Consider the following 54229-nt stretch of genomic DNA (forward strand, 5'->3'; position numbering starts at 1 on the left):
TCTCTTCAATCTCCGCCCCCTAAAGCGTCTGCCAAATCCTGTAATTGCTTAGTCAGACTACACTTGAGGCTGGTTATTTGGCTACTGGGTCATCCAAATGAGCGAACGGTGAGACATTTTGCTGGATTGCAGATGGATTTCGAGATTGCGTAGCGCTTTAGCAATATGTATTAGCGGATCTTTGGTATCTATACATTTCAAAATTGGTTCGCTCTTACCTAAATTCGCCAAATCTCTTGCGAGCATCTCCTCCATAGATACAAACTCGGCTAAAGCAGCTCTGAGATAGGCTTCCTTCCGAGGCCCAGAATCATCGCTGCATGCGAGCTGATAGACAAAGAACATGGCAGCCTCAGCACGCCCAAGAGTCTTTGGTAAAGCTCGCAAACTGTTCTCAATCTCGTTTCCGAGAGTATATAACCACACGCTGTACTTAAGGTCTGGGAGCAGACTAAAGTCAAGAATATACTTCTGCATAATGGTGATTCTTAGGCAGTAGCCAGCGGTTTATCAAGTCTGAGACTGCTATCTTAACTGCTGCAAACTTGTTTATGTCGTCCAACTATTTATTCAACCGCGCTAAGCGGTCTAACACCCTTTACCAAGCGATCATCCGAGTTATTGCTTAGACACCTCATCCAAGGTCGCTTCAATAGCCTCTAGCCTATTTGGTTCCCTGTATCAGCTTGAGTACCTTGTGATATGTCCCTCAGCACCAGTCTAGTTAGACTGGTGTGTTTACTGTTTAGCTATTCCCGTTGCTTCTTTACTTCAGGGTCTAGCTAAATGCTGAGTGTCACCTTGGTTGCTATTGCAAAAGGATACCCTTGGGTTAGCATCGCTTTCACAACTTTTGATTATTCTCAACAGCAAAAATTTCATCAATTAGTCCACCGGGGAGGTACTGCCCCTTCTAAACCAATGTTGTAAGCATTGCACCTCACTTTTCGGTTTTCAGTGGAAATAATGGGTGGTATAGGAGTTGAACCTATCTCTGCGGATTAAAAGCCCGCTGCACAGCCGCTATGCCAACCACCCGCACAAACAAAACTGCCAGAGTGGGACTCGAACCCGCAACCCTCCGATTAACAGTCGGATGCTCTGCCATCGAGCTATCTGGCATTAACCCCTTACCCAAGAGTCGAACTTGGCAACCGTTCTTAGGAGGAACAGGTCTGCATCCCGCAGGTAAGGGAAAAGTTACCCCGTGCAAGTTGAGAAAGCATTTGGTTTTGTCGGTAGAGAGCCGAGTATGTATGCTTTGTCTGTCAGGACACGGGTAAAAATTGGCTCCGGGAGTAGGACTCGAACCTACAACGCCGTAGTTAACAGCTACGGACTCTACCACTTGAGCTATCCCGGAATAACCCCTCACCCAAGAGTCGAACTTGGTCGCCAGCCTTCGGAGGGCTAGGTCTGCATCCCGCAGGCAAGGGAAACCCCTCTGGATGGAGTCGAACCACCACAACCGACGTTCGTAGCGTCAGTGCTATATCCGTTAGCAGAGGGAAATCCACTGGGAAGGTACTGCCCCTTCTTATAGCCGCGTTATCAGCACGGTGCTTCGCTTTTCAGCCTCCAGTGGAAAAAGTAATTAAACTTACAACTTTGAATGTGTGGACTGATTTTTCTTAGCCCAGTGACCCCTTGGTGGTCGGGAAATACCGTATTTCTTGCACCATTTGGCAACTGCAACATCCGACACTCCATACTTGCGGCTGACCTCAAGCACAGAAGTTTCCCAGATCATCTTTTCAAGTTCTTCCTTGGAAGGACGCTCAACTTTTCTTGATTTGAAGTGGACTCGTTCTTTCTTGGCCAAAACTGTGCCAGAATCTTTCCCAGTTCTTCGCCTTTTATAAGGCACTTCTGCTAAAGTAGCTTGTCTTAAATTACTTGATTTTTCAGTTAATTTATTTACTCCTATCAACGTCTCATTTATTCCCTTGTTTTCTAGGTAACAAATGCGTTCAGGATTAGTTAATTCTGAAATACAGGCAAGTTTAGACTGATGCGCTGCTTTCTCTCTTAAGGCGATGGAATTCTTTCCAGACACTTCAGAAACCTGCAAAAAACACACCTTATCGAGAGGTTCAATATACACAGCAAGTACATCACAAGATTGAGGGTCAAAAGGAATTATCCTATTTTTTGTGCGGTTAGACCGCAAACTTTTAATCTGAACTTCCCAAGAACCCCATTTGTCTAATCTTTGGGTAGTTTTAACATTAATTCTGTACAGGTACCCATCCTTGTAAGCTACTAGGTCAAAAGGTGCCTTCCCTGTTGTTTGGGTGAAAACATGAAAGCGATGCCGACTTAACTCAGCTGCCACTTTGCTTTCTCCAAGACTACCCAGCCAAGTTTTGTTGTCCACTTGAATTTTCCCTGATAAAGTTTCACCAGTATAACTCCCTGGGGAAAACAAATAAAAGGAGACGTTTATCCCTCATAACTTTATATAGACAAAGGAAGATAGAGGACTCGAACCCCCAGGTGTTATCCTGCCCTAGATTTCAAGTCTAGTTGCCGTCCATTCGGCGGTATCTTCCATTTGGGGTGTCTGACGGGACTCAAACCCGTTATGGCTTGCCTCACAAGCAAGTGCCGCGATCGCTTTGGCTTCAGACACCATCATGGAGTCAAGGAGAATCGAACTCCTGACCTCTTGTGTGCAAAACAAGCGCTCTACCAATTGAGCTATGACCCCTAAATTTGGTGGATACTGGTCAGATTTGAACTGACATCTTTCTACTTGCAAGGTAGACGCTCTACCAATTGAGCTACAGACCCGTATTTTGTGTTCTTGAATGCGATCGCATTCTTGCGTGCAAGTTAAAAGAGCATTGCGTTTTCTCAGCTACTAGAGGGACTCCGCCGATGAGTTGTTACACACTCTTTAAAGGATGGCTACCTTGAAGCCAACCTGCCGGGTTCTTCGCACTCCTCGTTCTCAAACGCCCACTGTGTTAGAACAGCGTCACTTTTCCTCTCGTACTAAAGTATGTAGGCTCTAAAGATTGGGTCACGCAAGATGCGATGCGTTAGCGAAGCATCCCGTTAGGCTTATCGCATATCTCGTTCAATCAATATCAGAAGAAGGCAACCTCCTTTTATCTTGTTTTCAACAGGAGTGGTAGGACTTGAACCCACAACCTCGGAGGTAGAAGCTCCTTGCTCTATCCATTGAGCTACACTCCCATGATTGGTAGTCCTGACAGGGCTTGAACCTGTGACATCCTCTTTGTAAGAAAGGCACTCTCCCGACTGAGCTACAGGACTACGAAAGCGAGTGGAGGGACTCGAACCCTCGCGCTGAGTGTGGCGCACTCAGATGCTAGCCGCTACATCACACCCGCATATTTGGAAGAGCGGACAACGGGACTCGTTCGCGGAGCGTTCTCGAAGAGTACCCGTATCAAGAGTTTGGAAGACTCAGATGCTAACCATTGCACCATGTCCCCTTGAGAGCAGGAGGCGAGATTTGAACTCGCAAGAAGGCTTTACAAGAGCCTCATGTTGCCGTTACATCACACCTGCATTATTCAAAGAGCAGACGGCGGGGATTGAACCCACATCGAGGACTTACCATGCCCTTGTGTTGCCACTTACACCACATCTGCACCGAAGCAGGCGGCCAGATTCGTTCGCAAAGCGTTCCCGAAGGGTACTCGCATCAGAAGGATACGACGCTCCTATGCTTGCCATTGCACCACGCCTGCATTTTGGTGGCGGGGGCAGGAGTCGAACCTGCTGATAAGAGGCTTATGAGACCTCCAAGCCTACCCTGGCTACTTCACCCGCATTGCACCAATACCCCTGACTGGACTTGAACCAGTAACCTCCGCATTCTAAGTGCGGCACCTCTTCCGATTGGGCTACAGGGGCATATCGGGATGGCAGGATTTGAACCTGCGACTCCATGCTCCCAAAGCATGGCTTCTAGCCGCTGAATTACATCCCGTTAATACTCCTGGCTGGGCTTGAACCAGCAACGCGCAAGGTTTAAGCTTGCTGCCTCTTCCGATTGGGCTACAGGAGCATTACTTAGCTGCTCTAATCAAAACCAGAGAGCAGAACTGGGGAGGCAGGAATCGAACCCGCGATTTCCTGAGCCAAAATCAGGTGGCTTTGCCAACGTCGCCTACTCCCCAATGAATGGCTGCCGGGGTAGGGCTTGAACCTACATGACTTCCGCTTCAGGGGCGGAGGACTTTACCAATTCGTCTACCCGGCATTGAAAAATGGGAAGAGTGGGAGTTGAACCCACGTCTCTTGCTTTTCAGGCAAGTGCTAAAACCATCTCAGCTATCTCCCCTTAAAAGACGACCTTTGTACCTTGCAGCTTCCGCTATAAGAACTTGATCGTGTTTACTGTGTTCAATCCTGTGACAGTTAGAACAAAGTAGCTCACACTTATCAAGTTCCTGCTTGATTAGCTCCCACTTACGATTGGCTACATTTCCAATAGCAAAGTCCTTGCTATTGGGATCTAGGTGGTGGAACTCATAAGCTGGAAGCGCTCCTTCCCAACCGCAGCGCTGACATTTGCCGCCGAGGTATTGTACTGCCGCTGACTTAGCCAAGTAACGCCTGATTTTAGTGCAGCAGGATTGGCACCGTCGTCGTCTTCGGGCGGTTGTACAGCGCCCACAAATCGAACAGTAATGCTCAATTGGTGGCTTTTTTGCAAGAACAAGTTTTCTTGTATTGCGGCTGCCAAACGGTGAACAGTCCAAGCAATACTTCCGCCGTTGAAGGTTGTGTTGTTTACCGTCAATGACGATTTTGACAGGAAACTGCTTTTCGCAATACAGGCAGGTAGGCATAATTCCAGGTAGTCTTAAATGGTAAAACCCAAATAGCTTACCATTTAAGCTACTGAGGAAAGTTTCAAAGCGGAGAGGACAGGATTTGAACCTGCGTTAGGTAAAACCTAATCAGACTTTCCAAGTCTGCGCCTTAAGCCACTCGACCACCTCTCCAAGTTGACGAGAGCGGAGGGACTTGAACCCCCACGTCTTCGGTTTCGTAGACCGAGATTTTATCCAGTTAAACTACGCTCTCATTTGTTGTCAGGAAAACAGTCATTTGACTGCACTGCCCCGGCAGGAATCGAACCCGCGATCATCGAGTTAACAGCTCGCTGCTTTACCACTCAGCTACAGGGCATTAGTAGTGCTGACGGGATTTGAAGTGAACAAATCACTTGATTGAAAGTCAAGCGGCTTAAACCATTTGCCTACAGCACTATGAAAGGCGCGGGGACTGAGATTTGAACTCAGATCATCGATTTTGGAGATCGAGATGTTGCCGTTACACCATCCCCACATACGGTTTGAACTTTGAATCCAAAGTCTAAAATCCAAAATCCAGAATCGAATGGGTCGGGCAGGATTTGCACCTGCAACCAAAAAAGGACGATTTTACAGACCGTTGCCCCACAAACTAATAGGCGGGCCGACCCAGGTAAAAAGGCGGAGAGGACAGGACTCGAACCTGCAATGGGTTGCCCCAAACTGATTTAGCAAACCAGCGCTTTAACCATTCAGCCACCTCTCCAGATAGCCCCAGGGAGATTTGAACTCCTCGTCTCTGCCTTGAGGGGGCAGCGTCCTAAACCGCTAGACGATGAGGCTTTGTTTATCAGTAGGAGTAGTAGGACTTGAACCTACGACTAGCCTCTTATGAGAAGGCTGCTCTACCAACTGAGCTATACTCCCTTGATGGCAGTGGGAGTAGCAGGACTCGAACCTGCAACCATACGGTTAAGAGCCGCCTGCTCTGCCAATTGAGCTATACTCCCTTTGAGAGGTCGAGGTGGGATTTGAACCCACGCAAAAGAGTTTTGCAGACTCCCCCCTTAAGCCACTTGGGTACTCGACCTTAATGGTTCGGACAATTTATCCTCTGCAAGGAGACACAGATACTAAATTGTCCGATAGCCCCAACGGGGTTTGAACCCGTATTACAGTATTGAAAGCACTGTGTCCTAGCCGCTTAGACGATGGGGCCATTTGGTGAGAGCAACCAGATTTTTACTGTCCGAATTGCTGCTGAACGAGGCTGACGGGTCTCGATCCCGCGACCTTCGGCGTGACAAGCCGATGCTCTCCCAACTGAGCTACAGCCCCATAATTTCAGCAGCATTTCAGCAAATACTCTCACTATAATCGTGTTACATCTCAGGAATGTGGGGGCATTGCTTGCTAGGCTTTTCCCCCACTTGAGATGTCTGTGCTTCATTAAAAATGCACAGTATAAATCGTTAAATGGGTGATTTCTTATTCAGTTTTCAAGGTTCAGAAAAAAGACTGTAATTGGTTACAAACACAACCGCCTTTCTAGGTAATAAACCTGTTGGATATTACGCCTATATTCAGCAATTTTGGTTTGAATGAGGTGTGTATTATCCGCTTTTTCCAGGTCTACTTCAGGTTTTTTGGAAGTAGGCTGATGCTGCAATTCAAAGGATTCTGGCGGATGCCAGCCTTTATTAATTCGTTGAATGTAGAGTAGCACCATGACTCTTTGGGGTTAGAGGTTTTTGTCTCTTCCCTCTTTCAATATATTTATACTACATAAACACTACATAAAGTGTCAAGGGTTTGGGTAAAGTTTTTTTTGAGGGTTTTCCGAGGATATGAAAAAATAACCAAAAGCCTTGTCAAGATGAGGTTTTATGGCTGATAACCGGGCAAGTCATATATATATGTAGCTGTAGTACGTCCTGAAGGATGGGAGAGAGCGATCGCATATCTTGCACTAAGACTGGCCAATAGAATTCCCGCCTATACAAACAAAACCTCTAAAGGCAGGTTTCAAAAGCAGATCAGGAGTGAGCGATCGCATATCTTGCACTCAGGCTGGCGAATAAGCTGCGTAACAGCTTAGTAGAAGACATAACGTCTTTTCCCAAGAAAAAGGCGCACCGCAGTGCGCCCCTACAGTTACCTCAAGGAGGAGGTACAAGCTTGAGCATCTTGCCACAGCTTGAAGAGGAAGAATTCAGCGCGATCGCTTAATGCTGCAACAAACACACCTTCCCCATTCTCCCCATCTCCCTCGATCCAAGTTCCATTCAGGCAGACTTCGATGTAATCGGCATCGCAAGCACACACGCCGATGATTTCAGAACCTTCTCGCTGTACAAGAGTTGCTAATTGTTCTACTTCTGGCAAAGTAGCGGGGAGCAAAAAGGAAGCAGTGCTGGGTTCGATGGAGATACTTGTGCCAACTCGCAGCGCCAAAATAACCCGTAGTGTTACCCACTCCTCTAAGGATTGAGCCAGACATTCCAAGTAAAATCCATTTTCGGTGTATGTTAATTTCAACATTGCCTGGTATCTCCTTTACTCAGAGTGAGTGTGCTGTTCGCGCCAAAACTGTTCGGCAAAGGCAACAGCAGGGTGCATCGGTGCTTTTGGCTGGGTGCGAAGTGGCATTCCCGCTTGTAGGGGAGTGCGATCGCCTTTACGTTGGTTACACTTTTCGCAGGCTATAACTACGTTATCCCAAGTGTGTTTTCCGCCTTTTGATAAGGGAATGACGTGATCTATCGTCAACTGTTTCGTGTTACCGCAGTATTGACAGGTGTGATGATCTCGCCGCAGCAATTCTCTACGATTTACCGGGGGAACCCGCCAGACTCTCTCTGCGCCAGTCACCGTCAAGCGGATTTGTTCTGGCACATCGATAACTATGCTCGGCGATCGCACTTGCCAACCGACTGCATCGCTAAAATTTAGCGGTTCGGCTTTACCGCTGATCATCAATGCGATCGCTCGTTTAATATTCACCCGGCTCATCGGTAAGTAATTCTGGGAAAATACCACTACCGACCTATTTAAGACCTCAGTTGCGCTTGTCACGACTTGGCTCCTCATACAATTAACCCCCGCCTCTTTTTCTTAGAAGCGGGGGCTGGAAAACTGCTCTTGGGTCTTCTCGTCCTATATTGGTACAGTCGCTTTTTGCCTGTACCTCCCGCTTTGTTTATTTATCTGTGGTTCTGCAAACCGCAGGCTACCACCATTTTTGCCATCCAAATTTTTTTCATCAATCCCGCAGGAATCTCCCTGTAAGCCATAATCGCCCATAAATCGAAACTCCACGACAATAGCCGCCGATTCCCAACTTGTTTGGGGGTTCGGATGGCAGGTTGACATGGAGCGGGTAGGTATGTGTCTCACAGGAAAGCTTTTTGAAGGTTTTAATTTGAATGTGACTTTCAATATACTACACTTGTATTACTATGTCCACATCTTTAGGAGAAAAAATCATGCGTACCCTACCACGCACTTCGACAACAGAAATGGAAGTCACCAGCATACGCCTAGAAAGGGAACTCAAGGAAGAACTCAAAGAACTCGCAGGACATCAAGGATATCAAGCGTTGATTCGAGATATCCTCTGGAACTACGTGCAGCAAAAATCCGATGAGTATAAACCCAAATTTTCCCGGTCTGATATTCGAGCCAGCGTTCCCGCTACAGCCCAGCAGGAAGAGCGCTGTGTACTGACAGGCAAGTTTATCCGACAGCATGAGCCAATGCTGTTAGGATACACAACACACGGGGATTTGGTGCCGTTAAGTGCCGAGAGTTTAGGATCGAGATAGGCTTTCATTTGGTTCAAGAAGCTACATAAAAAAAGCGATCGCACTTTTCCCCAATACAAAGGAAAAAGTGCGATCGCTTCAAAAAGTAAGTTGAAGGTTAGAAGGTTACAGGTTATAACCTCCAATCCTCCATCTATCTAACCTTCAATCTTCTAACTTAAACATCCTGTTCGCTCAAATCGCGAGTCATGTGGTCAAAGGGCTGATCTACAAACCCAGTATTTTCCACCCCAGCCGCTGCGACCTGTTGCTTCACAATATCCTTCATTATCTGGATACCGCGCACAGTCGGGCCAATAGGCACACCCAAGGAATTGTAAGTTTCCCGCAGACCTTGTAGCACCCGCTCATCCAGCACATTTGTATCACCCGCGACCAACGCATAGCTGGCATAGCGCAGATAATAGTCCATATCCCGCAGACAAGCCGCATAACGGCGAGTCGTATAAGCATTTCCACCGGGTCGAATTAACTCCGGCAATTCTTCAAACAGCTGGGAACCAGCTTGCTTGACAATCGATGCTGCATTGGCATTGATTGCCGCAGCCGCTTGGACTCGTGCCGTACCTGTCTGAAAATAAGACTTTAGCGAATCAACGGCATTACGATCCAGGTAACGACCCGAAACATCGTAATTCTTAATCAGCTTTGTGATTGCGTCCCGCATGATATTACTCTCCCAACAACAAGCTCTATAGATGATTTTCTATCACTCAGTGTGCTGTTGCCTACCCACTACCAAGGTTGTAGTTTACAACACCCAACACTTCCCTGAGCATATTCTCATCTATTAAGCATCCCACAGTGTTGATGCGTGCGGTGCTTTCTTAGTGGGCAACTTTTGAAAGAGAGCAACTGCGATATGCCACCGACCTTGTGCTGCTGTTTGGAGACTGGGAAGCTTGCGATCGCACTTTTCGACTCCCCACTGCTTTCAACCAGCCGACATTCATACCTGCTGCTGGCACCAATGTCAACTCTTCTGGATAGCGTGGTTGAGGATCATTAACCAACCAGATTGGCGGCACCATCATCGGGTCATATTCAGCAATAATATCTACAACCCCAGGACGCTGCTTTAGCTCTACCCGCGTTCCCGATTGATACTGTAGCGCTTCTTGCTGGTCAAAATCCTTATTTAATTTAAACACCACGCTTCCCCCCGCCTAAAAAGTAGCTTTTGATACTGATTAATTATAATTATGATGCACATAAGATATATTTGTAAATTTTGCTACAATTTTTAACTTTTTTCAAATTAGTTGCAAATCAGGACTCGTAAATTTGTATAGTACGATACAAAACATCCCGAAACCTATCTTTAGGATGTTTCAGTACAAGCATTGCCTTCTGTCTGAAAATTGGTTGCCCTCGCTCCAAGTTTCCCCTTGACTTGGCGATCCACCACCCCTGATGATCGTTAAACCGTTTTTTTGGCTTTCCAGATTTGAGCCAGCATAGAAATTAAGGAGTCCGCCAAATGTTCCAGAACCCGCAAGAGTTCCTGAATTACGTTAAAGAAAAAAACATCCAGATCATTGACCTAAAGTTCATCGATATGCCGGGTATCTGGCAGCATTTGTCGGTGTACCAAAACCAAATCGATGAAAGCAGCTTCACCGAAGGCGTACCTTTCGATGGCTCAAGTATTCGAGGTTGGAAAGCCATCAACGAATCAGACATGGCGATGGTGCTTGATCCAACAACTGCCTGGATCGACCCATTTATGGCAGAGCCGACTTTGAGCGTAGTCTGTAGCATTGTCGAACCCCGGACAGGCGAACCATACAGCCGCGACCCCCGCACGATTGCCCAGAAAGCAGTAGATTACTTAATTTCTACCGGAATTGGCGATACCGTCTTCATTGGCCCAGAAGCTGAATTTTTCATTTTTGATGATGTTCGCTTTGACCAAAACCAGCATGAAGGCTATTACCACATAGATTCCATCGAAGGTCGTTGGAATTCTGGTAAAAAAGAAGAAGGTGGCAACCTCGGTTACAAGCCTCGCTACAAAGAAGGTTACTTCCCCGTTGCCCCGACCGATACCTCCCAAGATATGCGGACGGAAATGCTGCTGACGATGGCAAAGTGCGGCGTGCCAATTGAAAAGCATCACCATGAGGTTGCTTCGGGCGGTCAGTGCGAACTCGGTTTCCGCTTTGAAACTTTGATCAAGGCAGCTGACTCTTTGATGACGTATAAGTATGTGATCAAGAACGTTGCCAGGAAATATGGCAAAACCGTCACCTTCATGCCGAAGCCAGTATTTAACGATAACGGTTCCGGGATGCACACCCACCAGTCTATCTGGAAAGATGGGCAACCGCTGTTTGCAGGCGATAAGTACGCTGGTTTGAGTCAAATGGCGCTGCATTACATTGGTGGCTTGCTCAAGCACGCACCCGCACTGTTGGCGTTGACTAACCCCACAACCAATTCTTACAAGCGCCTAGTCCCCGGCTTTGAAGCACCCGTAAACTTAGCTTACTCGCAAGGCAACCGTTCCGCCTCCATCCGGATTCCTCTATCTGGCACCAATCCCAAGGCGAAGCGCTTAGAGTTCCGTTGTCCGGATGCCACCAGCAATCCCTATTTGGCTTTTGCTGCGATGCTCTGTGCTGGTTTAGATGGTATCAAGAACCAAATTGACCCCGGCCCTTCCCTGGATGTTGATATCTACGACCTCAGCCCCGAAGAGTTGAGCAAAATTCCTTCCACCCCAGGTTCTCTGGATGCAGCACTCGAAGCACTAGAACACGATCACGCTTTCTTAACTGAACCGGGTGTGTTCACAGAGGACTTTATCAATACCTGGATTTCTTACAAGCTGGATAACGAAGTTAACCCAATGCGGTTGCGTCCTCATCCTTACGAGTTCGCCCTCTACTACGATTGCTAATTTTCTCGTTCTCGTTTCCAGTCTCCGACCGGGAACGAGAAAACCAAATCTAAAGCGCCACCCGTCAGAGTGGCGCTTTTTTTTGCTGTCTCACTAACGACAGATGGAAACTGAAAAAACTGAGCTACGATAAAAAATGTGTCTTTACAAAACTAAATAAACCTTCTCATCGTTTTATACTCATCCCAAGTTAGAAAGCGCAAATCTTCAATCGCTATGCAGTCCACCTCCAAAATTGACCAATTAATTCCCATTCCTGACAATCTCGCCAAGCTGACCTATCAAACTTTTCAGCAGGGAAAAAGTTACTTTGGTCTAGCTCATAAAGCCTTAACTACACAGCTGCTGAACCTAATCTCTCCTCGTGTTGAGATAAAAAGTAAACCTGTTCCGCCAGAAGTTATACCCAAACTTCAACAACGGATGAATCAGATTATCGAAGCAGACTGGCAGGATGCCGAACGGGGCGTATATCCCCAGAGTGTGCTGTTTGATAATCCTTGGTCAGATTTTTTCCGCTACTATCCCGTGCTTTGCCTGGATACGCTGCAAATTTGGCAGCGGGCAAATCAGAAGCGTTATCAAGAGTTTTCGCCAGACATTGCGATGGATGGTTATCCTAGCTACTATCTGCAAAACTTCCATCATCAAACTGATGGCTACTTGAGCGATTGGTCAGCAAATCTGTATGATTTGCAGGTGGAAATTTTGTTTGGTGGCACGGCAGATCCGATGCGGCGGCGCATTCTCGCTCCGTTGAAGCAAGCACTGAAAGCTTTTGATTCGACTCCACCACAACAAATTCGCATCCTTGATGTGGCTTGCGGAACGGGTCGCACTTTGAAGTTAATTCGTGATGCTCTGCCGAAGGCATCCCTGTTTGGTGTAGATTTGTCGCCTGCTTACTTGCGTAAGGCAAATCAACTGTTGACGGAAAATCAAGGGGAATTGCCGCAACTGTTACAGGCGAATGGGGAAGAGTTACCTTATGTGGATAACTATTTCCATGCGACAACGTCTGTTTTCTTGTTCCACGAGTTGCCAGCGGCGGCGCGTCAGCGGGTGATTGAGGAATCCTTCCGGGTGACGCAACCGGGAGGAGTGTTTATTATTTGCGACTCGATTCAGATGAGCGATTCTCCGGAATTGAAGCCACTGATGGAAAATTTTCACGAAATGTTCCATGAGCCGTATTACAAGCACTACATCACTGATGATTTGGTGGAACGGTTGGAGAAGGCTGGGTTCACGGATATTACCACTGAGGTTCACTTTATGAGCAAGTATTTGATCGCGAGAAAGCCACTGGTATAACGATAGTCTCGCACTATGGTGTGTCTCCTGGGGACGCGATCGCTTTCTTGTCTGGCGTTCCCAGGCTCATCCTGGGAACGAGTTATTGGGAGGGGAGGTTTAAGGCTCACACATTCAAATTTGAGAAACTTAAAAAAAACTAATCTATTGGGGTGTCCTCAAAGCGTCCCTCTAGACGATAGAGTTGGTCTAGGCAAACCGCAAAACTCAAAAGCAGAAGGTTTTATGACCACCAAACAGCCTGCTACCGAAATTTCCACTCAAGGACTTTCAACCGAGGATCTGATTACCAACGAGCTGATCGAGGATGCAACAGCAGTGAATTATGTAGATGTGATTCAAACTGTCATCTCCAGCTTGGATCAGGACGACACCGCGATGGTGAGTCAAGGCGAGGAAAATAACTACCTCTGGAAGTTTAAGTACGGTACTGTCGAAGTGTTTGTGCAACTCACTGGCATCACCGATGATGATACGTTTACAGTTTGGTCTAATGTACTCAAGCTACCTGCCAAGAACGAAGCGCAGTTGATGCGGAAACTACTGGAGATGAACTGGTCTGATACGTTTGAATCGCGTTTCGGTATTGTAGACAACCAAGTTGTTGTGCTTTCGTCTCGCACTGTGGCAGAGCTTTCTCCGGGAGAAATTTCCCGCGCTGTTACCATTGTGGCGACTATTGCAGATAACAACGACGAACCTTTACAGGCTGAATATGGTAGTTAGTCATTAGTCAGTGGTCATTAGTCAAGAGCTAATAGCTAATTGCTAATCGAAAAAACAAGATGGCAATTAGCTACTACGAATATTTGAACGGACAATTGACTAATGACTAATCACAACTATTGGCGTTTGATTCCCTTGCTGCAAGCGTCAGGTTGCGTCCAAATGGCTATCGACCGATGGTTATTCGACCAACACCAGATGGGACGGCATCCGCCAGCTTTGCGCTTTTATACTTGGTCTCCAGCGGCAATCTCGCTGGGGTATCATCAACTTCGATGGCCTGCATCTTGGCAGCAGCTAAATGCAGGTGGTGTGTTGGATTTGGTGCGTCGTCCGACTGGCGGACGCGCTGTGTTGCACCAGGGCGATCTCACCTATATGGTTGTTACTTCAGGATTGGCTGGGAGTCGCCTGAAGGCGTATGAGGCGATTTGTGAGTTTTTGATTCAAGGATGGCGATCGCTTGGCTTAGAGTTACACTACGGTACGGCTGGGCGTGGCTACATTCACAATCCTAATTGTTTTGGCACCGCCACTGGTGCCGATTTAGTTACTGTTGATGGTTATAAGTTGATTGGTAGCGCTCAACTGCGGCGAGGCAATGCTATTTTACAACACGGTTCGATGCGTTTGTCTCCGGATGCTGAGTTGTTTAAGCAGGTGTTTGGCGAAGTTATGACACCGATAAAGTTACCCTTTTCTCAGCAGGGAAATACGCTGATTCAAACTGTTGTGAATGCCCTAACTGTAGCAGCAGCTAATTGTTTCGGTGTCGAGATGGTAGTGCAGTCTTTATCTGATGCAGAGTGGCAAGAAATTTTAGCGCACTCCAGTACAGATGTTATAGAAAAAAAGTAAAGTTATGAATTTCCTACGCCGCACAATTGTAATTCTGGGAACAGCTACTTTGTTGGCTGGACTACCTTTAGTTATCTATGCTCAACCACTACAAACACCTATTAATCAGATGAGCGCTGAATACTGCTATAAACAGGGCATGGAAAAGGCTGGACTAGGAGATTATCAAGGAGCAATTGAGGATTTACAAAAAGCGGCAGATTTGTTTCAGCAACAAGGAAAAGAAGAGGATTATCAACAGGCTCTACAAGCCATTAATTATTATCAAGAAGTTATACAAGTCATGAAGGGTTTGCAGTGGTAGTAGATGAAAGTGAAGGCGGGGAAAAGTGGGGTTATATTGACAAGACTGGAAAAGTAGCTATTCCTCTGCAATTTCAGGAAGCTTATGATTTTTCAGAAGGGTTAGCAGTGGTAATGATTGGCGCAAAATATGGTTATATTGACAAGACTGGTAAGACCGTTATTTCACCGAGTTTTGTTTCAGCTAAAGCATTTTCTGAAGGTTTGGCAGCGGTATTGATTGGCGAAAAGTGGGGTTACGTTGATAAGACTGGTAAGATAGTTATTCCACCGCAATTTGATATGGATGTTGCCAGCGAGTTTTCGGAAGGGCTGGCTGCTGTAACAATTGGCGGAAAGTATGGTTATATCGATAATATTGGTCAGGTAGTTATTTCGCCGCAATTTGATTTTGCTGCGGATTTTTCTGATGGGTTAGCGTTGGTGACGTTTGAGCGAAAGCTGAGTTATATCGACAAGTCGGGAAAGATAGTTATTCAGCCGTAACTTGAAGTTAATGGTGTTAGTCTTGGAGGGTTGCTGCTTTAGCGATCACATTCAATTGTAAACTCTGCGGATAGCTAGCTTCTGCTTTGACGCGCTTGATGTCTGCATCGGAAATTGCCAGATTTAGCTTGGCAGCTACAGCACGCACAATATCACCTCTGTCAATAACGCCAGCAACTGCGCCTGCGGGTGAAAGTACGGTAATTCGATTTAACTGTTTGGCTTCAATAAAGTTAATCACTTCCGCTATGGGTGTCTTTTCTTCAACTGTGGCAATTTCCGTCAGCGGATGTACGATACTCTGTAGGGTTTCGGTTTCCCAACGACTGCGTTCAATGAAGTGCAAATCGTCAACTGAAACTAAACCGCGATAGCGACCTTCAGACGCTGCAAAGTAAACGGGAAAGTGGGAAGCTTCTAAAATGTATTCGTCAGCAAACTGGCGCAAGCTCATGTTAGCATCCACAACTCGGAATTCGTTTTGCATGGCATCTGCTGCTACTATTTGTAGCAAGGTTTCCTGTAAGGTAGACATCCGTTCGTAGGACGTAGCGTTGCGGATGCCAAACCAGCCTAGTAAGCCAATCCAAAAGCCATTGAACCACTGATCGTTGAAGGCAATAATTGCCATTCCCAATGCGATCGCGCCCCATCCTAAAACTAAACCAAATTTAGCTGCCCAACGCACGCCTTGAAAGCGGTTTCCGGTGGCTTTCCATACCGCAGCTTTCACAACTTGTCCGCCATCTAAAGGCAGTCCGGGAATTAAGTTAAATAATGCTAAGATAAGGTTGATTTTTGCCAGGTTTAATGTCATAACCTGCACTATCCCCGTTACTGGGAGAGCGTGAGCCACTAGGTAAAATAACGACCAGAGAACAAAACTAACAGCAGGGCCTGCGATCGCTACCTGAAATGCTTCGCCTGGGGTTTTTGATTCCTGCTCGATAGAGGCAATTCCACCAAATAGAAATAAAGTAATTGAGTTAACTTGAATGCCTTGCTTTCGCGCTACCAAACTGTGACCCAGTTCGTGTAGCAAGACGGAACCAAACAGCAATAAAGCCATCAATAATCCAGCGCCTCCACCTAGAACTGGGCCTAAAACTGTTGAGAAATCTAGGGCATTGGCAAGAGTTATCAAAGCTAAAATAAAAAACCACGAATAATCTATAAACAGCGGAATTCCGAATATCGAGCCAATACGCCAACTTGCTTGCATCGAAATTTTCCTCTTTGATTCCTGCTATTACAAATAACAAACGATTCATCCCCTTGCTTCTAGCTGTGGGATGAATCGATTCAGAGCGCCACAATCACTAAGGTGAGCCATACCCACCTTAGTAACTTGTTGGTTTCGCTCGCAGTTAAATCAGAGTGCTAAAGGACACCAATGTTGGTCAGTCCTAAAATCGCACCAGTCCCCAGCACATGACCAAAGCTCATCCCTGCAATAAATTGAGCGACGCTAAAGTTTTTACCAAAACCAGGAAGCTGGAAAGGCAGTTTGGGGCCGACTCCCTTCTTTCGGACTGCATTGGCGGCGACGAACAAGCCAAGAAGGTTGAAAATACCCATGATAATGAACCCGGCCATAGTCCCGCTTGGAGTTGGGGGAACAGTCGGCTGCACGGCGGCAAGTAAACTACTTAAGTCAACCATTTTTGTTTTCTCCTGAATTGATAATCGGGGATAGGGGCTGAAAAGGAAAAAGGAAAAAGTGAAGAATTATTTTTGCCTTTTGCCTGTTTTGCCTCAAGATTCGGGGAAGGCGATCGCGCGATCGCTCTCATCCTCGCACCAGAATTTTGGAGGCTTTTGCCTGTTGCCTTATTTTATAGCGCTCCGGCGTTAGTCAATCCTAGAATGACACCTGCGCCAATTATGTGACCAAAGCTCATGGTTGCCAGCAATTCAGGGATACTGAAATTCCGGAACAGAGCAGGTTTTTCAAAGGGCAAGTCAGGCCCCACACCGGGTTTCTGGATGGCAAAGCGACCGATGACAATAGCAAGTAAGTTGCATAAAATCATCACCAGCCCTATTGTGGGAGTCCATGATGGTGTCGCGGGAACGGTAGACTGGAGGGCAGCTAGTATTGTCATCAAGTTACTGTCTCCTGCTTTTATTAAAATCTACTAACAAAAAAGATTATAAAAATCTCTTTGCACTAAGTCAGAATTTGTTTTAAGAGTTAACAGTTATATTAATTTTTAATACAAATCAGAACAATTTCAATGCGAATTAAAATTTGTGGGATTACGAAACCGGAGCAAGGGCAAGCGATCGCGCAACTGGGAGCAACCGCTCTGGGATTTATCTGCGTACAGGCATCCCCGCGCTACGTCAGTGCCACGCAAATCCGAGCAGTCGGGAAAAAACTGCCCCCCGACGTTGACCGGATTGGTGTCTTTGCCAACGCTACACAAGAGGAAATCTGCCAAACTGTCGTCGTTGCAGCCTTGACAGGTGTACAGTTACATGGTTCAGAAACAACAGAATTTTGCCACAAACTGCGTCAATGTCTGCCCAACGTGGAAATCATCAAAGCGTTGAGAGTAAAAACGACAGAAGATTTAACTCAGGCGGATGCCTACGGAGAGTGTGCAGACACTCTACTGCTGGATGCCTATCATCCCCAAATGTTGGGAGGAACCGGAAAAACACTGGACTGGGCTACCCTAGAACAATTCCAGCCTAGCTGTCCCTGGTTTCTTGCAGGTGGCTTAACACCAGATAACGTGTTGGATGCCTTAACGCAGGTGTATCCGTCCGGTATTGATTTATCTAGCGGCGTGGAGCGATCGCCTGGAGACAAAGATTTAGACAGAGTAGCCCAGCTATTTGAGAAGCTAGAAGGGAAGCGGCAGTAGCAATTTTACGATCTATTCGTGTCTTTTATCCGACCATTCTTACCCCAAGACTGAGCAAACCAGCCCGGATTAATAAAGCTGAAGCAAAGGTGAGATTAGAAGCATAATTGCACCCACAGCCACAAAAGCCAAAGTTGTCTAAAAAAAGATGCTCATCAACATTTCCTCGTCTTGATGTTTAGTAGTAGGGTGGGTATTGCCTACTCTACAAAATCTTAAAATCTCTTAGGTTATTGGTTTGACAATCCAAATTAAAACCTCTGCGTGGTTTAGAGGCATTTTGCTTTCTTCTTTGAAACTAATATCATTAGTTTTATAAAGAAAGTAAATTGCCTCTTTAAAATCGATAAACTACAACCTGATTAGCTGATGGTAGTTACTTTAAAACTTGCATATTGGATAGCACAATAACTGCGGTCACTCCAATCATATGACCGAAGCTCATCGCAGCCAGAAAGCCTCCCACACTGATGTTGTTGAAAAGAGACGAGAAAGGCAAAGGCATCTTAGCACCAACTTGAGGATAGCGAATAGTACGACTAGCAATTAATAAAACCAAGAGACAGGAACCAATTATGATTGGCGTTCCTTGCCAGTGCCATAATGCAGTATCGGGAGTGGTCGATTGTATGGCTGCCAATAACATTGAGTGAAACAAGACTTTTCTCCTACCTTTACAAATTATTAGAAACGATTCACCCACTAAAACTAAACATTTTTCCCATGATTATAGTTACAATAATGGGCTTTTTGCTTACCTTTTGGGTCTCCCAAACTATGAGACTACAGGTTTTTAAAAACCTTTTTGCCAAGAGTGGGTGTGGCTACAAATCATAGTCTTCGCTTTACCTAATATTGCGCCTCATACTGCCGAAGGATTTATTTGGATCAATATCTGGAAAAAGCCTCTGCCTTTGTATAGGCGTTGACCTTTTATTAAAGGTTTACATTTGTTTACAGAAATAACCTCGAATTACTCAGGGCGTAGTAAAGATATTTGCTAAGCCCCTGAGACTAGGAAGCTGTCGTCAATTTTTTAGAAGTCTCTATGACATTTACAAACACCGATACACTCGACCAAGCTGTAAAAGCCTTTAAGCGCTTACCTGTAGATGACCAGCTGGCTGCACTCGCCTCCATTTACACCGCAGCAAGCGGATCGCTTTCATCTTCCGCTTCTGGTATAGCTTCATCAAAAGATGCTGGAGAGATGCTAAAGCACGTTAAGGAAATGCGTCCAGATGAGCAGGTGCAATTGTTGCGCGATGTTTTCTCCGACCAGAAGACTAAAGCAGAAGAGGAAGTGCTTGACCCACATCCTAGCAAGGCACTGCTAGAGCTTATTCCTGGGGTAGGAACGCCCCCCCTAAGTCAGTATCGCTCTCTGGATAATAACTCCCGTTTAGGCTTTTTGTATCAGCTTGCACAGCAGGTTAGCTTGCCGACTGACTATCAGCTCTCGTCGGAAGGTACAGAATTGTTAAACTCTCTGAAATCCCTTGACTTTGACCAACAGGTGAAGTTTTTGAGCCAGGTAGTATAGCCATTTAAGGCTTGGGTTCTATAAATCTGTAAGGACATGGCAATGCCATGTCCTTACCAACAGTAAATAATTTTTTTTGATTCCCCAACCCCCTTAAAAAAGGGGGTTGGGGTTATCGCCTAAGAAGCTTGCTAAAAGAAGGCTGGTTGATGGCGAATCAAGTTCAGAAACTCTTCGCGAGTTTTTTGATCGTCCTGAAATACGCCCACCATTGCACTGGTGACAGTCCAAGAACCGGGCTTCTGGACACCTCGCATCACCATGCACATATGGGTAGCTTCCATGACAACAGCGACTCCCCGCGGCTCCAAAACTAATTGAACCGCTTCTGCAATCTGCCGCGTTAGCCGTTCTTGCACCTGCAAACGCCGCGCATACATCTCGACAATCCGAGCCAGCTTACTGAGTCCTACCACTTTTTGGTTGGGGACGTAGGCGACGTGCGCTCTGCCCATAAATGGCAGCATATGGTGTTCGCAGAGGCTAAAGAAGTTGATATCCCGCACGAGAACCATTTCGTTGTGACCTTCATCAAAGATGGCTCCATTGACAAGTTCTTCCAAGGATTCATTGTAGCCACCAGTTAGGAATCGCATTGCCTCTGCTACCCGCTTCGGCGTTTTCAGTAGCCCCTCACGTTCTGGGTCTTCGCCTACGCCCAATAGGAGCGTCCGCACAGCGTCCATCATTTCGTCATTGATTTCTTCCGAGGGCGGCTGCAAATTGGGTTCTTTGCCATTGAGTGTGTTTCGGTCAGGTCGAGGCGCAGCAATTTTAGAGCCTAAATCGGCGGATAAGTTAGAGCCGCTGGAAGAAGCAATAGTCATGATAAGTCTGTGTTATGGTTTGGAGTTGTTTTGAGAGTTATAAATTTTGAGGATTGAGTTTAAGAATTATTTGAGAGTATTGAATTATAAATCTCACTCTTCATTCCTAACTCAAAATTCAAAACTCATAAAGCGCCAGCACTGGGCATTAAGGTTAATTCTTCAATTACTGCCTGTTCTGGTAGCAGTGTCATGTGAAGAATCGACTGGGCAACTATTTCTGGTGTTAACATGGCTGAACGGTTTAGGTCAGCTTGAACCGTTTCTGTGTCCCAAATTGGGGTATTAACAGCACCAGGATTTATGGTAACAATGCGAATGCCTTTGGCACGTTCCTCAGCTGCGAGGGTTTTAGACAAAGCAACCAAGCCAGCTTTGCTGACGCTATAGGCACCCCAACCGGGAAAGGGTTGCTGGGCAGCAATTGATGTCACATTAATAATTGTCCCAGACCCGCGATCGCGCATCTGAGGTAAAATTCCTTGGATGCACTGAAATACGCTGGTAAGATTCAGGTCAATTACTTGCTGCCAGTCAGTTAGGGATGTTTCCATAACTGTGTTGGTGTAGCCCATTCCGGCGTTGTTGACCAAAATATCGATGGCACCAAATGAGTTAGCGATCGCGCTAATCTTTTCTTTCACCTGACCAACTTCCGCCAGATCCAAGGGATAAGCTTTAGCTTCCACCCCAGCTTCCCTAGCAGCTTCGGCTACCGCCTCTAACTTTGACTCTTGACGGCTCACTAAAGCCAGATTAATCCCCGCTTTAGCAAACGCCAGAGCCGTCGCTTTGCCAATTCCACTACTTGCCCCGGTAATCAAGGCAGACTTACGAACAGGAGAAGTCATCAAATCTTCCCATTTTCTCGACGAAGAATAGCCATCAATTCTCAGCTTAGCTTTCCCTTTGAGGAAGGCTACCAATAATGCCCACGGGAGCGCTTATTGCGTACATTTTCACCTTTTGAGCCGTTGTCTATCATCTGTTAGCGATAGCGGCAATTGCTAAGATTGCAGCTATCGCTAATTTTTAAGAAAGCTAACGGTTGCTGCTGGCACTGTAATATTTCGTTACTCGCTAATTATAGCACTCGCCACAATGCCTGATACTGTCAACCTCCTTTAGGCAGAGATTTCAGTAAAAACCCCAATGCGACGAAACTTTTGATAGCGCAACTCCCGGCGTTGTTGACCTGTCAAATTGGTGAGTTCTTCCAAATTTTGCAAAAGGGCATCTTTGAGGATGCTGGCTGCTTTAAGAGGATCGGCGTGAGCGCCGCCAATCGGCTCTGGCAAAATAGTATCGAGAATGCCGAGATTTTTCAAATCCCAAGCGGTGATTTTGAGTGCGGCTGCGGCTTGGGGAGCTTTGCTGGAATCTCTCCAGAGGATAGCGGCGCACGCTTCGGGTGTTGCTACGGTATAAACTGCGTGTTCAAACATTAACAGGCGATCGCCTACGCCAATTCCCAAAGCGCCACCGGAACCGCCTTCGCCAATAACGGTGCAGACGATGGGGACATCTAGGCGGAACATCTCGCGCAAATTATAGGCGATCGCTTCTCCCTGTCCCAATTCCTCAGCTTCCACACCCGCCCAAGCACCGGGAGTATCGATAAATGTTAAAATCGGCATCCCAAAACGGTTAGCGTGTTCCATCAACCGCATCGCCTTGCGGTAGCCGCCAGGAGAAGCCTGTCCAAAGTTACGGGCGATATTATCCTTTGTGTCTCTGCCTTTTTGATGACCGAGCATCAACACCGGACGACCGCCCAGACGAGCCACACCGCCGACTAAAGCCGGGTCATCACAACCACCGCGATCGCCATGTAGTTCCATCCATTCATCGCTGATCGCCTGGATGTAGTCTAATGTACTAGGTCGCCGAGGATGACGAGCCAGTTGCAGCCGCTGAGACGGCGACAAACTGCTAAAAATCTCCTCACGAAGTTGCACCGCTCGCACCTCCAGCTGCCGAATCTGCTCAGAGACATCGACATCCTGATCTTCGGCAAGTTCGCGAATCTGGTGAATTCGTGCCTCCAGCTCAGAGAGAGGCTTTTCAAAATCTAAAAGTAACGGCTTGCGCTCAGGATTTGCCACCTTAACGAGTTCGATAACATTAAGTACATTATCTCAACATCCTACCTCGTAAGAGTATGCAAGAAATCTACCCTAACCTCGATCACCCGATTCTTGTTCGCATAAATCTGAGCGAACTGCCAGAAAATTTGGATGAGAGGATACAGCAGGTAGTGAGCGATTGCTAACGAGTGATTTTGCACCACAAAGGCAAATATATAGCCGTTTTAGCGCCAATTGAAGATTTAGCGCGTCTGGTTTTAGTGGAAGTTGAACAGCGCCGGGAAATCTATGGCGATTTTACGTGAAAGAACTAGAGCGATCGCTCTAGTTCCTCTTGTACAAAACTGCGGTACATCGCATTTACAGTGGAATAGACTGCATTCCTAGTCTCTGACTGGGAACGAGAGTCAAGTTAGTAGCTCAACAGCGGTCGGAATCCGTGCTTCACAGAAGCCTCGCCGATTAGCTCCATTTTTTCTACAGTAATCTGATTCCGTCCCCAAGAAAAGTTGGTATACCGCTTTTCAAATTCCAGCAGCATCGATTCAGCAAAACAGGCGAACAACTGACGACCTGGCACATCCATCAAGTTGACGATTTTCATAATTCGCCAGTCAATATCCAGGGAATGCTCCACAATTCCACCATTGACGACGTAAACGCCCGGATGCTGAATATTAGTTGCCATGTTTTTAGGATAGCCACCATCAATCAGCAAACACGGTTTCTTTAAAACCGTGGGGTCAATTTCGACACCTTTAGGCATACTGGCAACCCAAACCACAATGTCAGCTTGGGGTAGGGCTTCTTCCAAGTCCATAATTTTGCCCCTGCCCAATTCCGCCTGCAAAGCTTGCAATCGCTCTTGCTTCCGGGCAATCAGCAACAACTCGGCCACATCCGTCCGCGCATCTAGCCAGCGACATACAGCACTGCCAATATCGCCAGTAGCTCCACAAACTGCAACAGTCGCCTTATTCAGTTCGATTCCCAGCTTTTTCGATACCTGTTCCACTTGGCGGCAAATAATGTATGCCGTATGGGTGTTGCCTGTCGTAAAGCGCTCGAACTCTAGCTTGATGTTGCGAACCTGCTTGCTTTCGTGCAGGTTAAATTCTTCAAAAATAATTGAGGAAAAGCCGCCCAAAGCGCTAATGTTGATACCATGCTTTTGAGCATGAGCCATAGCATTGAGAACTTTCCGCACCGCCGTCTTCCCTCTGCCAGTGGCAAGCATTTCTGGCACAAAGCAAGATTCCACATACCGACCTTCGATTTTTTGCCCAGTAATGCTGGTGACGGTGATGTGATCGACGATTTGAGGCGGAGCGCTACACCAGAAATCCAGCCCTTGATCGGCGTATTCTGGATAGCCTAGTTCTCTAGCGACAGATTGGGCGTGTTGCAAATTGGTAAGGTGACCGATTAGACCAAACATGGACTGTTTTATTTAAACCTGCGTTTCAGGCAAAAAAGTGTGGATGGGACAGAGAACCAAAGATAAACCTTAAAAAGGTTACGCAAAATTGCCGATCAGAAGACTCATTGACTGATCGGCACGACTGAGGACGAATTTAAGTGAAAAGATGATGGTTTTGGTTTTGACTTGAGTATCCTCACCGACCTTTTTCTATTATGCCCCGGTTAAACCGTAAGCTGAGAGGCGCATAATGTCGCGGGTGGTAAAGCCAATATTGCTTAGGGCTTCACCGTATTGAATCATGAAGTCTTCAACCAGCGATTCTTTTTCCATTCCCAGGACGCTTGCATCATTCTCAACAGAGTTGAGCATTTTCCAAACCAGTGGTAGGTTTTGACGATTCGCTTGTTCGAGTTCGGCTTTAGATTCCTCAAAATGGTTTTTCAGCCAAACTTCGCCGTAGTTGAGATGAGAGTATTCGTCTTTGACAACACCCTCAGTTATTTTACGGGCAAAGTCATCAGCCACAGGAATGTAGATGTTGTATGCCGCGATCGCAAAGCACTCAATAATCAATGATTGAATCAGCAAGCAGGTTACAATCTGACCTTGAGCTGCTGCATCTTGGAAATTTTTGTGCAATCCGGAAAAGAACTCGCGGGCAAAGTCCATGTCTGGTGTCACAGAAAGATTCCGGCCGCAAGCTTCAAATCCTTTCTTGTGACGATTCTCCATTTTGGATAGGCGGATTAACTCCTCCTTCTCCTCTGGGATCATTTCGCCCAGTTGGATGTAGTTTTCATGTGCCTCTTGTTCGCCTTCAATCACTATCGCGTTGATGCGGCTGTAAGCGTCCTTGTAGGTTTCGCTCTGGAAGTCAATTGCGGCGTTGGCTGCAATTTGCATTTCTTGCTTGTCTCCTGTGTGCGTAACTAAGCTGTCCGAGATATGTAAACCCTGGAAATTCAGGGTGCGGGACAAAATGGTTAAATATAACTTAACAAATGTCTATGTTAGACGTTACTACTCTTTGATACATCTTCCCCATTTGGAAGAATAGCGGATCTGATTACTAAAAGCATAGAGTTAAATGCGTACTTATGCCTAAAAGACATCTAAAAAATTGGTCGGCTTGGTTTTGGCAACCGCTAAGCTTAGGTGTACTACTCTTGGGCGCTGGGATTGTACTTCTGCCGTTGGGCATAGTTTTCTTCACCTCTTTTGATAAAGCTGGCACTGCGCCCGGTAGCTTGTTGCCATCTGCCCCTACCCTTATAAACTACACAGAAGCTTGGCGGCGCGGAAAGTTCCTGCTGGCGTTTGCAAATTCGAGCTTAGTAGCGATCGCGGTGACTGCGTTTCAAGTTTTCACCTCAGCACTGGCAGGTTATGCCTTGGCGCGGCTAAAATTCCGGGGACGACAGGCAATTTTGTTAATTGTCCTAGCAACGCTGGTGATTCCGTTTCAGCTGTTGGTGATTCCAATTTTCCTGGTTTTGAAGTGGGGACACATGATTAACACCTACTGGGCGCTAATTTTACCCACAGCTGCGAATGGTTTTGGAATTTTCCTGCTGCGGCAGTATTTTCAGACAATTCCAGTAGAGTTGGAGGAAGCGGCGGCGTTGGATGGGGCGAATCGGCTGCAAATTTTGTGGCGGGTGATGCTTCCCTTGTCTCGTCCAGCGTTGGTGACGCTGTTTCTGTTCACCTTTATTGGTGAGTGGAACGATTTGTTTAAGCCGTTGGTATTCACCACGCGCCCAGAGTTACGGACGGTGCAGCTGGCTTTGGCAGAGTTTCAGGAGCAGTTTACCAGTAGTTGGCAACTGTTGATGGCGGCTGTAGTAATTGCTACCGTGCCTGTGGTGTTACTGTTTCTCGCTGGGCAGCGTCAGTTTATTCGCGGTATTGCCGCAACTGGGATGAAGAATTAGCGCCCTTATGCCCGCAGGTTTCAATCTGCGGCTACATTAAACTTAGTTAATCATAGGGAGTGGTTGAGGAATCCAAACAGTAGACTCAAATTCTGCCACAATCAAGATATATGCAGAAGCTTGGTCTATTTTTAATTGTTTTCTCTTTTCTGCCTTGGGTGGCGATATTATTGGTTGTGCCGTTGCTACCACTAGCGATCGCTCAAAAAGCTCTCTTAGTTCCGGTGTTGGCGGTTTCGGCAGAAGTTACCTTTTGGGTGGGTTTGTTGCTGGTGGGAAAAGAAGCAGCAACCAAATATCGCCATTACTTGAAACCTGGCACTATTTGGCAGAGTTTGAAAAAATTTCTCCGCAGAAAGTAGAAACGCGCGAACCTACAACATATTTTTAGGGGTAGGCAAGATGCCCGCCCTACTCAGCATCGGTGAGAACTTTGAGGCGAATAGTGCGCTCGCCTGTATCATCAAGATTAACTTCGATCACCTCACCAGCGAGACGTTCCAAGCAAGTGAGAAGCGATCGCAAATTGGGTGTACTTGCGCCAGTGTCCACATAAAGTCTATCTGCCAGACTGCCGAGACGCTTCCAGGTCATGTAAAATTTGGCGATAGTTTGTTCCAGCTGCGCCGCTTGCTTCACCATGTCAGCAGCGGTATTCAGACAACCCACCCGCAAAGCTTCCTCCAACGCCATTTCCACATCTAGGGTAGTTTCGCTGATCGCTTGGACTTGTGCAGCAGCATCCAGATACTTAGATAAATTACGGGCATCTGATGTAGCTTGTTTAACAGTATCAACGTCAGGATTTCCCGCAACCTCCCCTCTGAGTACCTTCAGGTGAGAATCTGGCAATTTTTCCATTTCCTTCACTAAGGGAGACAGATAGCGGGAAGGAAGAGAACCAGATGCAGCCATTTCCTTGACTTCATCGGGTAGCAAGTCGGAATTCATCGCCGTCCACTCATCGGCAAGTTGTCGAACTTCCCGCCTGGTGATGCGATCGCCTTTATTCGCCGCCTCTGTCACCAGTTGTTGAATTTCTGGAGATGCCTTAGAAGTTTCAATGAAGGCGCGTTTGCTGAAGCTGCGAATGGCATCTGGGTCTAGCTTTCCCTCTTCTAAGAGGGTATCAGCGCTATTTGCCAACTGAATCAAGGAATAAGCCTGACTTTTGCTGATTTCCCGCTCTTTTAGCCAGTTAAGGAATCCCGTCCCGCGTCCGTCGCCGCCTTTCTTCTCTCTGTCGCGCACCACCCGCAAAATCCGCCCCCGCCAGATTTCTGTCTGTAGGTCGAAGCGATCGCACACTAACCAAGCATTATCTACCTGCTGCTGAAAATCCAGTTCTGGAATCTCCTCGTCCTCTGGATCGGGCAGATGAAAATCCAGATCGACTGGGTTGTTCAGGATAGCAGCTAAGTCGCTGGGGGATTGGGGTACTTGCACCATTAGTAGCGTTAACTAGGGAGAGATCGCCCTATTATGACACAATCTGTAGCCAAAGACTCACTAACAGAGTAGCGCGATCGCCTCTTTCGCCGCTTTTTTAGGTGCGATCACATTTCATAGTGAGAACCCAAACTTATTCTGGAAGAAAGTCAGAGTCTAAAATCTCGGCGGATGTGTATGGGCATAATTGTGGAAAGGTTTCCACTGGTAGTTCAGTTTCAGCACTCGCCTGTTCAACCGCATCTAAATAGCATTCAGCAAACACTTCTTCAAGGTAGGGCTTAAGGCTGGGAGATTCTTTAAGAGCTTTTCGGATGCGTCTACGATGCTCAACAATACTGCCCTTCCAGCTACCACTTCTTAATTCTGGTTGATATTGCCACTTGAGTAAGTGAGTCAGGACAACGATGAGATTACTCTCTAAACTCCTGCGCTCACTTCGCCCCATATCCTCTATTTCCTCAGTCAGATTTTCCCAGTCGATGTTTGAGTAGTCATGAACCCGCAACTTCTCCACTGTAGTTTTAATCCATATCAGGTAGTCTGTGTCATATAAGCTCTGTTGGTTAGCTGTTATTTCTGTTGTCATAACAATTACCTCTATGGCGTGCCAAACTGGTTATCAGAAGTCTTCTGATAACTATCTGTAACATTCTAGACAACCGCTAGAAAGTTAAAATATACAAATTATTTAATATTCCTTCCTATTCAGGATCTAACCACTTTTGCAAACTTACTCGGTATAAAATTAATCTTTCTTCTAGGCCAATTTATATTCGCTTACAGTCTGATTTTATCGATGATAGCGATCGCATACCTTAAGTAAGATTTATGATTCTGGTGTAACTTTTTGTTCTTTAGTTACAGGTGTGTTAGAAGCTTGGCTAACAACGTTAGCACCTCGATACTTTAGTCGCGATGTTGGTTGAGTTGGGGGAGTTTTGTCTGCTTTGTTACATTTCCAAGCTTGACCTCGATATTGCCCTGTTATCTGGCTTTCAGTTCCTTCAACTGTGGGAAAAGTAGGTTCGTAGTCAATTCCTCGATAACTGAGTGTAGTTTTTTTGTCTTCCTGAGTCTCAATTACAGGCTGACTCGGCAACGAAAATTGTCTAGTGCTGAAGATGGCAATCCCTAGCAGCAAGCTTTTGAGCTGCCAAGGTGCTATAAACAAACTTAGCAGTAAGGCGATAATTGAAATACAGGCAGCGAGATAGGAAATTTCGTCAGCAGACTTTTTAAATATATAGATAGATAGCAGGACAACTGCCAGCGGCATCATGAAAGACAAGGGCATTTCTATCATTTTTACACCCAGTGTGAGAAGCCTATTTAAAAAATATTAGGACAATTGCTGAAAATTAGTCTAATGCTTTCGGCTTAAATTACTCGATAGATTAGGAGGGACGTGGTAAGTGCTATATTTGCCGTGTTCCTAAATTGGCAGAATCCCAGGAAAATCGGGACTTCTAAAGCCGGCTAGAACGGGTTGGCGATCGCTATCGCGGCGCGGATGCACTCAGCCTGGGGAAGCGCATTCGCAACATAACAATGCTGCTGCACGTCTTTTTGTTCTGCGTGTAAATCATTGCTATGTCGCTAAAACCTAAAATTCGCTTATCTCGAATTTTGACAAATTGCTTGCTGAGAACTATTGTCCCTGTAATGTCGCTGGCTGCGCCAATTCCACCAGTTCAAGGCTTAATACCTAGTTTTTCTTCGTTTGAAGTCAAGTATGCTGATGGCAACTCTCATCCTGTTGTCAGCGTCTATGGCGCGGAATGCCAGTTAAAGCGATCGCTTACATGAAGGGTGATGGGAATCGGCTGCACGTCAAAAGCCAGGTTCTAGTTAACCATTTAAATTTATTTTTTATACTCCCTCTTTGCTGGTTCCGAGGCTGATAGGGGGTGAGGTTCTGCAAAATTCAAGAATTGCCGAATAAATTTCATCGGGGCAATTTGCCGCCGCATCGTGTCCACAATTCGGAATAATCTGGAATTTGGAACCGGGTAAATGGGCGTGTAGTTTCTCACCATCTTGAAAAGGAAACCACTGATCTTGTGCGCCCCATAAAATGAGAGTGGGAGTTGCGATCGCGCTCAGTTTATCTTGTACATTACGAATCAGATTTGGTTGATTCTGTACCAAAAACTGAATTTCTCGCGCCGCGTGTTGTAAATCTTCGGCAGTTTTCGTCAAAGCATTCGGAAATTCAATGTACGGATAAGTAATCCAATACACTTCTTCGGCTGTTATCTGTGCTGGATCGGAAACAACTTCACGCCGCCCCACCGCCACAATTTGCCTCATCAACGGTGCAAACAGTTTTGTCAACCGCATATCGTCGGCTATCCGCACTAAATCCAGGGGCAAATCTGCCAACAATTGCATACCCCAGAATGGCAATTTTTTTAGAAAAATTGGTACATTTATTACTACTAACTCAGAAAATAATTCTGGATTATTCTGAGCAGTAGCCAGTGTTACCAATGCTCCCAGTGATTGTGCCACCACTACAGCGGGTTCATCACACAAGCGTCTCATAATTCTTTCTAGTTCGACAGCTTGATGTCCCAATGTTTCTGGATGTAGTGGCTTTTCGGAAAAACCGTGTCCTTTGGCATCGAAACAAATGACGCGAAAATGTTGCGCCAGTGTGTCTACGAGGTAACGCCAGTTATAGCTCCAACTGGCAACTCCATGTACTAAAAATAGCGGTTTACCTGTGCCTTTCTCGCCATACGCAATTTTTACAGGATGTCCGTTAGCGTCGGTAATTGTTACTGTTTGACGCCCTTGTGGAAATGTGGCCCGCCACCAGTCTTTCATATATTAAAAATTAGATATGTTTTCCTTAAAATTAAATCATGGCAGAATTACCATTTTTCGCTGGAAATTCAGTTTTTTCAAGAACCTAGTCTAAATACGTCCTAAATTTAACAAATTTTAATTTTTTATGGGTAATTTTTAAAAATTTATCACTTGCCACAACAGTCTTAGGATAACAATACTCAAAGCTGCGATCGCCATTACAAAAAGCATCAACCCGCCCAACAGCAGTATGATAAACCACCAATCTGCCTTTTGACTCTGCCGAGGGGAATCTAGGTGAGCTTCCAGCAAAGTGATATTTTTGACATTGGCTTTCCAGGTAGCATCAAAAAAATCCCCCACAACTGGCACTGTGCCAGCTAATGTCTCTAAAACGATATTTAACACCATTCGCACCAAAGTTTCTCGCGGCAGTCCCAGCAGCGCTGCTTCTAGTACGATATAAGCTGAAAAGCCGCTTCCCAGAATATCCCCGCCTCCAGGTAGAAGTCCTAGTAGGGGATCTATGCCTATTCGATAAGATGTTCCCGGAATTGGAATCGCGTTATCCAAGATATAGCTTAAGCGGCGCACCCGCCTGAGTTTAGCAGCCTTGGCAATTTCTGATTTTGGGGAAGGTTTTGCAGGAGGTTGAGACATTACAACGAAGTAGTAGTCAGTTAAGAGTTGTTAAGTTGTCAAGTTATTAGAACTCAACAACCTTTCAATGTTCAAAGGTTCAAATGCCAACGGACACCTAGTTTAACACTGCAAACCTATCTCCTCTGGTGGTATTTCTTCTATCGTCGTCAGCGTTGAACTGGCTGCTTGTTCGATTTGAGATAACAGCTTTTGAGCTTCAATGTCTCCCTTTTGGGCTAAATTCTTGAGGTAGAATTTAATTTCTTCGGCTAGGGCGTTGGGAATATACATAACTATCCGTCCGTGTGCGGATGTGCGCTTCCTTTATGAATGATACCTCGGTGCAGGCGCTCTCGTGAAGATGTTATTGACATCAGCGAATTTCTTTGATAGCAGCGCTTAGAGGTTGAGATTGTTTAATGGAAGACAGTCTGTTGGGGAAAACTGGTTAGAATCAAGGGTAGAGGGGTTTAAAATTTGCACCCCTTTAATTTCCTCGAAATTGATTTTTGTTGAGTTTGTACCTATTTTTATGGAATCAAGTGGCCAGTCCGCCAACTCTTCTGACCAACCTCCTCCTCAAAGGTGGGCAGAGTTTCTGGGAACTGCGATCGCGCTCATTACTCTGACTTTGCCTGTGTTTGCGATCGCCCACTACTCCCCTAGTCGGGTCGAAACCTTACAGCGGCCTACCCTATACTCATTACCCTTGCCAGAAGATTGATGGACTCCTCAACTACCTTCACCTAAACTGATGTAGCTGCACTCAAGCGGGATCTGGACACTCAGCGATTATCTGCTGACCGTCTTCCCGTAGAATGCTACACGGGGGCTGTTTGCAAGGATGAGATTTAATAAAGTCTCAGCTTTTTTTCCTTAGAGCCTTACAAGCTACCCCAAACCAACGTGTCGCTTAGGAGTAAAGTTTTGGATTTATCACGCATTCCTGCACAACCCAAACCAGGTCTGATTAATGTACTAATTGAGATTACTGCTGGTAGCAAGAACAAATACGAATACGATAAGGACTTGGAAGCCTTCGCCTTAGACCGGGTGCTTTATTCTTCTGTGCAGTACCCCTACGACTACGGCTTTGTGCCAAATACTTTGGCTGATGATGGCGATCCCCTGGATGGCATGGTGATAATCGAAGAACCAACCTTTCCGGGGTGTGTAATTGCTGCGCGACCGATTGGAATGTTGGAGATGATAGACGGAGGCGATCGCGACGAGAAAATTCTCTGCGTTCCCGACAAAGACCCGCGCTACGCCCACGTAAAATCTCTCAAAGACATCGCCCCCCATCGGCTGGACGAAATCGCGGAATTTTTTAAGACCTACAAAAATTTAGAAAAGAAGGTCACGGAAATTCGCGGTTGGAAAGATGTCGAAGAGGTGATGCCGCTGGTGGAACAATGTGTTAGAGCGGGTCGTAATAAGTAGCGCTATCGGATAAAGCGGGAAAAAATTGTGAGCAGATGGTTTTTGAAGGTTAAAATCAACTGTAGCTCACAAAATTTTCCCTACTTACAAACATGGTGCTGATAGGGCCATAATGGGGAAGGTGCAGAGCCTGTAAAAGGAAGCATTTAGAACAAATGCACCTGCACTTTCAAAAGCATTGGTGGTAATTATCCGTCTTCTATGCAGCGATCGCTCCTTCTATCGAAAATTCATAGATGTACCCTCACAGGTTCCCATCTGGACTATGTGGGTAGTATCAGCATTGATAAAGCTTTGTTGGATGCCGCTGGTATATTACCTTATGAGCAGGTGCAAGTTGTTAATATTGCTAATGGAGAGCGGTTCATTACCTATGCGATCGCTGCACCAGAAAATTCTGGTGTGGTTGAACTAAATGGTGCAGCGGCACGTCTGGGAATAAAGGGCGATCGCTTAATAATTATGACTTACGCACAACTTAGCCCCGAAGAACTGAAAACTTATCATCCAACGGTTGTCCTCGTAGACGGGGAAAATCGCCTGGTGGAAGTCCGACGCTACGACGATCTGCAACTCTTGCAGCTAATGTGATCTAGCATATGTCTTCTTTAGAGCCAGCGGCAGTAAATCCCCAAATGTCTAACCAAGCACATCTTTCAAGTAACGCTGATGCCAAGTTTGTTGTCCAGTTTTGGGGGGTGCGCGGCAAAATTGCCGCTACAGGAAAACAGACAATTCGCTACGGCGGTAATACCCCATGTCTAGAGATGCGGGTAGGCGACAAACGATTAATTTTTGATGGCGGAACTGGCTTGCGAATTCTGGGTAACAATTTGTTGCGACAGATGCCAGTAGAAGCTTATATATTTTTTACTCAGACGGAAATCGATCGCATTCAAGGAGTGCCTTTTTTCGTTCCCGCCTTTATTAAAGGCAATTGCTTTCACATTTACGGCGCAGCTGCATCTAACGGCGCATCTATTAAACAAAGTCTCAGCGACCAGATGACACCGCCAAATTTTCCCGTCCCAATTCAGGTGATGCAGTCTGACTTGAAATTTTACGATCTTACTCCCGGTGACACGGTGACACTAGGAGAAATTGAAATTGAAACCTGCTTAACAAAAGACTCACTAAAGACAATTGGCTATCGAGTCACCTGGGATGGACACACTGCTGTCTATGTCACTTGTGCAGAACATAACTTGAAAGCCTCAGATAAAAACTTGCTGCACTTAGTCCGTCAAGCAGATTTGCTAATTTACGATAGCGCATCTAATTCGCAAGAAACCGCAGATTGTGGGTTGCATGGACAGTCGGTGAAGTCTTGCGCTGATGAACTTGAGCCTTGGGATAACTGCTTTTGGCAAACCTGCGTTGAGACGGCTCATACTGCGGGTGTTAAACAAGTGGTAATGTCTTGTTACGAGCCTGACTATAACGATGATTTTCTCGACTTAATGGAACAGCAAATTCAGTCAGCTTTTCCCAATAGTTTGCTGGCTCGTGAGGGAATGATTTTGTCGGTATTTTAGCCATTTTAATGACTAATAACAACTTCTAAAGAAGCAATAGCTTTAGTAATTTCCTCTAGTTTCTGAGCAACCTGACCGCTTTTTAACAAGTTTTCTGCTTCAGCTAAACCGGATGATAAATCTGTCGCCACACCGCTATGCCACAGGTAAAATCCGCCGTTCCAGATAGCAGCTTGCGTGAATTCGCCTGGTTTGCCTTGCAATACTAGCTGCATTTGTGGCACTAAAGCTTTTTCGTCTAGGGGTACTTCCTTGCCTTCAAAACCGTAGTCGCGGGGATGCAAGATGATGCGTTCTAGATCCGAACCGGGTTGCCAGGTGCCAATGATGGGGGTGCGATCGCGTGGTAAATCGCAGCTACCCTCTAATCCCTTCACCGTCGTAAAATACTGCGGTTTGCCTCGGAACGCCGAAGCACCTTGAAACATTCCTTCTGTGGGAGGATGCACAAAACCTGCTATAACGTGAGCAACTCCTGCGTAGGGACACCACATCAACTCCATCGTCGAAAAGGGGGGACGTTTGCCAATTTGGTCACGGTAGGGAACCAAGGAAGCCGCGAGGGGAAAATGCGATGGCAAATAGATAAATCCTATTTTGGTCGTCTCGAAGACTTGCTGGGTTTGCGCTAAAGATAGCCCACTCCAATCAACGCCTAAACCCTGCCAAATCTCAACCAGCGGCAAGCCTTCTTTGGTGGGCATCCGGCCGCCGCCGTGCATCACCACTGGTTGCCCTGCGGTTACCAGAATCAAAGCCGTTAATGGAGTCACAGGGGCGGTACGCGATCGCCCATCGTAGGGCGTTCCTAAAACTATAACTGGTCGCTGGGAGTCAATCGGTTGCAACTTTGGCCCCACTTGGTCGCAAGCATCCAGCATCCCGGCTAATTCTTCGCCTGTAGGACGCTTAATTCGGTGGGCGATCATAAACGCCCCAATCTGCGCTGGTGTTGCTTCCTGTAGTAGCATCATCCGCGTCGCTTGGGCCGCCTCAAAGCGAGTCATATTTTCCCCGGTGTGGGGGCCGCTACCAATTTTTCGCAGAATTTCCCTAAAGGCGTTACTCATAAAGAGTTTTGAGTTTTGATTTTATTAGTTGTCAGTTGTTTTTCTAATGACTAATGACTGAGGCTGGCGAACAGATTACAGCGTTGCTAATTGCTTGCTTAAATTGCAACGGAATTGATTCGCGCACCAGCTGGCAAAAACGCTGAATTGGTGGAATTAGTAAGCGATCGCGTGTTGTCACCATCACCACTTGACGAGACAAGCCCATTTCTGTGAGAGAGTCGGCGACGCTATGGGATGCTGGGGTGGATTCAATGGTGCGGATAGCCAGCGTTGAATCGTGACGCGCATCCACCAAAGCCGACTGCGGCAAAAGAGCAATTAATTCTCCCTGACGCACAACGCCGCGAAAGGCATCAAGCGTATTTAACTCCATAACTGCCTGAAGATTAGCGCCAAGGCGCAAAAATCGCTCTTGCACTAAGCGTTGCATCCCATAGCCATCTTTAAACACAACTTGCGGGTATTTAACGAGTTCTGACCAAGGCACCTGGTCATACTCAGTCAACGGATGATTTGCCGCCATCAGGATTTCGATGGGTTCATTGTATAGGATGTCTACCACCATATCCGGACTAGCCGTTAAAAAGCGGTTATTCATCACAATTGCCACATCCACCAGCCCGTCGCGGAGGACTTTTAAAGCGCGATCGCTTCCCAGTGAAGTCACTCGCAGCTGCACGTCTGGATAATTTCGGCAAAATTGCTGCAACACTGGCGGTAAATAGTGGGCGCAAACTGAATGAATCGCCGCTACGCATAGTTCTGGCTGTTTCCCCGCCAACAAGTCTGCTAATTCCTGGGTGGCTTGTTGCCACTCTTGACAGATTTTGCCTGCTCTTGGCAAAAATCTTTCTCCCCCTAATGTTAACTTTGCCTGAGCTGTGCGATGAAACAGTGGAACACCAAGTTCTGATTCTAGAGACTGGATTTGTCTGCTGATGGTGGACTGGGTGAATCCACATTTTCGTGCTGCTTGCTGAAAGCTGCCTGTTTGTGCAACTGCCAGAAATGCTTGCAACTGCTCTAGCCGCATAGGTGTAGCCTAAATTACATTTCCTTCTGAAATGAATTTAGCGGATTTGGCTACTGAGTTTGGTAAGGCTTGATACAGCAGTAATGGGGATTGGGGATTGGGGATTGGGGATTGGGGATTGGGGATTGGGGATTGGGAATTGGGGATTGGGGATTGGGGATTGGGGAGTGGGGATTGGGGATTGGGGATTGGGGAAAAGTCTTACCTAGTCCCCAGCCCCCAGCCCCTAGTCTCTAGTCCCTAGTCCCCAGCCCCTAGTCCCCAGCCCCCAGCCCCCAGCCCCCATTCTTGTAACGCGATCGCTACCCCTTGTTTTAACTCTGGTGTCAGCTTTTCGTCGGTAGCTAGTTGCTGTAATTTCTCATAAGCCGTGGGGAATTTTTTCAAAGCTGCTATGCAATGCAGTCTTATCCCTGCATCCGGATCTGCTAAAAGCTCAATTAGCGGCTTTATCGCTAATGGATCGCCAAGATGTCCCCATGTCATTGCCATAGCTTGCTTGACTTTGGGATTTTGAGCTGTTGGGCTTCCAATGTCAAGTGCGCTTTGGAGAATTTTAGCGGCTAAGGGTACTAACTTTGGTTCCTCAACTCGCCCCAAAACCATGATAATTTCCTGCCATAGTTCAGGGGACTCAACAGAGAGGGCTTTTTGTAAATATTCTAGGGAGGTTGCTGTTTGAGGAAGCGATCGCACAATATCTACTTTTAAGCGGATCGGCGTATGGGGCGACAACAGTACCTCATACAAAGCGGCGGCGGCTTCGTCAGTACCCAAACGCCCTAATGCGATCGCTGCCTGCTGGCACACTTCCAAATTAAAATCAAATAATAGCGATCGCACATGAGTAACCAGATCCAATTTTGGTAGCAAGTCAGTCCGCATTCCTAAGCCAATTACAGCTTCTTTTCTGACTTGTGCTGCGATATCTTTCAGAGCTTTTATCAGTATCGGCGGCACCCGACTGTCGTGAAAGCTACCAAGTGCTTCAATAGCCGCAGCCCGGATCGTCGCTTCAGGATCTTCAACTACTCCCATCAACGGCGCAATGGTTTCGGAACGGCGAATTTGGGCAAGACTACGTACCGCTAACAGCCGCGTGTTGGGATCTGCCAATAGCCCAGTTAAAGCCTCCACAGCAGGAAAACCGATATTCGCCAAAGCAGCAGCAGCCGCCACCGTAAGTTCTTCATCATCAGCCGTTTTCAAGCTTTCTACTAAGGCGGTGACAACGGCGGGATCGTCAAATTCTCCCAGGATGCGCCCAGCAAACCAACGCTCTTCTATTTCGGCATCTTCGTCTTCTAAGATGGAAATCAGAGGAGCGATCGCGCAGCTTCCAAATTTCGGAAGCACCTTCGCCACCTCCCACCGTTCCCGAAAATCACCAGAGTACAGTACCTCTAAAGCCAAAGAAAGGATTTGCTCTAAACATTCATTTTCCAGCTGAATACTCGCCTCACCTTTTCCCGCTGAGGTTTTCGTCACTGGTAGCTGCTGCAAGCACTCGGTTAGCAATGACCAGTTTTTTTGCTGTGCCGCAATAGTAGCCTGTTCTATAACATTTAATGTCATCATTACAAATCTATGTTATCCAGTTTACATTACAAGAAAAAGTAAGCCTTCCCCAAAAGCATCCCCAGCTGCCTTTTTCAATTTGAACAATATAAATGTTTATAAATCAACTCGCCTGAACTGTAAAATGTAAATAAAGCATTTTTTCAATGCGTTTGTTTCATTTCTTAAGTTTTTTTTGTATTTGTATATACCAATCAACCGAAATTCTCAGATACTTTATATCAAAAAGCGGATTGACTAAAGTAAAGTATTTTACTAAAGGTAGTTTGTTTGAGTAATTTGTTGCTGCTATCTGTAATAAACATTAAAACAATTATCAAGTCGAACAAACTGATGTTAACAACTATGGAGCTGCGCTGGTTTTATCGCGGCACAATACCAGAAGAAATCAAACAGTGGTTCGGTGCAGATTCTCTCTTAGGTCATCTAACGCCACCAGAAGAACGGGAAGATTTATATTTATACGCGGCGGGGTGCGATTACCTAGGTATCAAATTTCGGCAGAATAAGCTAGAAGTCAAATGGCGACAACAAGAATTAGGCGTGCTGCGTGCAGAAAAAGTAGAGGGGAAAGCAGAGAAATGGGTAAAGTGGAGTTGTAAAGATCCTACACCAGAGAGCTTCTTAGTAGCATCTGTTGCTGAAAAAGGCGAGTGGGTGAGTGTAAAAAAGGTGCGATCGCAGCGTCTTTATGAAACCTGCGCTGTAGAAATTGCTCAGGTGAATATCAGAGACAATGATTGGTGGAGTCTAGGTTTTGAAACCTTGGGCGAAGACGAGCATTTGATGGATAATCTGAAAGCTGTAGCCAGTCAAGTATTCCAAACTTATCACGGCTCCTCATTACAAACTCAGGATTCTTTTGCCTATCCAAAGTTACTCGCGTTAGTTGTTGAGTAGATGTGGCGCGACTCAACTTATAAAGGTTGCGGAGGCGTTAGCGGTGTCACCTGAATAAAGTTTAAAAAGTTGCGTGAGGTTCATCAACCTAATTTAATGCTAAATTTACTGCAACTTATAAGCAGTTCTCAGGATTTGTCCTGCTAAGATAGCGGCACCAAAACCATTGTCTATATTCACCACACCTACACCAGCAGCACAAGAATTAAGCATTGTCAAGAGGGGGGCAAGACCGCCGAAACTTGCGCCATAGCCAACACTGGTGGGAACGGCAATTACCGGACAATCCGCCAAACCAGCAACAACGCTGGGTAAAGCGCCTTCCATCCCCGCCACGACAATCAGCACATTAGCCGACTCAAGGACGTGGCGGTTACTCAGCAGGCGATGAATGCCAGCAACGCCGACATCCCAGAGACGCTGTACTCGAAAGCCAGAGAGTTCGGCTGTCACCGCTGCTTCCTCGGCGACGGGTAAATCGGCTGTACCAGCAGATAGAATGCCTATGGTGCCAGGATACTGAGGTTCTATGGTAATAGGAGAGATAGCACAAATCCGGGCAGTGGGATAGTAGCGCAGACCAATAACTTTTTCTTGCAGCTGGTCTGAAACTGCTGGGTCAATGCGCGTCGCCATGACTACGGGGTTGCGATCGCGCATCACTTCCATAATCGCCGCAATTTGTTCCGGCGTTTTCCCCGGCCCCCAAATCGTCTCAGGGAAACCAGTTCTCAGACTGCGGTGATGGTCAACTTTAGCAAAATCGCCCACTGGTTCAAAAGCAAAGTGCTTAAGTTTTTCTAGGGCTACCTCTGGGTTTATTTCACCAGCGGCAACGGCGTTTAATAATGACTGTAAGGCTTCAGTTTGGGACACGGCTTATCCGATGCAAGGATTTTAGAGTTTAGATTTTGGATTGGTCAGATAAAGTAGTTTACCCACCAATTGCTGATTTTGGTGGATAAACTACTTTAATCAGATACTTTCAATTCATAAATATTCCAGAAGGCACCGCCGAGGGAAGAGTATTTGATGCCAGAGACGCGATCGCGCACCGCCGACATTGACAGCGCATTCACTAGATAAATCATCGGTAAATATTCTTGCGTAATCCGCTGAGTTTCGGCATAAATTGCCTTACGCTTCGTTTCATCTAATTCCTGGCTTGCCTTAACGTAAAGATCCGCAATTTCCTGCTCCCAAGGATACACCTCCCGCCCTTCAATCGGCGTTTGCCCTACTTGAGGAGCCTGATTAAAGCTATGTAATCCCCCATCCGTAAACCAGACATTAGCACCATTATGAGGCTCAACGCCGCCCGTAAAGCCCAAAAGATAACATTCCCAATCCAGAGTATTAGAAAGTTTATCTACCAGCGTGTTAAAAGCCATCGGGTTAAAATCAACCTGGATACCAATTTGGCTCAAATTTTGTTTAATTGTAGCTCCTATTGACACGCGGGTTTGATTCTCAGCATTCGTAATCAGAGTAAAGCGGACGGGGTTGCCTTCTGCATCTAGCAGTGCGCCTTTTTCATTATATTTAAATCCCGCCCCTAACAGTAATTCTTTTGATTTTTCTGAATTATATTCGTATACTTTCAGACCTTCTTTTGGAGAAATGTAGTAGGGACTTTGCACAGAAATAGGTGAATTTTGCAATTCACCCAAGCCGCGCAAGGTGTTATTAATCATAGTTTGTCGGTCAATGGCATAAGCAACAGCTTGTCTAAATGCCACATTATTAAACCAGCGAGACTTGATGGGATCAATTAGTGGGCGACTATTACGCCGTCCTTTGTTAAGGTTAAAGGCAATAAAATTTGTACCCGGTCTTCCCTCTCCAGTGTAAATTTTAAACTTTCCCCGCTTTTCTTCTCGCTTCAGTAGGGGAAAATCTTCCGGACGCATCCGTCCCCAACCGTCAGTAGTATCTAAATCTTTAGAGCGAAATTGGAGTAGCTGAGTATCCATATTTTCCGTAATTTGCCAAATTACGCGCTCAATGTAAGGCAAGCGATCGCCTTGAGCATCCCGCCGCCAGTAATAAGGATTACGCCGAAAAACAACCCGTTCGCTGGTGGTGTAGCTTTCTATTTGGTAAGGGCCATTAACAATAATTTCATCTGGTTTCGCATCAACTCCCCAAATAGACATTAATTTGGGTTTTCCTTCGGAGTTTTTTGACTTTACAGCGTCTTGAAGGGCGTGTTTTGGCAAAATAATAATAGCATCATTTTGTGTGCCTGTGGTAGTCCGCAAAAAAGGCGCAAAAGGTTCTGGTAAAATAAACTCTACTCGCCGCTCATCTACCTTTCGGACTTTCGGAAAAGCACCAGAAGTTCCAATCTTGAGGCTATCTCTAGCATCGGTGGGAATTTCTTTATTAAAAACTACATCTTCATAAGTGAAGACAACATCATCCGCTGTCAGGGGTTCACCATCCGACCATTTCAAGTTTTCTCGCAGGGTGAAAACCACTCGTTTTTTATCTTTAGAAATTTCCCAAGATTCGGCTAACGCTGGTTCAATTTCACCAGTAACCCTGTTTTCAAATGTTAACCCCTCATAAGTAAAGAGAAAAACATGAGGAAACTCTTGGTTAAGCACCCAATTAAAGGTTTTGGGATCTGCCAAAGTCACTGTCACCAGTTGGGATAAATTCTCAGACTCCTGACTTTTGAATGATTGCGGACTACAGCCAAATAAGGCAAAAGTAACACAGATAATAAATGATAAAACCCAGCCTTGGCGAAAATAATTCGCGGCTACATTTTCTTTTTTCGTTATCAGGCTCAGCTTGGCAAGGATTAGGAGGCTCTGCCTGATAAAAAAGGATGTAAAATTTGAGAAAATTGCTAAACTTTCCCCATATAAATATTTTTTTAGGGGAATCGTGAGGCTTTCCCTCATATTCTCGCTACCAGGCTCATCCTGGTAACGAGATTTACGAAGTTTGTTGATCAAACTTTTCATCCTTTATTCTACAGACTTGGCTTTAAGTTCGGTAAGGTTCCAGAACGCACCTCCCAGAGTTGAATATCTTATCCCTTCAATGCGATCGCGTACTGCTTCCATTGTTAGCGGATTCACCAAATAGATAAATGGCAAATTCTCCTGGGTAATGCGCTGACTTTCCGCATAAATTTCTTTGCGCTTGGCTTCATCAAGTTCACCAGCACCCCGAATATAAAGCTCCTCAATTTGCTTTTCCCAGTCGGAAACTTTCCAGCCAATCAGTGGTGGTTCGCTTTCTTGGGGGCCAAGATTAAACGCATGTAAGCCCCCTTTTGTCAACCAGGTGTTTGCTCCACCGTTAGGCTCAATACCACCGCCGCCAATTTTGCCAATGTAACTATCCCAATTCCGCTGAGTGTAGACTTGTTGGAGCAGAGTATTGAAAGCGATCGCATTAAAATCCACCTGAATACCAATCCCAGCCAAATCTTGCTTAATCTGAGAGCCAATCGCTTCTCGTAGCTTATTCCCTGCATTTGTCAGCATGGTAAAGCGTACCCGATTACCATCCGCATCGAAAAGTTGCCCCTGAGCATTGTATTTAAAGCCCGCTTTTCGCAACAAGTCCTTTGCTTTTTCCCGATTGTAATCGTAAACTTTCAATCCTTCTTCCGGTGAAAGATAGAAAGGACTTTGTTTATAAATTGGTGAATTTTGCGCTTCGCCCAGCCCCCGATAAATATTGTTAATCATTGCCGGACGATCGATCGCATGAGCAACAGCCTGTCTAAATTCCACCGTATTGAACCACCGAGATTTTATCGGATCTACCAACGGCTGATTTTTTGAATCTTTGGCTTGGTTCAGATTAAAAACTAAAAAAGTTGTACTCATTTCCGCTTCCCCGGTATAAACCGTGAATTTTCCTTGCTTTTCCTGTTGTTTTAGCAAAGAAAAATAGTCAGGAGAAACACTAAATGTATCCAAACTCCCAGAGCGAAACTGAAGTAATTGAGTGTCAGTAGATTCTACAATATTCCAGTAATAGCGCTCAATGTAAGGCAACTGATTGCCTTGTGCATCTTTTTTCCAGTAGTAGGGATTGCGTCGTAACACTACTCGCTCGCTAGGCGTGTAGCTTTCCAACATATAAGGGCCATTGACGACAATTTTTTTAGGATCTGTATCGGTGTCCCAAGTTGTAAGAAACTTAGGCTTTCCATCCTTATCTTTAGTTTTAACAGATTCCCGCAAGGCATGAGCTGGTAAAATTGCCAACCCGCCGCTGTAGCGAAGAAAGGGAGCAAACGGCTCCGGTACTGTGAATTCTACTCTCAAATCGTCTATTTTGCGGACGCTTGGCAGCGCTTCACTTTTACCAATTTTGAGGATGTCTCTGATATCTGTGGGAATCTCCTTGTTTAAGAAAATATCGTTGTAGGTAAAAACCACATCATCTGCGGTTAGAGGCTCACCATCAGACCATTTCAGCCCTGGTTTGAGAGTAAAAACGATCCGTTTCTTATCTTCAGAAATTTCCCATTTCTCAGCCAAAGCTGGCTCTAGTTCTCCAGTGAGTCCATTTTGAGTCAGCAGCCCCTCGTAAACAAGGCTGAGAACATCAGGCGCACCTTCGCTGAGGACGTAGTTAAAGGAATTGGGTTCGCTGAGACTAGCGTCTCCGATGTACGACAATTGGGCGGCTTCTGTTTTTTTGAGGTTTGTTGGGTTGCAGCCATGAAGTGCGATCGCGCTCACTACCGCCAGCCCAAAAGCCACCACACGCCGCCAACAATATTTAATAACAGGGATTCTCATAATTCTCTACTAACTGCTGATAAAGCTTACTGAGTCTGTAGCCAACCAAGGAAGTCTTGCGTGCGGCTAAAATACCGATTCACGCCAGTACTACGCAAAGCCGCTTGAACTTCCGGCGTATTAAATTCTTTGAAATTAGCGCTGAGGAAGACTTTGATATCTCTGGGATGCAGGCGTGCATGATTAAGAATGCAGTGCAAAATCAAGTTATCTGTAGGGTCTTTGTTGATAAAACGTGTATCCAAACTTTCTTGAAGCATATCGCCATTTAATGGAATCATCTCTGCCTTGGTGTTGAGATGATCGAGAGCTTGAAAGAGACGGTTTTCGACATCGTTGAATAGCGCCTGATTCTCAATTAAAGCCTGTTGTAAATGAGAAAAGAGAGACTGGGCATGGGATGAGGTGACATCTCGACGTAACTGGCTGACTTGTTTTTTCAGTTCTTCCATGAAACGATTGCGGCGCTTCAGTTCATCCTCTAATGCAGACAGAGCTTCCATGCAGCAAATGCTTGGTATTGCTATCTGGACTGATGCGGTTGGATTCTCTAGCAAAGTATTCGCTTGGGAGTCACGTCCTGTGGCAATGCTCATCAAGAAATTAGTCTCAACGTAAAGTATCACCAAGAAGCGCCACCTTCAGAGTAAGTATCTCCATCTTCCAGCGCCTGCAACAAACCGATGGCTGCCAATTCTTCTGATGCTGGCGGCTTTTCCGACTTCCAATGATAGGCTAAATCTCGCAGCCAAGCTTCAACAAGTGTCTGATGGTATGGCCCAAATATTCGTTTGCTGCTAAATTCGGGATCATAATGATTAAGCACGGCAGCAGTGTTAATTATGCTAACTGGTTCCGATAAATTAGCACCGTCCCATTGAAAAATCTCGATGTTTTCAAGGTCAGCCAGCATAGCGAAGGGAATTTTCGTGTTCGCAGCTTGCAGATACAACGTGAGGGACTCGATTGCCCATTGCTTGGCTTTACTATCTTTGAGTTTAGTAGCTTTGACTTCAACTACTAGAACCGTTTGCCCTTCAGGGTTGCAGGCAATAATATCCGCAGGATAAACCAAAGCGCGATCGCTCTGAGTAAGTTCAAATCTTCCAGCTTCCATTGCCTTAATTCTCCCAGCGCGTTGAGAGTCTCTGCCTTATCCGTCTCTGGTTCATTCCTATCCTAAACATTTTTAACCTTTGACTAGATATGGTTTAGCCCAGTTAATTAGAAGCTACCAGTAAGACAACAGCATAAGCGGCGATTCCTGCTTCTTGCCCAACTGCGTCTAACTTTTCGTTGGTGGTGGCTTTGAGTCCAATTTGGTCGGGTTTTAATTCTAGGACGTGGGATAAGCGATCGCGCATTTTCTCTAGATGCGGTTTCAGTTTCGGCCGTTCCGCCACCACCACAGAATCAATATTTCCAATTGAATAGCCTTTATCGCGAATTAGCGCATTTACCTGCGATAGCAGCACTAAACTATCAGCACCCGCCCACTTTTCATCTGTGGGGGGAAAATAATGGCCAATATCACCCAAACTTAAGGCACCAAGCATCGCATCCATAATTGCGTGCGTCAACACATCAGCGTCACTGTGTCCCAGCAACCCCAACTCATGCTCAATTTTCACCCCTCCTAGAATCAGGGGACGACCGGAAACTAAACGGTGGATATCGTAACCGTTGCCAATTCTTATGTTCATGGAATTTTTACCTATTGGGGATTGGGGATTGGGGATTGGGGATTGGGGATTGGGAATTGGGAATTGGGAATTGGGGATTGGGAATTGGCAAGAATCTTACCTAGTCCCCAGTCCCTAGTCCCCAGCCCCTAGTCCCTACCTAGTCCCCAGCCCCTAGCCCCCGTTAGCATTATCGTCCAACCATTGAGCGTATAAATCGGGGCGGCGATCGCGCGTTCTCTCTATTTGCTGTGAGTTTCGCCAGCGTTCAATCTCCGCATGATTTCCCGACAGCAGCACTGGTGGCACTTTCCAGCCGCGAAACTCCGCCGGACGAGTGTACTGGGGATAATCCAATAATCCCGCCTCGAAACTCTCTGCTTTTAGCGACTCTTCCTTTCCCACCGTTCCCGGTAGCAGGCGGACAACACCATTAATTAGTGCCAAAGCGGGGATTTCTCCACACGTCAGCACAAAATCGCCTAAAGATACCTCCCGCGTCACTAAATGTAATACTCGCTCATCCACACCTTCATAGTGTCCGCAGATAATCGCCAACTGGTCATATGTCGCCAATTCTCGCAACAGCGGCTGATTCATCGTTTGCCCCTGTGGTGTCATCAAGATCACCTCGCGTCTAGGTAAAACGGGTAGCGACTCCACAGCCGCGAATATCGGCTCTGGTTTCATAAGCATTCCCACGCCGCCGCCGTATGGTTCATCATCGACGCGGTGGTGTTTATCGGTGGCAAAGTCGCGGGGATTTACCAGATGCACTCCTGCAATCTGTTTGGCTAAAGCTTTCCCCAGCAGCCCTGAATTCAGGGGGGAGGAGAAAAAATCTGGAAAAAGAGTAACTATATCAATTCGCACAGCAGGAATAGGGATTGGGGATTAGGGATTGGGGATTGGGGATTGGGGACTAGGAAAGAGTTATGAGGCCAGGAGTGAGAAGTTATAAATTCAAAACTCATAACTCCTAATTCTCCCAGTACCTAGCCCCCAGTCCAAGCATTCTGTCCACAGGTTGATGTGTTACATAAAAAAATATTAAATATTTTATAAAAAATGTTTACGGGATCTGGCATTATGCTTATAAGGTTAAGTCGCTATGGCGAGTAGTAACCGTTGTTACTGAGCGGATCAGGAAAAAAAAGCAAAATATTGGTGATGTTGATCGGACGCCTGTCATTAAGAAAAATTGGGACTATTGACAAGAGTGAAAATAGGGATTGTCCTTGTGAGCAAGGGTGTCCAGATAGTTGAGCAAAAACCAAGAACGCGATAAATTGGCATTCCTATCAACTAGCTCCAAAGATTGTATTCGATTCACCCTATGCTCAAAAGTGACATTATGCTGCAATTAGAATCTCAATCCTTAGTACAGACGATGCCCCAATCGACTAAAACCGCCATTATGATTATTGGCGGCGCTGAAGACAAAGTTCATGGACGGGAAATCCTACAAACTTTTTTTAATCGTGCTGGGGCGCTAGAGGCGACTATTGCAATTATTCCATCAGCATCGCGAGAACCAGCAGTGATTGGCGATCGCTACCGTACCATTTTTACGGAAATGGGAGCGAAGGTGGTAAAGGTGCTAGACATCCGCGATCGCTCTCAAAGTGAAGATCCCTTGATGCACGAGTACATTGAAGAGTGTACTGGAGTATTCCTGACAGGTGGCGACCAACTGCGGCTGTGCGGACTATTGGCAGAAACACCGTTGATGGAAAGAATTCGCAAGCGGGCGCATTTGGGTGAGATTACTTTAGCAGGCACCAGTGCAGGAGCGGCGGTGATGGGACATCACATGATAGCTGGTGGCGGTAGCGGCGAATCTCCCAATCGTTCCTTAGTTGATATGGCGGTGGGCTTAGGAATTTTCCCGGATTTAATAGTCGATCAGCACTTTCACAATCGCAATCGCATGGGGCGGTTGATCAGCGCGATCTCCGGTTATCCAGATAAGCTAGGGATGGGTATTGACGAAGATACCTGCGCCTTAATCGAGGGAGACGGTGTATTGCAGGTGATGGGTAAAGGTACAGTTTCTATTGTCGATCCCGGTGAAGTTTCTTACACCAACCAGCCTTCAGTGGGAGCTACCGAACCAATTAGTATATTCAATCTCCGGGTGCATATTCTCAGCTATGGCGATCGCTACCATCTACAGCAGCGAGTCATTCTGCCCCCGAATGTTTGATTTTAAATTTTACATTTGTCATAAAACTGTTCGTAGAGAACAGTTTTATCACTTTTTAAAGCTGGAAACTAAGAGATTACTAAATACGGGCGGGGTCATCAGCAACCAGTGCCAGCTTTCCCACCAAGATGTCAGGGCTTTCGCATTAAGTCTATATAAAAGAAAAGCATATTTATATCTAAATTGCTTTGTGTGAAAGTCCCTACCCCGCCCTACCGCCCACATCCTCTGAATCATCCGCAAAATTAGGTATGAGAATTCTAAAAATCCAGACATTACGGGGCCCAAACTACTGGAGCATTCGACGCCACAAACTGGTAGTCATGCGCCTAGACTTAGAAGAGCTGGCAGAGTTGCCATCCAATGAAATTCCAGGCTTCTACGAGGGATTAGTTCAGGCACTGCCGAGTCTGGTAGAACACTTCTGTTCCCCTGGTTGCCGAGGTGGCTTCTTAAGCAGAGTTCACGAAGGCACGATGATGGGACACATCATTGAACATGTCGCCTTAGAACTACAAGAACTCGCGGGGATGAAAGTCGGCTTTGGGCGTACCCGCGAAACCGCCACCCCAGGCACTTACCAGGTAGTCATCGAGTATTTTGATGAACAAGCGGGTCGCTATGCCGCCAGAGCAGCAGTGCGGCTATGCCAAAGTATTGTAGACACAGGCAGCTATCCCGCTGCGGAATTACAGCAGGATCTCAAAGACCTGAGAGACTTGGCGCGCGATGCCGCCCTCGGCCCCAGCACCGAAACCATCGTCAAAGAAGCAGAAGCGCGGGGTATTCCCTGGACATCTTTAAGCGCCCGTTCTATGGTTCAGCTGGGCTATGGCATTTACCAGAAGCGAATGCAAGCAACGCTCAGCACTTACTCCGGAATTTTAGGGGTAGAGCTTGCCTGCGACAAGGAAGGCACCAAAAAAATCCTACACGAAGCTGGGGTGCCAGTACCGCGTGGCACCGTAATTAACTACCTAGATGAACTCGAACAATCTATAGAAGACGTTGGTGGCTACCCAATTGTGATCAAGCCCCTGGACGGCAATCACGGACGAGGTATCACCATCAACATCAACGACTGGCAACTGGCACAGGAAGCCTACGATGCTGCCAGTGCTGTCTCCAAAACCCGATCCGTAATCGTGGAACGCTTCTATACCGGACGGGATCACCGGGTGCTAGTAATAAATGGCAAAATGGTGGCGGTAGCGGAACGAGTCCCCGCCCACGTTGTGGGAGATGGCAAGTCCACAATTGAGCAACTGATAGAAGAAACCAATCGCGACCCGAATCGCGGGGAGGGACACGATAACGTCCTCACCAAAATAGAACTAGACCGCACATCTTGGCAACTTTTGGAACGGCAGGGATACACCCTAGAGACGGTGCTATCCAAAAGTGAGATTTGTTACCTACGGGCAACAGCCAACCTCAGCACCGGAGGCATTGCTGTTGACCGTACTGACGAGGTGCATCCAGAAAATATCTGGCTTTTTGAACGAATAGCTAAGATTATCGGTCTGGATATTGCTGGAATTGACGTGGTGACAAATGATATCAGTAAACCACTCAGAGAAATGGATGGCGTGATTGTTGAGGTAAACGCCGCCCCTGGATTCCGGATGCACGTCTGTCCCAGCCAGGGTTTACCGCGAAATGTCGCAGCGCCAGTGCTGGATATGCTGTTCCCGCAAGGGTCTCCCAGCCGCGTTCCCATTGTTTCCATCACTGGAACTAACGGCAAAACCACTACTACGCGCCTGATTGCCCATATCTTTAAGCAGACAGGTAAAACCATTGGCTACACAACGACCGACGGCACCTACATTGGTGATTACATGGCGGAACCAGGAGACAACACTGGCCCACAAAGCGCCAATTTGATTCTTTCAGATCCTACGGTAGAGGTGGCGGTGCTGGAAACTGCACGCGGCGGTATTCTTCGGTCTGGGTTGGCTTTCACCACTTGCGATGTGGGAGTAGTTTTAAACGTCGCCGCAGATCACCTGGGACTTGGCGATATTGAAACCATACATGATATGGCTCATCTCAAGAGTGTGGTAGCCGAAACGGTTGCGCCAGAAGGCTATGCGGTACTTAATGCAGACGATCCTCTAGTGGCGGCGATGGCAAGGCGCGTGAAAGGGCAAATAGCTTATTTCACCATGAACCCGGAGAATGAGTTGGTGCAAAGCCATACGCGCAAAGGCGGCTTGGCAGCAGCTTATGAGAATGGCTATCTGTCAATTTTAAAGGCAGATTGGACGCTGCGAATTGAGCAGGCGGTGAATGTGCCATTGACAATGGGTGGGTTGGCACCTTTCCAAATTGCGAATGCGCTGGCGGCGAGTCTGGCGGCGTTTGCTCAAGGGGTGAAAATTGAGGAGATTCGTCAGGGTTTAAGTACGTTCCGGGCTTCGGCTTCTCAGACACCGGGGCGGATGAATATGTTCAATCTGGGCAAATATAATGCTCTGATAGATTATGCTCACAATGCAGCTTCTTACGAGGCTCTGGGCGGTTTTGTCCGCAATTGGCCTGGGGTAAGAATTGGGGTTGTGGGTGGCCCTGGCGATCGCCGTGACGAAGATTTTGTGATGCTGGGTAAACTCTCTAGCCTAATGTTCGATCGCATTATCGTTAAGGAAGACGATGATACGCGGGGACGCGATCGCGGTAATGCCTCTGAGCTAATTTCTCAAGGGATATCCCAAGAAAAGCCGGATGCTCAGTATGAAACTATCCTTGATGAGACGACTGCGATTAACACCGCTCTCGACCAAGCGCCAGAAGGCAGTTTGGTGGTGATTTTACCAGAAAGCGTCACCCGCGCAATTAGCTTAATTGAGGCGCGTCGCCCAGTCGGGGAAAACATCGAAAATGGCACTATCCCAGTGGAGAACAAAGATAGTGTGAAGTCTTCTGTAGTACAGAAGCTATAAAAAGGTAAAAGGCAAAAGGAAGAATTCCTTTTGCCTTTTGCCTTTATTTATTATCTTGATTTTCCTGGGATGGTTCCTCGCCTTCGCGATTCATTTCATCCTTAAAGCCGCGCAAGGTTTTCCCTAGCGCGCTACCTAGTTCTGGAATCTTCTTGGGGCCAAAGATTAAAATAGCAGCGATCGCTACCACACCCACTTCCGGCCATCCTAAACCAAACATATCACTCTCCTGTAAAACATCTTAATTTAACTAGGACTTACGCACTGAGGGTTTCAAACCTCGATCCCCCCGCCTGCGGCGACCCCCTTAATAAGGGGGTTAGGGACATCTCTCCGCCCTTTAGCCCCTTAATAACGGGGGTTGGGACATCTCTTAGCCCCCCTTAATAAGGGGGGTTGGGGGGATCTCTTCATGTCCTATCAACTCTCGCTACAAGGTCATTTCCTGAGATTGATTGGTAATCCTAACCAATCGCTAAGTTCATAAGCCAGCCAGTCGAGTTCCGGTTCAGAAATGATACCGTTACCGCCAAGCTCATATTTTTGCGTACCTACCCAAATAATAATCTTCTGCCTAACTTGGTCTACATATTTCACTTCCAACTTATTGATATCTTGTTTCGATGCCGAACTGGGATATTTAAACTTTATTCCAAATATCTCATAAATTAGGGAAATTTGCCGCTGATCGAGCCGCAACCTGACTCGGCGAAATAATGCAAACAAAGTTCTCCACAAAGGCAGTATCAGCACCAAAAAGAAAAATTGGCTCATCCAAGGGATAGAGGCAGAAAAGGCAGAAAACAGAACTACAGCCACAAAAAGGTCAACACAGTACAAGAATACCAAATTAAACTTAAATCCCTCTGGATGGAGGAGAATTTCTAAATAATCATTGTCTTTTTTCAAAGAAACTTTGCTACCAGTTGGTTTACTAACAACTAAAGGAACGGTTTCTGGTTCTTCCGGCGGCTTTTCGAGCGTTTGCAGTGCAACGGGTGCAGAAGCTAAGCGGCGGTCTAAACTAGGTTCTATCATCCACCGCAACCATCTGCTAAATGCTGGACTAGGATTGCACGCTTTCTCAAATTGAATGCGTCCATCCTTGTGCGGTAAATCTGCGGGATGAGTTCCCGTCACCAAAGTAATCAAAGTTGCGCCTAAGCTATAAAGATCGGATGATGGAACTGCGCGATCGCCAAATTGTTCTGGCGGCATATAGCCATAAGTTCCCACTACTGTAATTGTTCCGCCTTCCTTGGCGGCGAGAGTCTGCACCGAACCGAAATCAACTAAGTAGACTTCGCCAACGCTATTACCAGAACGATTTGTTAATAAAATATTGCTAGGTTTAATATCCCGGTGGATAACGGGAGGCTGACGGCCATGCAGGTAAATTAAAATTTCTAAAAGGTCTTTGGCTAGTTGCTTTACTTCGTCTTCGCTGAAAGTACGCCCAGCTTTAAGATGTTCTTCTAAAGATTTCCCATCTACATAAGTTTGTACGAGAGCAAATCCTTTACCTGTGGGTAAATCTATCTCAAAAAAGTCGAGATAGCGGGGAATAGAAGTATGGGAGATAGTTTTTAAAGTTTCCGCTTCCCGTTCAAATAACTTAAGAGCCTCCCATTCAAAATCGGTGCTAAAAGATAATAGCTTGACTACAACTAATTCTTGAGTTTGGTTGTCACGCGCTAATAGCGTTCTTCGTCCAGCACGTTTACCTAGCTGCTGTTCGATTTGGTAGCGACCTAATACTTCACCCTTCATACTTTTACTATTGTTGTCATTTTTTGTAACAAGAATGAGATTCGTTGAAAAAGAGCGATCGCTATTACACCCACTTCCGTCCATCCTAAACCAAACATACCCGTCTCCGATAAACTATCCACGCTCAAATATAGGAGACTAGCTATCAGATGGAAGAACCTGCTCGCTTTTAATGGGTCGTATAATTGGCAATTTCAACCAATCACTCAGTTCATGAGCGAGCCAGTTGAGTTCCGGTTCAGTCATCACCTCATCAGTAACCAACTCATATTTCTGCGTTCCCGCCCAAATAATAACGCGGGGGCTGACCTCAACTTCTCTGCCCCTGTGGCCTGTTGTCAAATATTTTCTCGTGTGTTCCAGCATAGTGATGTCTTGTCTTTGTGCTTGCTTAGGAAAATTGAATTTAAATCCAAATATTTCATAGGTTAAGCTAATTTGCTGCGGATCGATACTTAGCCGAACACGTCCAAACAACCCAAAGAGAACCTGCCATATCATGTGAATGCCTTGGTACCAAAAAGGTAGGGAGAACAATACCATGAAGAAGTCAATACCGGAAGATGTAAAGAATAAAGAACTTGTCCACAGTAGTATGAAAGAATTCCAAGCGATCGCAAAAAAGCACAGCTTTAGAATATTAGAATTTAACGCCGATGGAGGGATGAGAATTTCTAGAGAATCTGCTTTTTCAGTCACGGAAATTTTGCTACCAGCTGGTTTCCTCACAGTTACAGGAGCAATGCCTGGTTCCTGCGGCTGCATGAGAGCTTGCAGTGCTTCCTTAGTAGAAGCCAAGCGTCGATTCAGGTTGGGGTGAGTCATCCGCTTTAACCAATTGATTAAAGCAGGACTGAGATTAGCAGCTTTTTCAAATTTAATTTGTAAGCCATCGGTTTGCGGTAAATCGGCAGGATGCTGACCCGTCGCTAGATATATTAAAGTTGCACCTAAACTATAAAGATCGGATGCGGGAACTGCACGTCCACCAAATTGTTCTGGCGGCATATAGCCATAAGTTCCCACCACTGTAATTGTTCCGCCTTCCTTGGCGGCAAGAGTCTGCACCGAACCAAAATCAACTAAGTAAACTTCGCCAACGCTATTACCAGAACGATTGGTTAATAAAATATTGCTAGGTTTAATATCCCGGTGGATTACTGGTGGTTGACGGCTATGTAAATAATTGAGAATTTCTAAAATTGCTGTAGCAATTTCCTTAATATCTGCTTCGCTAAAAGTTCGTCCAGCTTTGAGATGTTCTTCTAAAGATTTCCCTTCTACATAAGTTTGAACAAGGGCAAATCCTTTGTATGCTGATGAATTTAGCTCGAAATAATCTAAGTAGCGCGGAATAGCCGGATGCGTTAAAGATTTTAAAGTTTCCGCTTCCCGTTCAAATAACTTAAGCTCCTCCCACTCAAAATCGCTGCTAAAAGACAATAGCTTGACTACGACTAATTCTTGAGTTTGGTTGTCACGCGCTAACAACGTGCGTCTTCCAGCACGTTTACCTAGCTGCTGTTCGATTTGGTAGCGACCTAATACTTCACCCTTCATATTTTTACTGCTGTCACTGGCCTATACAGGTTGTTATAGCTTTTTTTGTCCCTGACAAGCTGATATTCTTAACCTACCTGTGTCTGCTGCTGGATTATCGTAGTTAAGAGAAAGCAAATTTTAAGAAATGTTAGAAACTTCAAAGTCTTCCCTACGCGAACAACAACACCCTCTAATTCGCCAGCTGGCTGACACTATTGAAGCAGTTTGGCACAAACACCTCGATCTTTCACCTTACCAACTGCCAGCTGAGTTGGGTTATGTGGAAGGAAGATTAGAGGGAGAAAAGCTGACGATTGAAAATCGCTGCTACCAGTCGCCGCAATTTCGCAAAATGCACCTGGAATTGGCAAAAGTCGGCACAATGCTGGATATTTTGCATTGCGTGATGTTTCCTCACCCTCAATACAATCTGCCGATGTTTGGCTGCGATTTAATCGGTGGACGGGGACAAATTAGTGCAGCGATCGCGGATCTTTCTCCCATCAGCAGTGATCGCTCATTACCCGAAGAATATACTTTTTCCCTTGGGGGGCTACCCACCCCCAATTTCTCTCAACCCCGCGAATTACCCGATTGGGGCGATATTTTTTCGGAATTTTGCTTTTTTGTCCGTCCTGGCAGCCCAGAGGAAGAAAATCAGTTTCTCTCTCGCGTGGAGTCGTTTTTAGAAATTCATTGTCTGAATGCGATCGCAGCCCAGCCAGTAAGTTCTGAAAAACAAGCTGAAATCCTTAACGGGCAGCGCTACTACTCTACTAAACAGCAGCAGAATGACAAAACTCGTCGGGTGCTAGAAAAAGCCTTTGGTTTGGAGTGGGCAGAACATTATATGACGACTGTTTTGTTTGACAGCGTTTAGAAATGCCTGACAACATAAACTCGCATCCGCGCAGCCGGACGCGAGTTTGTTTCACCGCACCTTTTT

The 54229-nt window shown here is 46.2% G+C and carries 58 protein-coding genes and 31 tRNA genes; 21 read left to right on the plus strand and 68 right to left on the minus strand.

The genetic code is table 11. The features are described 5' to 3' along the window. Window positions 1-81: 81 nt before the first annotated feature. The 38 genes from H6F74_RS06755 to H6F74_RS06940 form a co-directional block, all read right to left on the minus strand. Entirely contained in the window at window positions 82-477 is a 396-nt protein-coding gene (locus H6F74_RS06755; protein ID WP_190438169.1) for a hypothetical protein, read from the minus strand. Between the two features lie 490 nt (window positions 478-967). After that, a tRNA-Lys gene (locus tag H6F74_RS06760) sits at window positions 968-1038 on the minus strand. A 12-nt stretch (window positions 1039-1050) separates the two neighbouring features. After that, window positions 1051-1122, minus strand: a tRNA-Asn gene (locus H6F74_RS06765). Between the two features lie 165 nt (window positions 1123-1287). Further along, a tRNA-Asn gene (locus H6F74_RS06770) sits at window positions 1288-1363 on the minus strand. A 237-nt stretch (window positions 1364-1600) separates the two neighbouring features. Further along, a complete protein-coding gene (locus H6F74_RS06775; protein WP_190438171.1) occupies window positions 1601-2377 on the minus strand; it encodes a group I intron-associated PD-(D/E)XK endonuclease in 777 nt (258 codons plus the stop codon). Window positions 2378-2469: 92 nt separating this feature from the next. Then, window positions 2470-2552, minus strand: a tRNA-OTHER gene (locus H6F74_RS06780). 85 nt (window positions 2553-2637) lie between these two features. Beyond that, window positions 2638-2710, minus strand: a tRNA-Ala gene (locus H6F74_RS06785). Window positions 2711-2716: 6 nt separating this feature from the next. Next, window positions 2717-2793: transfer RNA gene (locus H6F74_RS06790), tRNA-Ala, on the minus strand. A 335-nt stretch (window positions 2794-3128) separates the two neighbouring features. Continuing rightward, window positions 3129-3201: transfer RNA gene (locus H6F74_RS06795), tRNA-Arg, on the minus strand. 5 nt (window positions 3202-3206) lie between these two features. After that, a tRNA-Val gene (locus H6F74_RS06800) sits at window positions 3207-3282 on the minus strand. A gap of 5 nt (window positions 3283-3287) precedes the next feature. Then, window positions 3288-3359: transfer RNA gene (locus H6F74_RS06805), tRNA-Gly, on the minus strand. Window positions 3360-3370: 11 nt separating this feature from the next. Continuing rightward, window positions 3371-3464: transfer RNA gene (locus H6F74_RS06810), tRNA-Gly, on the minus strand. Between the two features lie 5 nt (window positions 3465-3469). Next, window positions 3470-3540 (minus strand) — tRNA-Thr (locus H6F74_RS06815). Between the two features lie 11 nt (window positions 3541-3551). Next, window positions 3552-3623 (minus strand) — tRNA-Thr (locus tag H6F74_RS06820). A gap of 191 nt (window positions 3624-3814) precedes the next feature. Further along, window positions 3815-3888, minus strand: a tRNA-Leu gene (locus tag H6F74_RS06825). Window positions 3889-3891: 3 nt separating this feature from the next. Beyond that, window positions 3892-3964, minus strand: a tRNA-Pro gene (locus tag H6F74_RS06830). Between the two features lie 4 nt (window positions 3965-3968). Beyond that, window positions 3969-4042 (minus strand) — tRNA-Leu (locus tag H6F74_RS06835). A 37-nt stretch (window positions 4043-4079) separates the two neighbouring features. Beyond that, window positions 4080-4154: transfer RNA gene (locus H6F74_RS06840), tRNA-Gln, on the minus strand. Window positions 4155-4159: 5 nt separating this feature from the next. Continuing rightward, window positions 4160-4237: transfer RNA gene (locus H6F74_RS06845), tRNA-Gln, on the minus strand. A gap of 8 nt (window positions 4238-4245) precedes the next feature. Then, window positions 4246-4318 (minus strand) — tRNA-Phe (locus tag H6F74_RS06850). A 174-nt stretch (window positions 4319-4492) separates the two neighbouring features. Continuing rightward, on the minus strand, window positions 4493-4780 hold the full coding sequence (locus H6F74_RS29885; protein WP_242021877.1) for a hypothetical protein: 288 nt from the start codon (window positions 4778-4780) through the stop codon (window positions 4493-4495). A 119-nt stretch (window positions 4781-4899) separates the two neighbouring features. Beyond that, a tRNA-Ser gene (locus H6F74_RS06860) sits at window positions 4900-4985 on the minus strand. Window positions 4986-4992: 7 nt separating this feature from the next. Beyond that, window positions 4993-5067, minus strand: a tRNA-Arg gene (locus tag H6F74_RS06865). 33 nt (window positions 5068-5100) lie between these two features. Further along, window positions 5101-5172 (minus strand) — tRNA-Asn (locus tag H6F74_RS06870). A 4-nt stretch (window positions 5173-5176) separates the two neighbouring features. Continuing rightward, a tRNA-Glu gene (locus tag H6F74_RS06875) sits at window positions 5177-5252 on the minus strand. An 8-nt stretch (window positions 5253-5260) separates the two neighbouring features. After that, a tRNA-Trp gene (locus tag H6F74_RS06880) sits at window positions 5261-5331 on the minus strand. Window positions 5332-5383: 52 nt separating this feature from the next. Then, window positions 5384-5467: transfer RNA gene (locus H6F74_RS06885), tRNA-Tyr, on the minus strand. 11 nt (window positions 5468-5478) lie between these two features. Then, window positions 5479-5562 (minus strand) — tRNA-Ser (locus H6F74_RS06890). 3 nt (window positions 5563-5565) lie between these two features. Beyond that, window positions 5566-5639, minus strand: a tRNA-Glu gene (locus H6F74_RS06895). 11 nt (window positions 5640-5650) lie between these two features. Next, a tRNA-Met gene (locus H6F74_RS06900) sits at window positions 5651-5723 on the minus strand. 10 nt (window positions 5724-5733) lie between these two features. Then, window positions 5734-5806: transfer RNA gene (locus H6F74_RS06905), tRNA-Lys, on the minus strand. A 6-nt stretch (window positions 5807-5812) separates the two neighbouring features. Beyond that, window positions 5813-5886 (minus strand) — tRNA-Cys (locus H6F74_RS06910). 56 nt (window positions 5887-5942) lie between these two features. Next, window positions 5943-6015, minus strand: a tRNA-Glu gene (locus H6F74_RS06915). Window positions 6016-6061: 46 nt separating this feature from the next. Beyond that, a tRNA-Asp gene (locus tag H6F74_RS06920) sits at window positions 6062-6134 on the minus strand. Between the two features lie 190 nt (window positions 6135-6324). Beyond that, entirely contained in the window at window positions 6325-6525 is a 201-nt protein-coding gene (locus H6F74_RS06925; protein ID WP_190438183.1) for a hypothetical protein, read from the minus strand. A 425-nt stretch (window positions 6526-6950) separates the two neighbouring features. After that, a complete protein-coding gene (locus H6F74_RS06930; RefSeq protein ID WP_190438187.1) occupies window positions 6951-7337 on the minus strand; it encodes an alr0857 family protein in 387 nt (128 codons plus the stop codon). A 15-nt stretch (window positions 7338-7352) separates the two neighbouring features. Further along, window positions 7353-7871: an HNH endonuclease gene (locus tag H6F74_RS06935; protein ID WP_190438190.1), complete on the minus strand. Its 519-nt coding sequence runs from the start codon at window positions 7869-7871 to the stop codon at window positions 7353-7355. 81 nt (window positions 7872-7952) lie between these two features. Then, entirely contained in the window at window positions 7953-8168 is a 216-nt protein-coding gene (locus tag H6F74_RS06940) for a hypothetical protein (RefSeq protein WP_190438192.1), read from the minus strand. A 113-nt stretch (window positions 8169-8281) separates the two neighbouring features. Here H6F74_RS06940 and H6F74_RS06945 point away from each other — a divergent pair, with 113 nt between their 5' ends. Continuing rightward, window positions 8282-8620 carry a hypothetical protein gene (locus H6F74_RS06945; RefSeq protein WP_190438194.1) on the plus strand — a complete coding sequence of 113 codons (339 nt, stop codon included), beginning with the start codon at window positions 8282-8284 and terminating at the stop codon, window positions 8618-8620. A 157-nt stretch (window positions 8621-8777) separates the two neighbouring features. On the opposite strand, the gene apcB is transcribed toward H6F74_RS06945, so the two are convergent. After that, window positions 8778-9287 carry an allophycocyanin subunit beta gene (gene apcB / locus H6F74_RS06950; RefSeq protein WP_190438197.1) on the minus strand — a complete coding sequence of 170 codons (510 nt, stop codon included), beginning with the start codon at window positions 9285-9287 and terminating at the stop codon, window positions 8778-8780. A gap of 160 nt (window positions 9288-9447) precedes the next feature. Then, entirely contained in the window at window positions 9448-9774 is a 327-nt protein-coding gene (locus H6F74_RS29235) for a hypothetical protein (protein ID WP_199300959.1), read from the minus strand. 326 nt (window positions 9775-10100) lie between these two features. Here H6F74_RS29235 and glnA point away from each other — a divergent pair, with 326 nt between their 5' ends. From glnA to H6F74_RS06985, 6 genes are all read left to right on the plus strand, one after another. Then, complete coding sequence (glnA, locus tag H6F74_RS06960; protein WP_190438200.1) at window positions 10101-11522, plus strand: type I glutamate--ammonia ligase; 1422 nt, start codon at window positions 10101-10103, stop codon at window positions 11520-11522. Between the two features lie 252 nt (window positions 11523-11774). Further along, window positions 11775-12836 (plus strand): methyltransferase domain-containing protein, encoded by a 1062-nt coding sequence (locus H6F74_RS06965; RefSeq protein WP_190438465.1) that lies wholly within the window; start codon window positions 11775-11777, stop codon window positions 12834-12836. A gap of 225 nt (window positions 12837-13061) precedes the next feature. Beyond that, complete coding sequence (locus H6F74_RS06970) at window positions 13062-13562, plus strand: YbjN domain-containing protein (RefSeq protein WP_190438203.1); 501 nt, start codon at window positions 13062-13064, stop codon at window positions 13560-13562. Between the two features lie 102 nt (window positions 13563-13664). Further along, on the plus strand, window positions 13665-14420 hold the full coding sequence (locus H6F74_RS06975) for a biotin/lipoate A/B protein ligase family protein (RefSeq protein ID WP_190438206.1): 756 nt from the start codon (window positions 13665-13667) through the stop codon (window positions 14418-14420). 4 nt (window positions 14421-14424) lie between these two features. Then, window positions 14425-14724 (plus strand): hypothetical protein, encoded by a 300-nt coding sequence (locus H6F74_RS06980; protein WP_190438209.1) that lies wholly within the window; start codon window positions 14425-14427, stop codon window positions 14722-14724. After that, window positions 14718-15209 (plus strand): WG repeat-containing protein, encoded by a 492-nt coding sequence (locus H6F74_RS06985; RefSeq protein WP_190438212.1) that lies wholly within the window; start codon window positions 14718-14720, stop codon window positions 15207-15209. Before H6F74_RS06980 ends, H6F74_RS06985 begins: the two co-directional genes overlap by 7 nt. Before the next feature lie 16 nt (window positions 15210-15225). Here the strand turns inward: H6F74_RS06985 and H6F74_RS06990 are convergent, their stop codons facing one another. From H6F74_RS06990 to psaK (H6F74_RS07000), 3 genes are all read right to left on the minus strand, one after another. After that, window positions 15226-16431: a site-2 protease family protein gene (locus H6F74_RS06990; protein ID WP_190438216.1), complete on the minus strand. Its 1206-nt coding sequence runs from the start codon at window positions 16429-16431 to the stop codon at window positions 15226-15228. A 158-nt stretch (window positions 16432-16589) separates the two neighbouring features. Then, entirely contained in the window at window positions 16590-16871 is a 282-nt protein-coding gene (locus tag H6F74_RS06995; RefSeq protein WP_190438219.1) for a photosystem I reaction center subunit PsaK, read from the minus strand. 173 nt (window positions 16872-17044) lie between these two features. After that, the gene (gene psaK / locus H6F74_RS07000) at window positions 17045-17314 is read right to left on the minus strand and encodes a photosystem I reaction center subunit PsaK (RefSeq protein ID WP_190418309.1); all 270 of its coding nucleotides are present in this window, start codon (window positions 17312-17314) and stop codon (window positions 17045-17047) included. A gap of 132 nt (window positions 17315-17446) precedes the next feature. Between psaK (H6F74_RS07000) and H6F74_RS07005 the strand changes: the two genes are divergently transcribed. Next, the gene (locus tag H6F74_RS07005; protein WP_190438222.1) at window positions 17447-18082 is read left to right on the plus strand and encodes a phosphoribosylanthranilate isomerase; all 636 of its coding nucleotides are present in this window, start codon (window positions 17447-17449) and stop codon (window positions 18080-18082) included. Between the two features lie 376 nt (window positions 18083-18458). Here the strand turns inward: H6F74_RS07005 and psaK (H6F74_RS07010) are convergent, their stop codons facing one another. Then, complete coding sequence (gene psaK, locus H6F74_RS07010) at window positions 18459-18728, minus strand: photosystem I reaction center subunit PsaK (protein WP_190438468.1); 270 nt, start codon at window positions 18726-18728, stop codon at window positions 18459-18461. 402 nt (window positions 18729-19130) lie between these two features. Between psaK (H6F74_RS07010) and H6F74_RS07015 the strand changes: the two genes are divergently transcribed. After that, the gene (locus H6F74_RS07015; RefSeq protein ID WP_190438225.1) at window positions 19131-19625 is read left to right on the plus strand and encodes an orange carotenoid protein N-terminal domain-containing protein; all 495 of its coding nucleotides are present in this window, start codon (window positions 19131-19133) and stop codon (window positions 19623-19625) included. 131 nt (window positions 19626-19756) lie between these two features. Here H6F74_RS07015 and folE read toward each other — a convergent pair whose 3' ends face one another. The 5 genes from folE to H6F74_RS07040 all read right to left on the minus strand — a co-directional run bounded on the left by folE (window position 19757) and on the right by H6F74_RS07040 (window position 24865). After that, window positions 19757-20452 (minus strand): GTP cyclohydrolase I FolE, encoded by a 696-nt coding sequence (folE, locus tag H6F74_RS07020; RefSeq protein ID WP_190438228.1) that lies wholly within the window; start codon window positions 20450-20452, stop codon window positions 19757-19759. A 125-nt stretch (window positions 20453-20577) separates the two neighbouring features. Then, window positions 20578-21303: an SDR family oxidoreductase gene (locus tag H6F74_RS07025; protein WP_190438231.1), complete on the minus strand. Its 726-nt coding sequence runs from the start codon at window positions 21301-21303 to the stop codon at window positions 20578-20580. 273 nt (window positions 21304-21576) lie between these two features. After that, window positions 21577-22557: an acetyl-CoA carboxylase carboxyl transferase subunit alpha gene (gene accA, locus H6F74_RS07030; RefSeq protein ID WP_190418319.1), complete on the minus strand. Its 981-nt coding sequence runs from the start codon at window positions 22555-22557 to the stop codon at window positions 21577-21579. Between the two features lie 394 nt (window positions 22558-22951). Then, on the minus strand, window positions 22952-23977 hold the full coding sequence (locus H6F74_RS07035; protein ID WP_190418321.1) for a long-chain acyl-[acyl-carrier-protein] reductase: 1026 nt from the start codon (window positions 23975-23977) through the stop codon (window positions 22952-22954). A 195-nt stretch (window positions 23978-24172) separates the two neighbouring features. Continuing rightward, window positions 24173-24865, minus strand: a complete 693-nt coding sequence (locus H6F74_RS07040; protein ID WP_190438234.1) for an aldehyde oxygenase (deformylating) — start codon at window positions 24863-24865, stop codon at window positions 24173-24175. A gap of 194 nt (window positions 24866-25059) precedes the next feature. Here H6F74_RS07040 and H6F74_RS07045 point away from each other — a divergent pair, with 194 nt between their 5' ends. Then, the gene (locus H6F74_RS07045; RefSeq protein ID WP_190438235.1) at window positions 25060-25896 is read left to right on the plus strand and encodes a carbohydrate ABC transporter permease; all 837 of its coding nucleotides are present in this window, start codon (window positions 25060-25062) and stop codon (window positions 25894-25896) included. Between the two features lie 110 nt (window positions 25897-26006). After that, window positions 26007-26258, plus strand: coding sequence for a transporter suffix domain-containing protein (locus H6F74_RS07050; protein WP_190438237.1), 252 nt, complete (start codon window positions 26007-26009; stop codon window positions 26256-26258). 49 nt (window positions 26259-26307) lie between these two features. On the opposite strand, the gene H6F74_RS07055 is transcribed toward H6F74_RS07050, so the two are convergent. The 3 genes from H6F74_RS07055 to H6F74_RS07065 all read right to left on the minus strand — a co-directional run bounded on the left by H6F74_RS07055 (window position 26308) and on the right by H6F74_RS07065 (window position 28651). Then, window positions 26308-27345, minus strand: a complete 1038-nt coding sequence (locus tag H6F74_RS07055; RefSeq protein ID WP_190418329.1) for a hypothetical protein — start codon at window positions 27343-27345, stop codon at window positions 26308-26310. Between the two features lie 133 nt (window positions 27346-27478). After that, a complete protein-coding gene (locus tag H6F74_RS07060; protein WP_190438239.1) occupies window positions 27479-27934 on the minus strand; it encodes a DUF29 domain-containing protein in 456 nt (151 codons plus the stop codon). A gap of 240 nt (window positions 27935-28174) precedes the next feature. Further along, window positions 28175-28651 (minus strand): DUF4278 domain-containing protein, encoded by a 477-nt coding sequence (locus tag H6F74_RS07065; RefSeq protein ID WP_190438241.1) that lies wholly within the window; start codon window positions 28649-28651, stop codon window positions 28175-28177. 287 nt (window positions 28652-28938) lie between these two features. Here H6F74_RS07065 and H6F74_RS07070 point away from each other — a divergent pair, with 287 nt between their 5' ends. Next, window positions 28939-29154 (plus strand): hypothetical protein, encoded by a 216-nt coding sequence (locus H6F74_RS07070; protein ID WP_190438243.1) that lies wholly within the window; start codon window positions 28939-28941, stop codon window positions 29152-29154. Between the two features lie 63 nt (window positions 29155-29217). Here H6F74_RS07070 and H6F74_RS07075 read toward each other — a convergent pair whose 3' ends face one another. From H6F74_RS07075 to H6F74_RS07085, 3 genes are all read right to left on the minus strand, one after another. Continuing rightward, the gene (locus tag H6F74_RS07075; RefSeq protein WP_190438246.1) at window positions 29218-30177 is read right to left on the minus strand and encodes an alpha/beta hydrolase; all 960 of its coding nucleotides are present in this window, start codon (window positions 30175-30177) and stop codon (window positions 29218-29220) included. Window positions 30178-30315: 138 nt separating this feature from the next. Beyond that, window positions 30316-30819 (minus strand): DUF4112 domain-containing protein, encoded by a 504-nt coding sequence (locus H6F74_RS07080; RefSeq protein WP_190438249.1) that lies wholly within the window; start codon window positions 30817-30819, stop codon window positions 30316-30318. A 102-nt stretch (window positions 30820-30921) separates the two neighbouring features. Next, the gene (locus H6F74_RS07085; RefSeq protein ID WP_190438252.1) at window positions 30922-31092 is read right to left on the minus strand and encodes a hypothetical protein; all 171 of its coding nucleotides are present in this window, start codon (window positions 31090-31092) and stop codon (window positions 30922-30924) included. A 241-nt stretch (window positions 31093-31333) separates the two neighbouring features. Here H6F74_RS07085 and H6F74_RS07090 point away from each other — a divergent pair, with 241 nt between their 5' ends. The 4 genes from H6F74_RS07090 (at window position 31334) to H6F74_RS07105 (ending at window position 33779) form a co-directional block, all read left to right on the plus strand. Continuing rightward, window positions 31334-31525: a hypothetical protein gene (locus tag H6F74_RS07090; protein ID WP_190418344.1), complete on the plus strand. Its 192-nt coding sequence runs from the start codon at window positions 31334-31336 to the stop codon at window positions 31523-31525. Between the two features lie 203 nt (window positions 31526-31728). Further along, the gene (locus H6F74_RS07095) at window positions 31729-32244 is read left to right on the plus strand and encodes an inorganic diphosphatase (RefSeq protein WP_190438253.1); all 516 of its coding nucleotides are present in this window, start codon (window positions 31729-31731) and stop codon (window positions 32242-32244) included. Window positions 32245-32445: 201 nt separating this feature from the next. Then, window positions 32446-32835 (plus strand): aspartate 1-decarboxylase, encoded by a 390-nt coding sequence (gene panD, locus H6F74_RS07100; RefSeq protein ID WP_190438270.1) that lies wholly within the window; start codon window positions 32446-32448, stop codon window positions 32833-32835. 44 nt (window positions 32836-32879) lie between these two features. Beyond that, a complete protein-coding gene (locus tag H6F74_RS07105; RefSeq protein ID WP_199300942.1) occupies window positions 32880-33779 on the plus strand; it encodes an MBL fold metallo-hydrolase in 900 nt (299 codons plus the stop codon). A gap of 5 nt (window positions 33780-33784) precedes the next feature. On the opposite strand, the gene H6F74_RS07110 is transcribed toward H6F74_RS07105, so the two are convergent. Both H6F74_RS07110 and H6F74_RS07115 read right to left on the minus strand, forming a co-directional pair. Then, window positions 33785-34849: an anthranilate phosphoribosyltransferase family protein gene (locus H6F74_RS07110; protein ID WP_190438277.1), complete on the minus strand. Its 1065-nt coding sequence runs from the start codon at window positions 34847-34849 to the stop codon at window positions 33785-33787. A 43-nt stretch (window positions 34850-34892) separates the two neighbouring features. After that, complete coding sequence (locus H6F74_RS07115; protein ID WP_190438279.1) at window positions 34893-35885, minus strand: LysR family transcriptional regulator; 993 nt, start codon at window positions 35883-35885, stop codon at window positions 34893-34895. Between the two features lie 59 nt (window positions 35886-35944). Here H6F74_RS07115 and H6F74_RS07120 point away from each other — a divergent pair, with 59 nt between their 5' ends. Beyond that, complete coding sequence (locus H6F74_RS07120; protein ID WP_190438282.1) at window positions 35945-36094, plus strand: hypothetical protein; 150 nt, start codon at window positions 35945-35947, stop codon at window positions 36092-36094. A 31-nt stretch (window positions 36095-36125) separates the two neighbouring features. Here the strand turns inward: H6F74_RS07120 and H6F74_RS07125 are convergent, their stop codons facing one another. Then, window positions 36126-37463: a HEAT repeat domain-containing protein gene (locus H6F74_RS07125; RefSeq protein WP_199300944.1), complete on the minus strand. Its 1338-nt coding sequence runs from the start codon at window positions 37461-37463 to the stop codon at window positions 36126-36128. A gap of 333 nt (window positions 37464-37796) precedes the next feature. Between H6F74_RS07125 and H6F74_RS07130 the strand changes: the two genes are divergently transcribed. Beyond that, a complete protein-coding gene (locus H6F74_RS07130) occupies window positions 37797-38363 on the plus strand; it encodes a hypothetical protein (protein WP_190438284.1) in 567 nt (188 codons plus the stop codon). Window positions 38364-38468: 105 nt separating this feature from the next. On the opposite strand, the gene larB is transcribed toward H6F74_RS07130, so the two are convergent. The 7 genes from larB to trmD form a co-directional block, all read right to left on the minus strand. Then, window positions 38469-39239, minus strand: a complete 771-nt coding sequence (gene larB, locus H6F74_RS07135; protein WP_190438296.1) for a nickel pincer cofactor biosynthesis protein LarB — start codon at window positions 39237-39239, stop codon at window positions 38469-38471. 95 nt (window positions 39240-39334) lie between these two features. After that, the gene (locus tag H6F74_RS07140) at window positions 39335-41338 is read right to left on the minus strand and encodes an ABC transporter substrate-binding protein (protein ID WP_242021882.1); all 2004 of its coding nucleotides are present in this window, start codon (window positions 41336-41338) and stop codon (window positions 39335-39337) included. 3 nt (window positions 41339-41341) lie between these two features. Next, window positions 41342-43138 (minus strand): ABC transporter substrate-binding protein, encoded by a 1797-nt coding sequence (locus H6F74_RS07145; RefSeq protein ID WP_190438299.1) that lies wholly within the window; start codon window positions 43136-43138, stop codon window positions 41342-41344. A gap of 26 nt (window positions 43139-43164) precedes the next feature. Continuing rightward, window positions 43165-43764 carry a PIN domain-containing protein gene (locus H6F74_RS07150; protein WP_190438302.1) on the minus strand — a complete coding sequence of 200 codons (600 nt, stop codon included), beginning with the start codon at window positions 43762-43764 and terminating at the stop codon, window positions 43165-43167. Beyond that, complete coding sequence (locus H6F74_RS07155; protein WP_190438305.1) at window positions 43761-44255, minus strand: hypothetical protein; 495 nt, start codon at window positions 44253-44255, stop codon at window positions 43761-43763. Before H6F74_RS07155 ends, H6F74_RS07150 begins: the two co-directional genes overlap by 4 nt. Before the next feature lie 103 nt (window positions 44256-44358). Further along, complete coding sequence (gene ispF, locus H6F74_RS07160) at window positions 44359-44841, minus strand: 2-C-methyl-D-erythritol 2,4-cyclodiphosphate synthase (RefSeq protein ID WP_190418368.1); 483 nt, start codon at window positions 44839-44841, stop codon at window positions 44359-44361. A 153-nt stretch (window positions 44842-44994) separates the two neighbouring features. Further along, the gene (gene trmD, locus H6F74_RS07165; protein WP_190438308.1) at window positions 44995-45693 is read right to left on the minus strand and encodes a tRNA (guanosine(37)-N1)-methyltransferase TrmD; all 699 of its coding nucleotides are present in this window, start codon (window positions 45691-45693) and stop codon (window positions 44995-44997) included. Window positions 45694-46174: 481 nt separating this feature from the next. Between trmD and H6F74_RS07170 the strand changes: the two genes are divergently transcribed. Next, window positions 46175-47026: a cyanophycinase gene (locus tag H6F74_RS07170; RefSeq protein WP_190438311.1), complete on the plus strand. Its 852-nt coding sequence runs from the start codon at window positions 46175-46177 to the stop codon at window positions 47024-47026. A gap of 251 nt (window positions 47027-47277) precedes the next feature. Further along, window positions 47278-49971 (plus strand): cyanophycin synthetase, encoded by a 2694-nt coding sequence (cphA, locus tag H6F74_RS07175; RefSeq protein ID WP_190438314.1) that lies wholly within the window; start codon window positions 47278-47280, stop codon window positions 49969-49971. 43 nt (window positions 49972-50014) lie between these two features. Here the strand turns inward: cphA and tatA are convergent, their stop codons facing one another. The 3 genes from tatA to H6F74_RS07190 all read right to left on the minus strand — a co-directional run bounded on the left by tatA (window position 50015) and on the right by H6F74_RS07190 (window position 53301). Then, window positions 50015-50191 (minus strand): twin-arginine translocase TatA/TatE family subunit, encoded by a 177-nt coding sequence (gene tatA, locus H6F74_RS07180; RefSeq protein ID WP_190438317.1) that lies wholly within the window; start codon window positions 50189-50191, stop codon window positions 50015-50017. A 218-nt stretch (window positions 50192-50409) separates the two neighbouring features. Then, window positions 50410-51741: a serine/threonine-protein kinase gene (locus H6F74_RS07185; protein ID WP_190438320.1), complete on the minus strand. Its 1332-nt coding sequence runs from the start codon at window positions 51739-51741 to the stop codon at window positions 50410-50412. 138 nt (window positions 51742-51879) lie between these two features. Then, complete coding sequence (locus tag H6F74_RS07190; RefSeq protein ID WP_190438324.1) at window positions 51880-53301, minus strand: serine/threonine-protein kinase; 1422 nt, start codon at window positions 53299-53301, stop codon at window positions 51880-51882. A gap of 127 nt (window positions 53302-53428) precedes the next feature. Between H6F74_RS07190 and H6F74_RS07195 the strand changes: the two genes are divergently transcribed. Then, a complete protein-coding gene (locus tag H6F74_RS07195) occupies window positions 53429-54163 on the plus strand; it encodes a phycocyanobilin:ferredoxin oxidoreductase (RefSeq protein WP_190438327.1) in 735 nt (244 codons plus the stop codon). Window positions 54164-54229: the final 66 nt, after the last annotated feature.

Source organism: Trichocoleus sp. FACHB-90 (assembly GCF_014695505.1).
GTDB lineage: Bacteria > Cyanobacteriota > Cyanobacteriia > Cyanobacteriales > FACHB-T130 > Funiculus > Funiculus sociatus.

Bases quoted from the DNA above. Each gene is read 5' to 3' on its own strand.
- H6F74_RS06755 (WP_190438169.1), bottom strand. From the start codon at position 477: ATGCAGAAGTATATTCTTGACTTTAGTCTGCTCCCAGACCTTAAGTAC.
- H6F74_RS06925 (WP_190438183.1), bottom strand. From the start codon at position 6,525: ATGGTGCTACTCTACATTCAACGAATTAATAAAGGCTGGCATCCGCCA.
- H6F74_RS06930 (WP_190438187.1), bottom strand. From the start codon at position 7,337: ATGTTGAAATTAACATACACCGAAAATGGATTTTACTTGGAATGTCTG.
- H6F74_RS06940 (WP_190438192.1), bottom strand. From the start codon at position 8,168: ATGTCAACCTGCCATCCGAACCCCCAAACAAGTTGGGAATCGGCGGCT.
- H6F74_RS06945 (WP_190438194.1), top strand. From the start codon at position 8,282: ATGCGTACCCTACCACGCACTTCGACAACAGAAATGGAAGTCACCAGC.
- apcB (WP_190438197.1), bottom strand. From the start codon at position 9,287: ATGCGGGACGCAATCACAAAGCTGATTAAGAATTACGATGTTTCGGGT.
- glnA (WP_190438200.1), top strand. From the start codon at position 10,101: ATGTTCCAGAACCCGCAAGAGTTCCTGAATTACGTTAAAGAAAAAAAC.
- H6F74_RS06970 (WP_190438203.1), top strand. From the start codon at position 13,062: ATGACCACCAAACAGCCTGCTACCGAAATTTCCACTCAAGGACTTTCA.
- H6F74_RS06975 (WP_190438206.1), top strand. From the start codon at position 13,665: ATGACTAATCACAACTATTGGCGTTTGATTCCCTTGCTGCAAGCGTCA.
- H6F74_RS06980 (WP_190438209.1), top strand. From the start codon at position 14,425: ATGAATTTCCTACGCCGCACAATTGTAATTCTGGGAACAGCTACTTTG.
- H6F74_RS06990 (WP_190438216.1), bottom strand. From the start codon at position 16,431: ATGCAAGCAAGTTGGCGTATTGGCTCGATATTCGGAATTCCGCTGTTT.
- H6F74_RS06995 (WP_190438219.1), bottom strand. From the start codon at position 16,871: ATGGTTGACTTAAGTAGTTTACTTGCCGCCGTGCAGCCGACTGTTCCC.
- psaK (WP_190418309.1), bottom strand. From the start codon at position 17,314: ATGACAATACTAGCTGCCCTCCAGTCTACCGTTCCCGCGACACCATCA.
- H6F74_RS07005 (WP_190438222.1), top strand. From the start codon at position 17,447: ATGCGAATTAAAATTTGTGGGATTACGAAACCGGAGCAAGGGCAAGCG.
- psaK (WP_190438468.1), bottom strand. From the start codon at position 18,728: ATGTTATTGGCAGCCATACAATCGACCACTCCCGATACTGCATTATGG.
- H6F74_RS07015 (WP_190438225.1), top strand. From the start codon at position 19,131: ATGACATTTACAAACACCGATACACTCGACCAAGCTGTAAAAGCCTTT.
- folE (WP_190438228.1), bottom strand. From the start codon at position 20,452: ATGACTATTGCTTCTTCCAGCGGCTCTAACTTATCCGCCGATTTAGGC.
- H6F74_RS07025 (WP_190438231.1), bottom strand. From the start codon at position 21,303: ATGACTTCTCCTGTTCGTAAGTCTGCCTTGATTACCGGGGCAAGTAGT.
- H6F74_RS07035 (WP_190418321.1), bottom strand. From the start codon at position 23,977: ATGTTTGGTCTAATCGGTCACCTTACCAATTTGCAACACGCCCAATCT.
- H6F74_RS07040 (WP_190438234.1), bottom strand. From the start codon at position 24,865: ATGCAAATTGCAGCCAACGCCGCAATTGACTTCCAGAGCGAAACCTAC.
- H6F74_RS07045 (WP_190438235.1), top strand. From the start codon at position 25,060: ATGCCTAAAAGACATCTAAAAAATTGGTCGGCTTGGTTTTGGCAACCG.
- H6F74_RS07050 (WP_190438237.1), top strand. From the start codon at position 26,007: ATGCAGAAGCTTGGTCTATTTTTAATTGTTTTCTCTTTTCTGCCTTGG.
- H6F74_RS07055 (WP_190418329.1), bottom strand. From the start codon at position 27,345: ATGGTGCAAGTACCCCAATCCCCCAGCGACTTAGCTGCTATCCTGAAC.
- H6F74_RS07060 (WP_190438239.1), bottom strand. From the start codon at position 27,934: ATGACAACAGAAATAACAGCTAACCAACAGAGCTTATATGACACAGAC.
- H6F74_RS07065 (WP_190438241.1), bottom strand. From the start codon at position 28,651: ATGATAGAAATGCCCTTGTCTTTCATGATGCCGCTGGCAGTTGTCCTG.
- H6F74_RS07070 (WP_190438243.1), top strand. From the start codon at position 28,939: ATGTCGCTAAAACCTAAAATTCGCTTATCTCGAATTTTGACAAATTGC.
- H6F74_RS07075 (WP_190438246.1), bottom strand. From the start codon at position 30,177: ATGAAAGACTGGTGGCGGGCCACATTTCCACAAGGGCGTCAAACAGTA.
- H6F74_RS07080 (WP_190438249.1), bottom strand. From the start codon at position 30,819: ATGTCTCAACCTCCTGCAAAACCTTCCCCAAAATCAGAAATTGCCAAG.
- H6F74_RS07085 (WP_190438252.1), bottom strand. From the start codon at position 31,092: ATGTATATTCCCAACGCCCTAGCCGAAGAAATTAAATTCTACCTCAAG.
- H6F74_RS07090 (WP_190418344.1), top strand. From the start codon at position 31,334: ATGGAATCAAGTGGCCAGTCCGCCAACTCTTCTGACCAACCTCCTCCT.
- panD (WP_190438270.1), top strand. From the start codon at position 32,446: ATGCAGCGATCGCTCCTTCTATCGAAAATTCATAGATGTACCCTCACA.
- H6F74_RS07105 (WP_199300942.1), top strand. From the start codon at position 32,880: ATGTCTAACCAAGCACATCTTTCAAGTAACGCTGATGCCAAGTTTGTT.
- H6F74_RS07110 (WP_190438277.1), bottom strand. From the start codon at position 34,849: ATGAGTAACGCCTTTAGGGAAATTCTGCGAAAAATTGGTAGCGGCCCC.
- H6F74_RS07115 (WP_190438279.1), bottom strand. From the start codon at position 35,885: ATGCGGCTAGAGCAGTTGCAAGCATTTCTGGCAGTTGCACAAACAGGC.
- H6F74_RS07125 (WP_199300944.1), bottom strand. From the start codon at position 37,463: ATGATGACATTAAATGTTATAGAACAGGCTACTATTGCGGCACAGCAA.
- H6F74_RS07130 (WP_190438284.1), top strand. From the start codon at position 37,797: ATGTTAACAACTATGGAGCTGCGCTGGTTTTATCGCGGCACAATACCA.
- H6F74_RS07140 (WP_242021882.1), bottom strand. From the start codon at position 41,338: ATGAAAAGTTTGATCAACAAACTTCGTAAATCTCGTTACCAGGATGAG.
- H6F74_RS07145 (WP_190438299.1), bottom strand. From the start codon at position 43,138: ATGAGAATCCCTGTTATTAAATATTGTTGGCGGCGTGTGGTGGCTTTT.
- H6F74_RS07155 (WP_190438305.1), bottom strand. From the start codon at position 44,255: ATGGAAGCTGGAAGATTTGAACTTACTCAGAGCGATCGCGCTTTGGTT.
- ispF (WP_190418368.1), bottom strand. From the start codon at position 44,841: ATGAACATAAGAATTGGCAACGGTTACGATATCCACCGTTTAGTTTCC.
- H6F74_RS07170 (WP_190438311.1), top strand. From the start codon at position 46,175: ATGCTGCAATTAGAATCTCAATCCTTAGTACAGACGATGCCCCAATCG.
- cphA (WP_190438314.1), top strand. From the start codon at position 47,278: ATGAGAATTCTAAAAATCCAGACATTACGGGGCCCAAACTACTGGAGC.
- tatA (WP_190438317.1), bottom strand. From the start codon at position 50,191: ATGTTTGGTTTAGGATGGCCGGAAGTGGGTGTGGTAGCGATCGCTGCT.
- H6F74_RS07185 (WP_190438320.1), bottom strand. From the start codon at position 51,741: ATGAAGGGTGAAGTATTAGGTCGCTACCAAATCGAACAGCAGCTAGGT.
- H6F74_RS07190 (WP_190438324.1), bottom strand. From the start codon at position 53,301: ATGAAGGGTGAAGTATTAGGTCGCTACCAAATCGAACAGCAGCTAGGT.
- H6F74_RS07195 (WP_190438327.1), top strand. From the start codon at position 53,429: ATGTTAGAAACTTCAAAGTCTTCCCTACGCGAACAACAACACCCTCTA.